The 42,368-nt window shown below is 60.8% G+C and carries 37 protein-coding genes, 1 tRNA gene and 2 pseudogenes; 23 read left to right on the plus strand and 17 right to left on the minus strand.

The window, feature by feature from the left end; all coding sequences use genetic code 11:
- From KBX13_RS10415 to KBX13_RS10425, 3 genes are all read right to left on the minus strand, one after another.
- On the minus strand, window positions 1-968 hold a 968-nt coding region (locus tag KBX13_RS10415), incomplete at its 3' end, for a hypothetical protein (protein ID WP_256022085.1).
- Between the two features lie 476 nt (window positions 969-1,444).
- Entirely contained in the window at window positions 1,445-2,758 is a 1,314-nt protein-coding gene (locus tag KBX13_RS10420; RefSeq protein WP_256022086.1) for an FAD-dependent monooxygenase, read from the minus strand.
- Between the two features lie 11 nt (window positions 2,759-2,769).
- Window positions 2,770-4,056 carry an aromatic acid/H+ symport family MFS transporter gene (locus tag KBX13_RS10425; RefSeq protein ID WP_256022088.1) on the minus strand — a complete coding sequence of 429 codons (1,287 nt, stop codon included), beginning with the start codon at window positions 4,054-4,056 and terminating at the stop codon, window positions 2,770-2,772.
- Window positions 4,057-4,121: 65 nt separating this feature from the next.
- Between KBX13_RS10425 and KBX13_RS10430 the strand changes: the two genes are divergently transcribed.
- The 4 genes from KBX13_RS10430 (at window position 4,122) to KBX13_RS10445 (ending at window position 7,645) form a co-directional block, all read left to right on the plus strand.
- Window positions 4,122-4,904, plus strand: coding sequence for an IclR family transcriptional regulator (locus tag KBX13_RS10430; RefSeq protein WP_256022089.1), 783 nt, complete (start codon window positions 4,122-4,124; stop codon window positions 4,902-4,904).
- 111 nt (window positions 4,905-5,015) lie between these two features.
- Window positions 5,016-6,110, plus strand: a complete 1,095-nt coding sequence (locus tag KBX13_RS10435) for a cupin domain-containing protein (RefSeq protein ID WP_256022091.1) — start codon at window positions 5,016-5,018, stop codon at window positions 6,108-6,110.
- 6 nt (window positions 6,111-6,116) lie between these two features.
- Complete coding sequence (locus KBX13_RS10440; RefSeq protein ID WP_256022092.1) at window positions 6,117-6,938, plus strand: fumarylacetoacetate hydrolase family protein; 822 nt, start codon at window positions 6,117-6,119, stop codon at window positions 6,936-6,938.
- A complete protein-coding gene (locus tag KBX13_RS10445) occupies window positions 6,938-7,645 on the plus strand; it encodes a maleylpyruvate isomerase family mycothiol-dependent enzyme (protein WP_256022094.1) in 708 nt (235 codons plus the stop codon). Before KBX13_RS10440 ends, KBX13_RS10445 begins: the two co-directional genes overlap by 1 nt.
- 551 nt (window positions 7,646-8,196) lie before the next feature.
- On the opposite strand, the gene KBX13_RS10450 is transcribed toward KBX13_RS10445, so the two are convergent.
- Both KBX13_RS10450 and KBX13_RS10455 read right to left on the minus strand, forming a co-directional pair.
- Window positions 8,197-8,619 carry an SRPBCC domain-containing protein gene (locus tag KBX13_RS10450; protein WP_255366105.1) on the minus strand — a complete coding sequence of 141 codons (423 nt, stop codon included), beginning with the start codon at window positions 8,617-8,619 and terminating at the stop codon, window positions 8,197-8,199.
- Window positions 8,611-9,852: pseudogene (locus KBX13_RS10455) on the minus strand (glutaminase); the annotation flags it as partial. The gene KBX13_RS10450 and the pseudogene KBX13_RS10455, both read right to left, overlap by 9 nt.
- A 44-nt stretch (window positions 9,853-9,896) precedes the next feature.
- Here KBX13_RS10455 and KBX13_RS10460 point away from each other — a divergent pair.
- The 4 genes from KBX13_RS10460 (at window position 9,897) to KBX13_RS10475 (ending at window position 13,457) form a co-directional block, all read left to right on the plus strand.
- Window positions 9,897-11,354: an ATP-binding protein gene (locus KBX13_RS10460; RefSeq protein WP_256022095.1), complete on the plus strand. Its 1,458-nt coding sequence runs from the start codon at window positions 9,897-9,899 to the stop codon at window positions 11,352-11,354.
- Between the two features lie 219 nt (window positions 11,355-11,573).
- On the plus strand, window positions 11,574-11,786 hold the full coding sequence (locus KBX13_RS10465; protein WP_070975500.1) for a helix-turn-helix transcriptional regulator: 213 nt from the start codon (window positions 11,574-11,576) through the stop codon (window positions 11,784-11,786).
- Between the two features lie 4 nt (window positions 11,787-11,790).
- Window positions 11,791-12,273 (plus strand): hypothetical protein, encoded by a 483-nt coding sequence (locus KBX13_RS10470; protein ID WP_256022097.1) that lies wholly within the window; start codon window positions 11,791-11,793, stop codon window positions 12,271-12,273.
- Window positions 12,274-12,296: 23 nt separating this feature from the next.
- Window positions 12,297-13,457 (plus strand): globin domain-containing protein, encoded by a 1,161-nt coding sequence (locus tag KBX13_RS10475; RefSeq protein ID WP_256022098.1) that lies wholly within the window; start codon window positions 12,297-12,299, stop codon window positions 13,455-13,457.
- Here the strand turns inward: KBX13_RS10475 and KBX13_RS10480 are convergent.
- The gene (locus KBX13_RS10480; protein ID WP_256022100.1) at window positions 13,429-14,142 is read right to left on the minus strand and encodes a metalloregulator ArsR/SmtB family transcription factor; all 714 of its coding nucleotides are present in this window, start codon (window positions 14,140-14,142) and stop codon (window positions 13,429-13,431) included. The genes KBX13_RS10475 and KBX13_RS10480 overlap by 29 nt on opposite strands.
- Window positions 14,124-14,780, minus strand: coding sequence for a metalloregulator ArsR/SmtB family transcription factor (locus KBX13_RS10485; RefSeq protein WP_083290936.1), 657 nt, complete (start codon window positions 14,778-14,780; stop codon window positions 14,124-14,126). The genes KBX13_RS10480 and KBX13_RS10485 overlap by 19 nt, the downstream gene beginning before the upstream one ends.
- A gap of 456 nt (window positions 14,781-15,236) precedes the next feature.
- Here KBX13_RS10485 and KBX13_RS10490 point away from each other — a divergent pair, with 456 nt between their 5' ends.
- Together KBX13_RS10490 and KBX13_RS10495 are read left to right on the plus strand one after the other, a co-directional pair.
- On the plus strand, window positions 15,237-15,740 hold the full coding sequence (locus KBX13_RS10490) for a hypothetical protein (protein ID WP_256001434.1): 504 nt from the start codon (window positions 15,237-15,239) through the stop codon (window positions 15,738-15,740).
- Between the two features lie 1,156 nt (window positions 15,741-16,896).
- Window positions 16,897-18,210, plus strand: coding sequence for a multicopper oxidase domain-containing protein (locus KBX13_RS10495; RefSeq protein WP_256022101.1), 1,314 nt, complete (start codon window positions 16,897-16,899; stop codon window positions 18,208-18,210).
- A 24-nt stretch (window positions 18,211-18,234) separates the two neighbouring features.
- Here the strand turns inward: KBX13_RS10495 and KBX13_RS10500 are convergent, their stop codons facing one another.
- From KBX13_RS10500 to KBX13_RS10525, 6 genes are all read right to left on the minus strand, one after another.
- Window positions 18,235-19,545, minus strand: a complete 1,311-nt coding sequence (locus KBX13_RS10500; RefSeq protein WP_256022103.1) for a copper oxidase — start codon at window positions 19,543-19,545, stop codon at window positions 18,235-18,237.
- Window positions 19,546-21,012: an MFS transporter gene (locus KBX13_RS10505; RefSeq protein WP_256022105.1), complete on the minus strand. Its 1,467-nt coding sequence runs from the start codon at window positions 21,010-21,012 to the stop codon at window positions 19,546-19,548.
- Between the two features lie 9 nt (window positions 21,013-21,021).
- Window positions 21,022-22,020, minus strand: coding sequence for a S66 peptidase family protein (locus KBX13_RS10510; RefSeq protein ID WP_256001427.1), 999 nt, complete (start codon window positions 22,018-22,020; stop codon window positions 21,022-21,024).
- Window positions 22,020-22,607 carry a hypothetical protein gene (locus KBX13_RS10515; RefSeq protein ID WP_256022106.1) on the minus strand — a complete coding sequence of 196 codons (588 nt, stop codon included), beginning with the start codon at window positions 22,605-22,607 and terminating at the stop codon, window positions 22,020-22,022. Before KBX13_RS10515 ends, KBX13_RS10510 begins: the two co-directional genes overlap by 1 nt.
- A 1,181-nt stretch (window positions 22,608-23,788) precedes the next feature.
- Window positions 23,789-24,232, minus strand: coding sequence for a hypothetical protein (locus KBX13_RS10520; protein ID WP_143109982.1), 444 nt, complete (start codon window positions 24,230-24,232; stop codon window positions 23,789-23,791).
- Between the two features lie 312 nt (window positions 24,233-24,544).
- Entirely contained in the window at window positions 24,545-24,940 is a 396-nt protein-coding gene (locus KBX13_RS10525; RefSeq protein WP_256022108.1) for a hypothetical protein, read from the minus strand.
- A 375-nt stretch (window positions 24,941-25,315) separates the two neighbouring features.
- Between KBX13_RS10525 and KBX13_RS11565 the strand changes: the two are divergent.
- The 4 genes and pseudogenes from KBX13_RS11565 to KBX13_RS10545 all read left to right on the plus strand — a co-directional run.
- A pseudogene (locus KBX13_RS11565) lies at window positions 25,316-25,591 on the plus strand (hypothetical protein); the annotation flags it as partial.
- A gap of 389 nt (window positions 25,592-25,980) precedes the next feature.
- Entirely contained in the window at window positions 25,981-26,460 is a 480-nt protein-coding gene (locus KBX13_RS10535; protein WP_143109984.1) for a hypothetical protein, read from the plus strand.
- Window positions 26,460-26,777: a hypothetical protein gene (locus KBX13_RS10540; RefSeq protein ID WP_071568015.1), complete on the plus strand. Its 318-nt coding sequence runs from the start codon at window positions 26,460-26,462 to the stop codon at window positions 26,775-26,777. Before KBX13_RS10535 ends, KBX13_RS10540 begins: the two co-directional genes overlap by 1 nt.
- Window positions 26,777-27,169, plus strand: a complete 393-nt coding sequence (locus tag KBX13_RS10545; protein ID WP_256022111.1) for a hypothetical protein — start codon at window positions 26,777-26,779, stop codon at window positions 27,167-27,169. The genes KBX13_RS10540 and KBX13_RS10545 overlap by 1 nt, the downstream gene beginning before the upstream one ends.
- Before the next feature lie 475 nt (window positions 27,170-27,644).
- On the opposite strand, the gene KBX13_RS10550 is transcribed toward KBX13_RS10545, so the two are convergent.
- Window positions 27,645-27,728, minus strand: a tRNA-Leu gene (locus tag KBX13_RS10550).
- Between the two features lie 137 nt (window positions 27,729-27,865).
- Between KBX13_RS10550 and KBX13_RS10555 the strand changes: the two genes are divergently transcribed.
- Genes KBX13_RS10555 through crgA form a run of 8 tightly spaced genes read left to right on the plus strand, consistent with a single transcriptional unit; the run spans window position 27,866 to window position 37,348 of the window.
- Entirely contained in the window at window positions 27,866-28,771 is a 906-nt protein-coding gene (locus KBX13_RS10555) for a DUF3662 and FHA domain-containing protein (RefSeq protein WP_256022123.1), read from the plus strand.
- Between the two features lie 45 nt (window positions 28,772-28,816).
- Window positions 28,817-29,272 carry an FHA domain-containing protein gene (locus KBX13_RS10560; protein ID WP_070363634.1) on the plus strand — a complete coding sequence of 152 codons (456 nt, stop codon included), beginning with the start codon at window positions 28,817-28,819 and terminating at the stop codon, window positions 29,270-29,272.
- Window positions 29,269-30,657: a PP2C family serine/threonine-protein phosphatase gene (locus KBX13_RS10565; protein WP_256022112.1), complete on the plus strand. Its 1,389-nt coding sequence runs from the start codon at window positions 29,269-29,271 to the stop codon at window positions 30,655-30,657. Before KBX13_RS10560 ends, KBX13_RS10565 begins: the two co-directional genes overlap by 4 nt.
- A 2-nt stretch (window positions 30,658-30,659) precedes the next feature.
- Window positions 30,660-32,012, plus strand: coding sequence for an FtsW/RodA/SpoVE family cell cycle protein (locus KBX13_RS10570; protein ID WP_256022114.1), 1,353 nt, complete (start codon window positions 30,660-30,662; stop codon window positions 32,010-32,012).
- Entirely contained in the window at window positions 32,009-33,466 is a 1,458-nt protein-coding gene (locus KBX13_RS10575; protein WP_256022115.1) for a penicillin-binding transpeptidase domain-containing protein, read from the plus strand. Before KBX13_RS10570 ends, KBX13_RS10575 begins: the two co-directional genes overlap by 4 nt.
- A complete protein-coding gene (locus KBX13_RS10580; RefSeq protein ID WP_256022117.1) occupies window positions 33,463-34,995 on the plus strand; it encodes a serine/threonine-protein kinase in 1,533 nt (510 codons plus the stop codon). The genes KBX13_RS10575 and KBX13_RS10580 overlap by 4 nt, the downstream gene beginning before the upstream one ends.
- A complete protein-coding gene (pknB, locus tag KBX13_RS10585; protein WP_256022118.1) occupies window positions 34,996-37,026 on the plus strand; it encodes a Stk1 family PASTA domain-containing Ser/Thr kinase in 2,031 nt (676 codons plus the stop codon).
- 52 nt (window positions 37,027-37,078) lie between these two features.
- Entirely contained in the window at window positions 37,079-37,348 is a 270-nt protein-coding gene (crgA, locus tag KBX13_RS10590) for a cell division protein CrgA (RefSeq protein ID WP_070363346.1), read from the plus strand.
- A gap of 124 nt (window positions 37,349-37,472) precedes the next feature.
- Here the strand turns inward: crgA and KBX13_RS10595 are convergent, their stop codons facing one another.
- Window positions 37,473-38,360: an endonuclease domain-containing protein gene (locus KBX13_RS10595; RefSeq protein WP_256022120.1), complete on the minus strand. Its 888-nt coding sequence runs from the start codon at window positions 38,358-38,360 to the stop codon at window positions 37,473-37,475.
- Between the two features lie 171 nt (window positions 38,361-38,531).
- Between KBX13_RS10595 and KBX13_RS10600 the strand changes: the two genes are divergently transcribed.
- Complete coding sequence (locus KBX13_RS10600) at window positions 38,532-39,935, plus strand: hypothetical protein (RefSeq protein ID WP_070363348.1); 1,404 nt, start codon at window positions 38,532-38,534, stop codon at window positions 39,933-39,935.
- A gap of 288 nt (window positions 39,936-40,223) precedes the next feature.
- Here the strand turns inward: KBX13_RS10600 and KBX13_RS10605 are convergent, their stop codons facing one another.
- Window positions 40,224-40,880 (minus strand): rhomboid family intramembrane serine protease, encoded by a 657-nt coding sequence (locus tag KBX13_RS10605; protein ID WP_256022121.1) that lies wholly within the window; start codon window positions 40,878-40,880, stop codon window positions 40,224-40,226.
- A gap of 98 nt (window positions 40,881-40,978) precedes the next feature.
- Entirely contained in the window at window positions 40,979-42,145 is a 1,167-nt protein-coding gene (locus tag KBX13_RS10610) for an ATP-binding protein (protein WP_070975479.1), read from the minus strand.
- Between the last annotated feature and the right edge of the window lie 223 nt (window positions 42,146-42,368).

Consider the following 42,368-nt stretch of genomic DNA (forward strand, 5'->3'; position numbering starts at 1 on the left):
ACAACTACTTCAGCAAAGCTGTCCACGGTAACCGTCGTCCCAGCAACCTCGTCCAAGGTGTCCGCCCCGCGGACAACCGAAACGACTGAAATCCCTTCGAACGAGCAGTCCGCCGCGCGGAAAACCGAGGCGCTGAAGCTGTCGACCAAGCACTCCGCAGCAACCTCAACACCAGCGACAACGACTACTCCAGCCTCGTCGGAGGTGTCCGCCGCGCGGACAACCGAGGTGCCGGAGCCGTCGACCAAGCAGACCACGGCAGCACCAGCACCAGCGATATCAACTACCCCAACCTCGTCCGAGCAGTCCGCTGCGCGGACAACCGAGGTGCCAGGGCCGTCGGCGAAGCCGTCCGCGGCAACCTCGGTACCTGCGACGAAGCCGAGAGGTTCCGCCCCGCGGACAACTACTTCAGCAAAGCTGTCCACGGTAACCGTCGTCCCAGCAACCTCGTCCAAGGTGTCCGCCCCGCGGACAACGGAAACAGCAAAGCCAAGCACCAAGGCGTCCGCGGCGACCTCAACACCAGCGACAACAACCGCCCCAGCCTCGTCCGAGGTGTCCGCCGCGCGGACAACCGAGGTGCCGGAGCCGTCGACGAAGCAGTCCGTGGCAACTTCAGCACCAGCAACAACGGCTACCCCAGCCTCGCCGGAGGTGTCCGCCGCGCGGACAACCGAGGTGCCGGAGCCGTCGGCGAAGCAGTCCGCAGCGACCTCGGTGCCTGCGACGAAGCCAGGAAGTTCCGCGCCGCGGACAACCGAGCAGGCACCGGAAACCACACAGCAGCAAGAGAACCCAACGCAGCAGGCGGAGGGGTCGTCGACAAGTAGTTGGTTGTGGCTGATCGTTCCGCTGCTGCTAGCGCTTGGATTCGGCGGTGCGGCGTACGCGGATTTGATTCCGGGCGTGCGGCTGCCGAAGCTGTAACGAAGCGCGCACCAGATTCCTTGGTTCCTGCGGGACACGCGACGTTCCCCCAGGTCGGCGGGAGCACGGGAGGGAATTTGGTGCGAAGCAAACTGTTAAAAACTTTGTCGCCTACGAAGCCAGTAACAAAAGACGCACCTAAAAACTCGCGACCGGGAAAACGCCTCTCTCAAAAATGAATGTGCGTCTTTTGGTACTCGCGCGCTCTCACCTTGCCGAAATCCGGATTGTGGTGCACGTCTCTTCAATCGGGCAAGCACAACCCCAGGGAATTCTTTTTGACGCCTACTTCTACGCCCGCAAGATCTCCGAAACATTACAGACGCCGAGAAAGGACGGCTGCGGACGATTGTGCAGGATAGCGACTTGTTTTGATCTTTTTCTAACTCTTTAACAGTAGATGGTGAACCACTTTCCATTACGAAATACAGCGACCTGGGGATTTGTTCTCTCAGGCCGCCGAACGGAAAACGGGATTGCCATGTGTGCCTCTACGCGCGCGCTGCCTTATCCCTTACGCACGTTGCGTCAGCGTGTACGTCCACTCGCGTAGTTCCTGCGGCAGCTCGCCGAGGGATGGGTTCTTGATGTAGGCGCGGTCGACTGGGTCGTAGTGCCACAGCCAGTCTGCGTAGCGGTACCAGTTTCCTTCTGCCTGGTTGAACAGGTAATTGCGCAAAAGGCGGGCAGTGCCTGGGAGGTGCCAGAGTTCGCCCCAGAAGCGGCCGGTGGTTTGGATGCGTGCGGCGCGCGGGACGCGTTCGGCTTCGACTTCCTTGAGTACAGCGTCCCAGTCGGGTGTGCCGCCGTTGAGGTTGGCGGAGTCAGAGGCGAAGGTAGCCAGGGCTTCGGCGTCTTCCATGGCCATGACGGCGCCGGATGCAAGGTACTGCAGGGGTGGGTGGGCGGCGTCGCCGAGGAGGATCATGCGCCCGTCGACCCATTCGCGGAGTGGCTCGCGGTCGGACATTTGCCACCACTGGTCCTTCCAGAGTTTTTGTGTGCGCTCCTTAATGTATGGGATGCAATGGTTGTAGGCGGTGGCGAGCTCGTCGTTGTTGCCCCAGTCGTCGGGGATGTTGCCGGCGTCGCGGCCGTCGAGGTAGCGGTCGGATTGAAAGACGCCGACTTGGTTGAGCATGTCGCCGCCGCGGAGTTTGTACTGGATGAAGTGGCAGTGTGGTCCGATGTAGCCGATGACGCCGTTGATGTTGGCGGCTTCGGGGTCTTCGGAGATTGGGGTGGTGCCGCGGTATGCCACATAGGCGGAGGGGACTGGTTCGTCTTGGACGAGGCGGGGGCGCATGACGGAGTGGATGCCGTCGAATGCGAGGAGGACATCGGCGTGGACGGTGTGGTCTTGGTTATTGTCGCGGTGGTGGAGGTGGACGTCGATGCCATTTTCGACGGTGTCGCATCCGGTGACGACGACGCCGTTGACGAGTTCGGCTCCGGCGTCGCGGGCGGCGTCGAGAAGTAGGGCGAGCAGGTCGGAGCGGTGGACGACCATGTAGCGTCCGCCGAAGTGATGCTCGAAGTCTTCGCCGAAGTTCATGGTGAGGATGGGGCCACCGTTGATGGCGTCCTTGAACTGCATGTACTCAGGAAGGTAGCCCTTTTCGACGAGCGCTTCCAACACGCCCCAACGCTTGAGCATTCGCCAGCCGTGTGGGCCAATTTGGAGCCCGGCGCCGACTTCTTTGAACTCGCGTGCGCGTTCGTAGAGGGTAACGTCCGCTCCGCGGAGCGCTAGGGCGAGTGCGCCTGCTGCACCTCCGATACCACCACCAGAGATGATTACCTTCTGACCTGAAAGTTCTTGCGACATGGGTGTTTCCTTTACTTCTGAATGCGAGTGAGTACGAACAGGGATGCTGCGCTGAGCAGTGCCGCACCGCCGAACATGATGTAGTTAGATCCGACGCCGAGTCCCATGGACAGCAGCAAACCTGCGGCCTGTGGTGCGAGTACGGCGCCGAGGCGGCCGACGCCGAGCGCCCAGCCGAGTGCGGTGCCGCGCAGGTTGTGCGGGTAGAAGTTAGCGATGGCTGCGATGATGAGGATCTGCGTGCCGTGCGTGCCTACGCCGGCCGCGATGAGGATGAGGTAGACCATCCAGACCGGTGGGTGGACGAGGAGGAGCAGCAGGGCGACGCCTGCGACGCCTGCAGCGACGATGCCTGTCGGCAAAGTGCCGAAGCGGTCGCCGGCCCACGCGGTCGTGACTGATCCGAGGACTGCGCCGAGGTTGAGCGCGAGGGTGAACATGAGTGCCGCGCCGAGGTTGTAGCCTGCGGTTTCCATGAGGCGTGGCAGCCAGGTGCCCAGACCGTACCAGGCGAGCAGGGTCACGAACGTGGCGATAGCGAACCAGATCGAGATCGCGCGGTACTTGCCCACGAGCAGCTCTTTGAAGCCTGCTGGGTCGTCGTGTCCTTCGCGGGCTTCGTAATCGGCTTCGATGACCTTCGAGGATGGGATGACTTTCAGCGCGATTGGAAGGCCGATGACCAGCGGCACGACCGCGATGAGGAACATGACGCGCCAGCCTTCTTCGTGCGCTGGCACAATCCACTTTGCAAGGATGGCTGCAATCGAGCCGCCGATCGGCACGCCGGACATCATGACTGTCGACCACGCTGCGATTTTGTTGCGCGGCACGAGGTCCGAGGTCATGGCATTCACGGATGGGACGAGGCCGCCAAGTCCGATGCCTGCGATCAGGCGGAATACGCCGAACATCCATGGGTTGGGTGCGAATGCACACAACAGGGTGAAGATGGAAAGGATGAGGACTGACCCGATGACGGCGAGCTTGCGGCCAAGCGAATCGGACAAACGCCCAACGAGAACGGCGCCGATGACCATGCCGAGGAATGCGGTGGAGCCGATGGCGCCGAGTTGAGCGTTATCCAAACCCCACTCGTGGGAGAGTGCGGTTTGGACGGTGCCGTAGACGATGAGGTCGTAGCCGTCGAAAACTACGAAGAACCAGCCGATGAGGACGGCTGCCAGACGACGGCCGGAGATGCCGAGTACCTTGAAGCGTCCGTCGTCGCCTCTCTTGATCGGAGGGTAGGGGGCCTGCTCGATGAGCGGCTCGCTGTGATGTGTAGGGGAAGTCATGTCCACATGCTCCAAGTGACGTGCGCTACAATCAACGAGATTCCAGATAGCGGAAGGAGCTCATTATGGACGCAGAGCGCAGGCCGAAGGAATATCTTGCCTCCGTCGATGTCACGTTGAGGGCATTGCTGTACCTCCGTCGAACCCATTCGGCCACAGTCACCAAGCTTTCGGAGGAGCTCGAAGTTGGGGTGTCGACGGCCCACCGTACGCTCCAGATGCTAAAGTACCGCGGCTTTGTCGTACAGGCTGAAAACCGCCATTACCTACCGGGGCCTGCAATGTTGCAGTCGCAGACGAATGTTGGGGCGGGGCAGTCGTTGGTCAACGCGTGTCGTCCGTATATGCAGCAGATTGTCGCCACGACTGGGGAGACGTGCCATCTGATGGTGCAGCAGGGTACTCACAGCTCGTTTCTGTTCACCGTGGAAGGACCTAAACCGGTGCGCGTGGGGGATCGGCGAGGGCAGATTATTCCGGCGGAACAGAACTCTGGTGGCCTCGCGATGCTGGCGGAGCTATCGGCGAAAGAGCTACGCCAGCTCTATCCCCAGATGGGGGAGCGTGACGTCCTGTTGTTGCGGAGAAAGCTGCACAAGATTCGCACCCAGGGCTTTGCAGTGAATCCCGGTATGTACGAGACCGATGTGTCGGCTGTTGGCATGGCGCTATTGAACGACGTTGGGGATACGCTCGGCGCGCTCAGCGTGGCGGTGCCGACAGGCCGCTTCGCAGAAGTGCGCGATCAGTGCATTCGGAGCCTGCTCATGCAGGGCCGGGAGCTGAACCGCACATTAGAACGGTCAAACATGCCCCAAGTGTCTGACTTGGGGGTGGATTGGAACTGACGGTTACCCCCTCTGACAGTCTGTAGTTCCGCTATCTGGAAATACATTGTGGCGTGGCTCATTGACCCATACGTTGAGTGTCACACATCATCACAGAACGGAGGTGTTCACATGGGTACTCCACATCAACCACCACCAGCAACGCCCGAAGAAGAGGCCGAGCTGCAGTCCATGTACGAACGCATGGAAGACACGCACATGAAGCCACTTTGGACTCAAATTGGTGGCCTCATGCCCGATACTCCGGAGCCGAGCGCTGTTGCCCATCACTGGGATTGGGAAGAGCTGTTCCGTCTGGCGCAGCGCTCCGGCGAGCTCGTCCCGGTCGGACGCGGGGGTGAGCGTCGTGCAATCGGGCTTGCCAACCCGGGCCTCGGCGGCAACACGTACATCTCGCCGACGCTGTGGTGCGCAATCCAGTACCTCGCGCCGGGCGAAAACGCGCCGGAGCACCGGCATTCCCAGAACGCGTTCCGTTTCGTTGTAGAAGGCGAAGGCGTATGGACTGTCGTGAACGGCGACCCGGTCCCGATGCGTCGCGGCGACTTCCTGCTCACCCCGGGTTGGAATTTCCACGGACACCATAACGTCGCTACCAAGCCGATGGCCTGGATCGACGGCCTGGACATCCCATTCCAGCACCAGATGGATACCGGGTTCTTTGAACTCGGTAGTGAACAAATGACCGACGAGTCGACGCCTGACAAGTCGCGCTCTGAACGACTGTGGGCGCACCCGGGCCTGCGCCCTCTCGCGTTCCCCGGCGCCAAGAGCAGCTCACCTATTGGCCGTTACGCCTGGGAGCACACCGACGCAGCGCTCAACGACCAGCTTGCGCTTGAGGACGCCGGCCACGTCGGCGTCGTAAGTCCCGGTCACGCAGCGATCCGCTACACGAACCCAACGACTGGCGGCGATGTCATGACGACGATCCGCGCGGAGTTCCACCGCCTGCGTCCGAATGCCTCCAGTATTCCGGTACAGGAAGTTGGCAACCGCGTCTTCCAGGTATTCGAAGGCTCTGCCACCATCAAGGTTGGCGACGAGGTCTTTGAAGCACGCCATGGCGATATCGTGAACGTCCCGTCGTGGAAGCTGTGGTCTATCGAAGCCGGTAGTGATGGGGTAGACCTGTTCTGCTTCTCGGATCACCCAATCTTCGAAGCCCTGCACCTTGCACGTACGTACTCCCCGAAAGGAAACTAAATTACAATGCGACTGATTACGCTCCGCACCAACGAAGGAACCACCGCCGCACGCCTGACCAGCAACAATACGGCAGTGAAGCTGAACTACAAAGACCTTTCTGAACTGCTGCAGCAGGACAACTGGGAAGAGCTCGCTGCGGCCGAAGGTGAAGAGGTCACGTTCGAGAACAAAGATCTCGACGCCGTCGTCCCACGCCCGCGCAAGATCGTCTGCGTCGGTTTGAACTACGCCAACCACATCAAGGAAATGGGCCGCGACCTACCGAAGGTTCCAACGCTGTTCGTGAAATTCGCGGACGCCCTGATCGGCCCATACGACGATGTCAACGTCCCAGAGTGGGGCAATAAGGCGCTCGACTGGGAAGGCGAATTGGCGGTAGTGCTTGGCAAGCGTGCCCGCCGCGTGAAGAAGGAAGACGCCGCAGAGTACATCGCTGGCTACGCGGTGATGAACGACTACACTCAGCGCGACTATCAGTACGCCACCTTGCAGTGGCACCAGGGTAAGTCCCTGGAGAAGTCCGCCGGCTTTGGCCCGTGGCTGACCACCCGCGACGATTTCACCTTCGGCGGCGAGCTGGCAACGTACCTCAACGACGAAAAAGTCCAGTCCACCCCAACTGATGACTTGGTCTTCAACCCAGAGGCCCTCATCGAGTACATTTCGCACATCTACCCGCTCGACGCCGGCGATGTCATCATCACCGGCACTCCAGGTGGCGTCGGCCATGCCCGCGACCCGAAGCGTTACATCGGCGACGGCGACACGGTCACCGTCGAGATCGAAGGCCTGGGTCGCATCGCGAACCGGACGGTGTTCGAGTAATGAGCTTCCACGACCTGTCCCTGGAAGAGCGCCTGACGCTCACCCGACGCGGCACCGCCCACTACAGCGGGCAGGTCGCGTTGCTCAACAACGAAGACTTTTCGACGCCATCATTACTCGAAGGCTGGACTCGTTCCCACATCGTCGCCCACGTCGCGTACAACGCGGCTGCACTGTGCAACCTCATGCACTGGGCGGAGACTGGCGAAGAGACCCCCATGTACGAGTCCCCACAAGCACGTGGCGAAGAAATTGAGCACGGCGCAACACTGCTTCCCGACGCACTTCGCAACCTCCACGATCACACCGTGGCCCGCCTGGACGCTGCCTGGCGCGACGCCACCGAGGCAGCCTGGTCCGCCGAAGTGAAAACCGCGCAGGGCCGCACCGTGCCCGCGTCCGAAACGCTATGGATGCGCACGCGCGAGGTCTGGATCCACGCCGTTGACCTCGATGTGCGCGCGACATTCAGCGATATCCCTGAGGTCATCCTGTCCACCCTGCTTGAGGAAATACCAGGAAAATGGCGCGCCGGTGGCCTTGGTGAGGACCTGGTCCTCATCGCGACCGACACCGGCCAACGCGTTGCCGTGACCGAGACCGCGACCACTGAAGTCCGTGGCACGCTCGCCGGGCTTGTTCGGTGGGCTGCCGGTCGCGGCACGTCAGGCGTCGACACCGACGTTGAAGCGCCCCGCTGGCTCTAGCAGCCAAAGCACAGAGCACCATCGCTTGCACCGTGGAGATCTGGTGAAGACGATAGTGCTTTCTTTGCTTCTAACGCGTAGCAATATCAGGATTCAACTTTGATGGGGCAGCTCTTGAGCAGATCAGACGCTCTGTTACACGAGGTTAAAAAAAGACCGTGGATGTCTTGGTCCACAAAGTTTTAAAGCTCAAAAATGTCATACAGCGTTCCCCGGGATATGAGCGATTGCGCTCTCAGCCAGACCGATCGAGCATCGTCTCGTGGCGCTCGCCGTCACGTTTAAAGTGTTCTACCGTAACTTCCGAAAAGGCCCCAACATTTTTCACGAAGGGCCAGCGGGCGCACCAAATTCCTTGGTTCTGGAAGACCGGTTCGGAAAATCCCAGGTCGGCGGGAGCGCGGGAGGGAATTTGGTGTCACCCCAGCCGGAGCGAGTGACAAAGGACGCAACCACATTCTGTCTAGCCATTCAAAATGCCTGGCAGCAAATGTGCTAGATGTTTTGGGTTGCGTCCTTTGTCACTGGAGCATTCAGAAAGGCAAGAAAAACTACTCCGATTTGCTCTCGCGCTTGATCAGCGGCTCCAACTTGTCGCGGAGACGCGCCTTCCAGTCGGCGGCGGCCTCCTCGTAGCCTTCCTCGTGCGGGTGCATGCCGCGGTGGGTGAATTTGACGCGGGTGTCGCCGTCGGGGGCGTCTTCAAGCTCGAAGATGATGTCGGTGTCGTCCCACTCGGGGTCCTCGAGCAGGTTGCCGGTGGGCTCGACGCGCCAGACGAGGCGGTCGCCCTGCTCGGCTTCGGAGACGTAGAGCTCGGCGAATTGGTCGTCGTTTTGGAAGTGGAACTCGCCGCCGGCGGTGTCGGCGGAGCCCTCGATGGTTTCGTCCCACCACTCCTGTGGCCTGGTGATGGCGCGGAAGACTTCGGTGCGGCTCGCCGGGACCTCGAAGGAGGTGGAGAAGTCCTTCACGGCGCGGAATTTGGTGCCGTCGGAGAACTCATAGTCGGGCATGGCGCCGTCGGGGTCGTAGATGGAGACGTCGAAACCTTGGTCGCGGATCTGCTTGATGCCTTCTTTAATCAGCAGGCGCCCGGCCTTGTTGAAGGAGGTGACGTGGGAGACGTCGAGCACCAGGCGGTTGCCGGCGAGGCGGTATTCGCCGAGGTCGTGGAGGATTTTCTCGGCGGCGGTGAAGTTGATCATGCCCTGGAGCTCAACGACAGTCTTTGCTTCTCGACGATCCACCGTCCGGATTCCCGGCGCCGCGTAGTAGTCGGCGCTCATCAGGTTGAGGCCGAGGGATTCGGAAAGCTCGCGGAAGATCTTCACGCCGCGGACCGAGTTGCCCTGCTTGTCCAGGCGCGGGCTCAGCGAGGCGATGCCGAGCTGCCCCGGCATCGTGCCGATGAGGCCACCGGCCACGCCCGACTTGGCGGGGATGCCCACGTTGACCATCCAGCGGCCGGAGCCGTCGTACATGCCGGCGGACGTCATCACGGCTTGCGTCACCCGGCTAGCCGCAGCGGACATGATGCGCTCGCCGGTGATCGGCTGGACGCCGCCGTTGGCCAAGGTGGCGGCCATCACGGCGAGGTCGCGGACGGTGACCAGGATGGAGCACTGCTGTGTATACGAGTTCACGGCGTCGTGGGCCTGGTCTTGGACCATGCCGAACTCCCGAAGCAGGTGCGCGATGGACAGGTTGCGGTGCGCGGTGGCCAGTTCGTCGTCGAGGATGTTTTGGTCGATGCGCAGCTCGCGGCCCGCAAGGCGGGAAAAGAACGACCGAATCTTCTCGACGCGGTCTTCGACACTCGAATCCGGCCCGTTGATGAGCTGGTTCACGGCGATGGCGCCCGCATTGATCATGGGGTTTGAAGGCCGGTTGGTGGCGTCGTCAAGTGAGATGGCGTTGAAGGCCTCCCCCGAGGGCTCAACCCCCACAACCTTGTGCACCTCCTGCGCGCCGAGTTCCTCGAGCGCGAGGGCGTACACGAACGGCTTCGAGATCGACTGGATGGAAAACTCGTAGCTGTCGTCACCGACGGAGTACAGGTGGCCGGACGTGGTGCACACGGCGAGGCCGAGCTTGTCCGGGTCGGCGGTGCGCAGCGACTCGATGTAGTCGGCGAGCTCGCCGGCGTCGTCGTCGCGGACGAGGTCGAGGATCTTATCGAGGTACGCAGGCACTGGAGTTGGCATGCCGCCAGCTTACTTCCCACATAACATCCCACATAACATCCCACATGTGGGATGTTGAGTGGTATGTTGAGTTTATGCAGGCAGAAGAGTTATCGAAGATCGTCGCAGATCTGCGGTTGGTCGGTGAGACACCGCGAGTTGAGGTGAAATCGAACGTCGGGAAGAGCATCCTGGAGACGCTCTCCGCGTTTGCGAATACGCGGGGTGGGGTGATTCTCATCGGATTGAGCGAGGACGCATCCTTCGCCCCGCTCGATAGGTTCGATGCGCAGCGCGCCCAGGATGCGGTCGCGTCGCGCTGTGACCAGCTCTCACCAGTGCTTCGACCACTTGTCACGCCGGTGCCGTTCGAAGGGTCCGTGATTGTAGTCGTCGAGGTGCCCACCCTTCCCCCGCGCGAGCAGCCCTGCTACGTCAAGGAACGAGGGATGTACAAGGGCAGCTTTACTCGTACCGGGGAAGGCGAGCGGCGCCTCGAGCCCTACGAAATTGACCGCCTGCTCGAGGAACGCACCCAACCCACGTGGGATGAGGAGCCAGTGACAGACGCCTCCCCGGACGACCTGGATACCGACCTGCTCACCCCCTACCTCTCCCATCAGAAATCACTGCGGCCGCGCACCTTCAAGCAGGGTGATGTAACAGCAATGCAGCGCCTACGCATCCTCGATGGCGAACACCCCACACTCGCTGCACTTCTCACTATGGGTGAGTACCCGCAGCAGTTCTTCCCGCGTCTGACCATTACGTTTACTCTCTTGCCAGGCACTGAGATCGGGGAGGTCGCGGAAGGAATTCGGTTCCTGGACAACGCGACGCTCACCGGCACGATTCCCGAAATGGTCGAAGCGGGCGTCGAACTTGTGAAGAAGAACATGCGCACCGCGAGCGTCATCGGCGATGTGTACAGGAAAGACATGCCGGACTACCCGGTGGAGGCAGTACGCGAGGCGCTGGTCAATGCCGTCATGCACCGCGATTACTCCCCTGCCGCGCGTGGGGGCCAGGTACAAATCATGATGTTTGCCGACCGTCTGGAGATCACGAATCCTGGGGGCCTCTACGGCGGAGTCACCACGGAAAACCTTGGCGACGCCGGGGTCAGCAACTCACGCAACCAGCGGCTTTCTACGTTCCTGGAGGAACTGCGCTTCGACGACGGCGGGCCCGTCGCGGAAAACCGTGGCTCTGGAATCGCCGTGATCGAACAAGCGCTTGCCAAAGCGCTCATGCCCCCACCGACGTATGCAAACTCGCTCACGCACTTCACGATCACCTTTCACAAACGCAGAATCATCGCAGCAGAGCGGCACGGGACGGCCATCGACCAAGTGAAAGATCTCCTTGCCACGAAGGAGTCCTGGTCCACGACCGAGCTCGTAACGGAGACGCAGCTGAGCCGAACCGCAGTCCAAAATGCGCTGAATCGCCTGGTAGATGCCGGTGAGGCGGAGCGAACAGAGCCGCATAAGAGCCCCCGCCAGCGCTACCGCGCAACATAACATCCCACATAACATCCCACATGTGGGATGTTATGTGGGATGGCGGACGAGGTCAAGGATCTTATCGAGGTACGCAGGCACTGGCGTAGGCATGCACGACAGTCTAGAGCTTTGCGCATATCGACGCCTACTCTTACCTTTTTGTCCACTTTCCTTTACATAGTGGCGTGTTTAGTTTATTGTTTGTCGTAGGCGCTTACAAAGCAGAAAGGAGCGCTGATGCCCGACGCACACGAAAACATGGTCCGCAAATGGCGGCGGTGGCAAGAGCTCTCCCAGGCCGAGCTCGCCGCACAGGTGGGAGTGTCCCGCCAGACCATCGCCAACATCGAAAAAGGTAACTACTCCCCCTCCGTCCACCTCGCACTCGACATCGCACACACCCTCGGCAAGACCGTTGAAGCCCTCTTCGGCGACGAACAGGAAGGATAACCCCATGTTGAAGCAGTACGGCGACAAGAAGATCGCCCTGGCAAACCAGGGCACCGACGACGAATACCAGCAGCAGATCCTCCACCAGTCCAGCACCGTGACCTCGGAGACGCTGATGTACACCACCACGTTCATCATGGCGATCCTCGCCTGGGTCCTGCCAAGTGGTGTGGCCATCTACTCACTGCTCGCGCTGTTGCCCGGCACGCTCGCACAAACCGCCGGCGCGCTGTGGATGCAGAACTACGCCCCGCGGCCCCGCCCGCCCAAGATTTTCACGCTGTCCACCCTGCCCATCTGGATCTTCCTCGCGATCGCCTTAGCCGGAATCGCTTTTAACGACTTCGACAGTGACCCGAGCGGCAGTATCGGCATGGTCATCGGCGTGATCGTCGGCGGTGGCGCTGCTGCGATCTTCGCCCCGCGCTGGCAGCGCTCGCGGCGCCGCAGCGACGAAGAGCGATTGGACCAAAATCTCGAGGATTAATAAACACGAGTATATTCGTGTTTATGTTCATTGACGAGAAACCGAACCCGAAACAGGCCTACCTGAGCGACGAGCACGCCGAGATCATCAAGGCGACGCTCCCGCCGGTAGGCGCGAACATCCAGACGATCACGAAGACCTTCTACAACAAGATGTTCACCGCCCACCCCGAGCTCATCGCCGACACGTTCAACCGCGGCAACCAGAAGCAGGGCGCGCAGCAGAAGGCGCTGGCGGCGTCGGTGGCGACGTTCGCCACGCAGCTGGTGGACCCCGAGGCACCGGACCCAGTGATGATGCTGGACCGCATCGCGCACAAGCATGTCTCGCTGGGCATCACGGCGGACCAGTACCAGATCGTGCACGACAACCTGATGGCCGCCATCGTCGAGGTGCTTGGCGATGCCGTCACCCCAGAAGTCGCCGAGGCCTGGGACAAGGTGTACTGGCTGATGGCCGACGTCCTCATCAAGCACGAGGGCAAGCTCTACGAATCAGATGGCGTGGAGGCAGGCGACGTGTTCCGCACCGCCACCGTCACGGAGAAAACCCAGCTCAGCGACACCGTCTACGCCTACACCCTGGAGGGCGACTTCACTGCGCCGCGCCCGGGCCAGTACACGTCGGTCGGCGTGAAGCTGCCGGATGGGGCGCGCCAGCTGCGCCAGTACTCCATCATCGAAGGCGACGCCTCCCACTACCGAATCGCCGTGGAGACCGAGGGCGAAGTATCCACGTTCCTGCGCGACCACGTCAACGTCGGCGACACCGTCGACGCCACACTCGCCGCCGGTGACCTGGTGCTGCAGCCTGGCACGAACCCGGTGGTGCTGATCTCCTCCGGCATCGGGTCCACGCCAATGACCGGCATTTTGGGGCACCTCGCTGCAGAAGGCTCGCCACGCAAGGTCACCGTCGCGCATGTCGACGAATCGCAGCAGTCGTGGGCGCAGGCGGATGAGATGCGGATGCTCGTCGACAAGCTTGACGACGCCTCCCTGCACCCCTACTTCCGTGCCGAGGGCCAGCGCCTCAACGTCGCTGACCTGGACGTTTCCGGCGCGGACGTGTACCTGTGCGGCGGCGAGGGCTTCCTGCAGTCCATCCGCGACGACCTGGCACAGCTCGACCCGGCGAACGTGTACTTCGAGCTGTTTAGTCCGAACGACTGGCTGATCGGTTAACCAGCCGGGCCCCGCACTGCCCCGACGCGTCGAACGGCATGAAGTCGAGGTGGTGGGGGCCGATGGTGGCGTCGATAAACCCCTGGTGCAGTGCGCAAATCGTGGCTGCGGGCGGGGTGCCGTCGGCGGCGACGAACGGGCAGGCCTGCAGGCCGACTTCCACGGAGGCGTCGCCGTCCGCTTCGCGGACGAGCGGGTCGAAGCCCATCTCGCGCAGGGAGCGCAGCACCGCGGCGGCGAGCTCCTCGAAGTCCTCGGGCGGCTCCCCGAAACGGTCCGCGTTGCGCCGCGCCCACGCGCGCCCGAAATCGCGGGCTGCGTCCAGATCGAAGCCGGCGAGCGACTCAATCAGCGACTCGACGAGCGCGACGTACTCGTGCATCACAGCGTGATGCTGCGGGGTGCGCGCATGGTAGACGTGCGAGGGGCGGCCGCGGGTAGTGCGGCTGGCCACGCGCCAGCCCACCAAACCGCGCTCCGCCAGCTCATCGACGTGGCCGCGCACAGTATTGACGTGGATGCCAAGCTCCTTGCTCAGCTCGCTGAGCAAGGCACCCTCCGGGAAGGAATCGAGCGCATCGAGGACCTCACGCTGCTTCGGGCTGAGCTCTGCCGCGCGGCGCATCAGTTCCGCGGTGGGCAGGGGGGCGGCGGCGTCGTCGATAGTCATAGTTCGATCTCGCACTGCGACGGGCGACTATACGGCAGCAGCTTGTGCACGATGCCGCCGCTGAGTTCATCGAGGTAGCCGGCGTGCAGGGCGCAGATGACCGAACTTGGCGCGCTGACGCCCACCGTCGTGAACGGGCAGGCGTTGAGGCCAATGTTGCCGGACTGGTTTGGGTAGGAGGGATCGAAGCCGAGGTCCCGCAAGATCGCGATCAGGGCGTTGAGCTGGGACGCACCGGAGGCATCCGACTGCACCTCGCGCCCGTTGTGAGTCTGGCGCGCCCACTGACGGCCGATCTCGCGCGCCTTCTCTGTATCGCCCTCGGTGAGGCACTCCGCCATCGTCCTGACCAGGCCGATGTACTCGCGAGTCACGGTCGAGTGGTGCGGGGTGCGCGTGTGGAAAATGTTGCTCGGGCGGCCGCGTCCCTCGCTCGGAGCCGTGGTGACCTGCACCAAATCCCGCGCCAACAACTCATCCAAATGCCCGCGGATCGTGTTGGGGTGCATCCCCATCTCCTTGGCAAGGTCGCCGACCTGCGCCCCATGCGGGTGCAAAGCTAAGCGATCAAGCACCTCGCGCTGCTTCACGCTCAACTCGGCGGCGCGGTCCATCAGGTCCGTCGTCGGTTGAGGCGGGGTCGCCGAATTCACGTGTCCTCCTTCGGTCAGAGCTCTTTACCAGCTTAAACCGAAATCGCCGATTTTCCCTATTCCAGGCCGTATTTATTGAAAGAACGTAATGAAGAGGTTATTTCGCACTTTCTCGCCATAACACCTGGCCCAAGTCGTGGTTCCATACATACAGTTTAAGGGCCTCATCGGCGCAATGATCAGGCCTGCTATTCTAACCAACGTAGTCCCTCGGATCTGGGTCACAGACATCGACTTTGTGTTCCCCCGAGGGTTTTTCTATGGCGTTGAGCTTGAGTTAAGCCGCGTGTCGCGATACGGCGCACCAAATTCGACTCCGTACAATCAGCGACCAGGTGTTTTGTCTTTTCTCCTCGCCGAAAACCCGGGTTCTGGTGCACAGCAAACTGCCAGACCCCTCTATCGTCAGCGGGGTCGATGATAAAAGAGTCCGTCTGCACACTTGGGAGGATAGTTATGGAGAAGCTGCTCCTTTATTTCTTTTTGGGTGGCGTATGCCTACCCCTTACCGCATGTGGAAACGCTGTTTATACTGACATTTCTGGAAAAGTTGGGTTTTCACTCAATGAATCTGGTGGCGTAGTCATAGAGGTGGAATCGTGTGGTACTGAACTAGACGGCGTAGATTTGTCTGGCCCAAATATAGATGGCAAGAATCACCGGTACGCGAGCTTCAAAGCCCAGGAACCGGTCGCCGGTCACTTCAAGGTCGATATTTCTGACCCAGGGTCGAATTGGAAAGCTGAGTCACCCGTTGAAGCTCCAGAGGATGCTGATGAGCTTTTGATTGCCAATGCTTCCTCTTCCCATGAAGATGTCCAGCCATACCCAGTTGACGCGAAACTATCAGAAATCCGTGCGCTTCAACCAGGGGAAGTGATTACCGGTTCTTCGGAGAGCACTGTAGACGAATCCTCAAGAAAGGTCATGACGCAAGAGGAATTTTCTCGCTGTGATTGATGCTTCCTCAAAGCTGTCGACCCGAAAGTCAGCTTGGGCTACGCTATGAATCCCGATTGGTTGCCCACGCACCGTATTCACGTGGATTCCTATCTCGTCAGCGAGGTCGCCGAATCCACGTGTCCTCCTTCGGTCAGAGCTCCTCACCAGCTTAAACCGAACTCGCCGATTTTCCCTATTCCAGGCCGTAGTTATTGAAAGAACGTAATGAAGAGGTTATTTCGCACTTTCTCGCCATAACACCTGGTACTTCGCTATTGGCCACCAACCACGTAGCCAGGTCAGTGTCAATCATGCGGGCGAGGGACAAGATTTGCGCGAATGCCTCCTCAACTGTTCTCCTTCTTTTTTCATTTCGATGCGTTTGCCCACGAAGTGGGACACCATTCAGTAACGGTTCATGATGTGCAACACGGTTCCATACATACAGTTCAAGGGCCTTACCGGCGCAATGATGAGGCGTATGCGATATTCTAACCAACGTAGTCCCTCGGATCTGGGTCACAGACATCGACTCTGTGTTCCCCCGAGGGTTTTTCTATGAGCGGTGAGCTGGGGGCCGAAATCGCGGCTTAAGGGATATTTTGTGTGTAACTAACTGCGTCCGGCCCACCCTTTTCTCACTCCTAAGCTGGGGTTCCACTGATGATCAATGCCGGTTTCGAATTCTTTCGGTCCGTCGACCTCTTCCCGTTGACCTCTTCCCGTCGACCTACTCCGGTTTACCAACGCAGGTCAGCACAAAATCGGCAAAATAGCATGAAATGGGCCCAAAATGCCGTGACCTGCATTGGTCGACGCTAGGAGGTCGACCGGAACACCCGCTACCTCGATACGACCAGAATCGTGCACGTCAAGGGCTTTGCTCGTCCCCCTGGCTATATACGACCGCCCAACAGACAGGCGGCTGGTTCTAGTCCCCGAGAGCCCTCGATCTCGCTGGGTCCCTGCGCTACCCGCAGACTCCATACCACACACCAGACGTCATTCGGTGTTGATTTCTCAAAACGGGCAAATGGAACTGTTTTGAAAACCATATCTGGTTGTTGGCCGAGGCCATCCCGGGAAACCAGATGGATTTATACACACAAAATGTCCCTTAAGCCGAAATCGCCGATTTTCCCTATTCCAGGCCGTATTTATTACGATCGGGACCGTGAATAAAAAAGGGCAGACCTCCGACGGGCTGGCGTGGGCCATCATCGCCGTATTCGTGGCGCTCGTGGTCGCGTTCAGCGCGCTGAGCTCGACCGCAGGCAACGATGGCAGCTCGGCTCCACTCGACACCAGCGGCGCCACCACCCTCGACGTCGACATCCACGGCATGGCATTCACGCCGAATCGTATCGACGTTCCCTCCGGTACCCGCCTCATCCTCACCATCACCAACTCCGACGACCAACAGCACGACCTCAAGCTGGGCAGCGAGTACACAGGCCGCATCGATCCCGGCGACACCGTCGTCCACGACTTCGGCGTCTTTACCGAGTCCACGCAGGGCTGGTGCACGATCGCCGGGCACAAGGCGATGGGGATGGTGTTCGACGTCGTGGTCGGGTCGGCGAGCCCGAGCACTTCGCCGAGCGCCGCGCCCAGACCGGTAGTCGCCGCGGATGGGCCTGACGACGGCCTGGTCTACCGCGACCCGGCGCTGCCTCCCGCGCCCGATGCTCCCGAAAGAACAGTGCACGAACACACCTGGCACGTTGCCGAAAGCGAGCGTCAGGTCGCGCCCGGCGTCACCCAACCCGTCTGGACCTTCGACGGAAAAATGCCAGGGCCCGTGCTGCGCGGGCGCGTCGGTGACCTGTTCCGCATCACCATCGTCAACGACGGCACAATGGAGCACTCCATCGACTTCCACGCCGGCGAAGTCAACCCCGATACGAATATGGCCCAGATCGCCCCGGGGGAATCGCTCACGTACGAGTTCGAGGCCCGTCGCTACGGAATCTGGATGTACCACTGCGCGACGATGCCGATGAGCCTCCACATCGCCAACGGCATGTTCGGCGCCGTCGTCATCGACCCACCGGACCTCACACCTGTCGACGCCGAATACGTCCTACTCTCGCACGAGATCTTCCTCGGCGAGGACGGCGCCGACCCCGAGCGAGTCGCCGCCGGGCTCTACGACCTCACCGCGTTCAACGGCTACCCCAACCAATACCAGCAGCGTCCGATCCCGGCCCGGGTCGGCGATACCGTCCGGGTGTGGCTCTTCAACGTTGGCCCCAACAACCCCCTGAGCTTCCACGTGGTCGGCGAAATCTTCGACACCGTGTTCAAGGAAGGCCAGTACCAGATCCGAAACGCCACTGACACCGGTTCACAGGCGCTCGGGCTCCTCGCCGCCCAGGGTGGGTTCGTCGAGATGACCTTCGATGAACCCGGCACCTACACCTTCGTGAACCACCAGATGACCGACGCCGAAAAGGGACAGCGCGGCCAGTTCGTGGTCACGCCCTAGGCGAACGGGCTCAGGCGATCCGGCTCAGGCAATCCCGCCGAAGGCCGCCACAACGGCCGCCACTAGCGCCAGCGCCAGGGCAGACTGGCCGGCGGGGCGCTCCACGTGGGCGCCCGCCACCGGAGCCTCACGCTGCCCCCGCAGCACCTCCACCTGCGCTTTCACCGCCCTGCGCAGCAGCGGCAAGTATGCCACCAGCACGGCGAACACGAGCAGGCTCATCACCACCCGCAACCAAGACTGCTCCGTCACCAGCCACACCGTTAGCGCGAGGTTGTACAGCACGACCCGGAAGTAGGTGCCCCGGGACAGTTCCAGCAGCCCGGCGCGCACCGCCTTCGGGCCGCCGCCCATCGTGGTGGGCAGCAGGTAGCTCATGGTGCCAATCAGCAGTGGCGCCACGAAGCCGAGCAGGAGCGCCAGCGTGGGGATCTCCGGGACCGTCCGCACGAGCCCCACGGCGTACCAGAGCATCGTGCCGATCAGCCAGAACATCGCCACGAAGACGGAAAGTCCCGGGTAGGTGATGCGGTCGCGTGGGTCGCGCAACACGTCGATCACGTTGACCAGGAACCCCTGGAAGAGCCACAGCCACGCGCCGACGTAGACGAACGCACCAACCGCGACCACCTGCGAGATCCCCAGCAGCGCGCCGACGACGGCGCAGACAATCCCGGCCACCGCGCCCCAAATGGCCACGCGGGTGCGGTCCCGCATGCCGTTGATCCGCCACATCGTCGGGAACAGCACGCTCAGGCTCGACATCGCGGCCAGGCCCACAAAGCCCGCGACGTTGGTGAACAGGTGCGCCTGGCGGATCTGCTCCTGCCAGGTGCCGGGCAGGCCCATCGACAGCGACGCACCGAAGCACACCCCGAACAGCAGGCAGGCAGCCGACGCCACGTACCCGACCGCGGCGGGCCGGTGCCGCTTCTCCGGGCCGGCATCACGCACCAGCCGGGCGAGCACCACCGCGTGCCACAGCACCGCACCTGCGACCAGCAACCCGCCGGCCCAGGTGACCAGCCAGTGCTGTTCCCACCAGCTGGCCAGGACCTGGCCCACCAGCACCAACACGACGCCGACGTTCAGGACCCAGGTGCGCCGCAGCTGGGCCGGGCGTGCCTCCTCGGGAAGGCGCTGCTGCAGGAAACGCTCGGTCAGGTTCACGCTCCACAGCACGATCGAGTTCGCCACGATACCGAGCGTGAAAATGTGAATCAGCAACCACGCCGGTTCAGGGAACAGCGTGTGGGTGAGCCCGATCAGGATGAACACCCACATCCAGATGCTCACCGGCTTGGACGCCTTCCGGTGCCAGCTGCGTGCGCTCATTTATGCCGCCACCTTCGCGTCGCCCGACTTCGGGTTATCGCGGAAGCACCACCAGGTCACCGCACCAAAGACCAGGGCCGAACAGGCGATCATCACAAGCACATTGTGGTACGCCCCGGCGTAGGCGGGGGCGGCAAGCGCGTTGGTGGAGGCGTCGTAAATTGCGTCCATGCCGATGGGCTGCAGCTCAGCCGGGAGGTTGCGCACCATCCACATAGGCAGCAACGAGCCAGTCACCGCGACGGTGACCAGGGTGCCGAACTCGTAGGAGACCTCCTCCACCCCGGCGGCCATGCCGGAGCGGTGCAGCGGCGCCGCGCCAATAATCGCGATGGAGGACACGCTCATCACCGAGCCCGCCGAAAAGCCCATCACGGCCAGCGCCGTAATCTCGATGCCGAGGCTGCCCGCGTCCGAACCCCAAATCAGAGCCGCGGCACCCGCGGCGGCGCCCAGGAAACCGCCGCCGATGAGAGGCAGGAAGCCAATCTTGTGCAGGTAGGCGCCACCAAGTGTCGACGCCGGGATCGCGGCCGCCGCCATCGCGATGATGGTGGCGCCGGCGTGGAGGGGGGAGAAGCCGTCGACAAGCTGGAGCTTCTGCGTGGTCATCAGCTCGGCGCCGGCCATGAAGAACATGCCGCCGGCTGCTGCGACGACGCCGCCGGTGAACATGCGGGACTTGAAAATGTCGAAGGTGAGCAGCGGGTCCGCCAGCTTCCCCTGGCGGCGCACGAACAACACCGCGCCGACGACGCACAGCACCACCGCCACCACGAACAGGGACCAGCCGGAGTTTGGGTTCACCAATTCTTTGATAGCCATGGTCAGGCCCGACAGCGCGAACAGTGCGTACACCGAGGAGATAAGGTCCCAGTGCTTCGCCGGGTTCGGCATGTTCTCCGGGGCCAGCCAGAACGTCAGGGCCAGCGCGATGAGCACGATCGGCACGTTAATCAGGAAGACGGAGCCCCACCAGAACGCCTCCAGCAGCGCGCCACCGACCAGCGGGCCCAGCGCCGCACCCACCACGGCCACCGACCCCCAAATGCCGATCGCGGTGTTGCGCTCCCGCTCGTCCGGGAACGTAAGGCGAATCAGCGCGAGCGTCGCCGGCATCATCACCGCGGCACCCATGCCGAGCAGCCCGCGCGCACCCACAAGCAGCCACGCCGACGGCGCAAACGCCGCCGCCAGCGACGCCACCCCGAACACCACCAGCCCAACGATGAACATCAGGCGGTGTCCCAGCTTGTCACCCAGCGTGCCCGTGCCCAGCAGCAGCCCCGCCAGCACCAGCGGGTAGGCGTTAATAATCCACAAGCCCTGGGTCGGGGTGGTGTGCAACTGCTCGTTGAGCTCCGGCAACGCCGTATACAGAATTGAATTGTCCAGCCCGATCATCAGCAGACCGAGCGAAATCACTGCAAAGAAGGTCCAACGTTGACCCGGCGTCGAATCAGTCATAGGGACAAACTACACTCTAGGAAAACTAATCGACGCCTCTCCCCCCTCCACCGAAACATCCACACGCCCGCCGACCGGGAACGTCAACAACGGGTTCGTGTGTCCAAACGATGCGTTCGCCACCACCGGCTTCCCCCTCAACTCAGGTATCGACGCCACCATCTCCTCCACCATCACCCTCGTGACACGGCTCGCGGTCTGGAAACGCCCAATCACCAAGCCCTCAATCCCGTGACCATCCGGGGCCTGCAACAACGACACCAGCTCACGCCGGAAATCCATCACCGTGTACTTCCCCGTCACCTCCGCAAACAGCACCGCATCATTCAACGACGGCATAAACTCCGTGCCCGACAGCAACCCCAACGTGCCCAAATTCGACCCAAGCGCAATCCCCTCCGCGCGGCCCTCCTGGATCACCCACCAGCCATCATCCGGCTCCTGCACACGACCGTCCTGGTTAATAAACCAGTCATCGTCCGTGAACCAGTCCCCCGGCTGCCACACGATCGGCCCATCAGTAAACGCCGCCTGCACAAACGCGTCACGGGTCACCTCACCGAAATCGCGCATCCCCAACGTCGACCAGTGCGGCCCCACGTACACCACCTGGCCCGTCTTCGCATACACCGCATTCGCCAACGCCGACACATCCGAATTCCCACACAGGAACTTCGGGTGCTCCGCAATCACATCAAAGTCCAGGTGAGGCAGGATCTCGTTACTGGTAAAGCCGCCGATCACGCTCATGATGCCGTCGACGGATGGGTCGGAGTAGGCGTCGATAAGATCCTCAGCCCGCAACTTGCCCGGCGCAGACCAAAACATGTCCGACACCCGCACATTCGCCCCAAAACTCACCGACAAGCCAAGCTGCTCCAAACGCCGCGTAGCCAACTCAGCCACAAACCGCCCTGCCGAGCCCTGCTCCACATACGCCAACGAACGCGCCGGAGCCACCACACGCACATGGTCGCCTACCGACAACGGGCGAGGATACAACGCCATCAGTACAAATACACCGACGCGTTATTACCGCCCTGGCACCGGGCTCCCCCACCCGCCGGCCAGCACGACATCGTGTACGTCTGCCCCGTCACCGGGCTATACACACTCAACGACCCCGGGAACTCACCCGTGGCTGCAGCCCGCTCATTAAACACAGCCAACACATTGCCCGCGAACTCCGACGACGTATTCCCGGTCTCCGCCGTCGCGTTCGAGAACCCCGCACTCGACCCCATCGGCTCACGCCGGTTCACATTAGGCTTGTTGCCCTGGTTGTTCTGGTTGCCCTGGCTATTCTGGCCGTTCTGGCTTTCTGGCGCGACCGTCTCAACCTCCGTCACAATCACCGGATCCTGCTGCTCCCCATTCGACCCATCGGAACGCACAAACAAAAACGCCACCGCGCCAGCCAGCGCCAACAACACCAACGTCCCCAACACCGACAACGCCACCACCAGGCCAGTATTACTCTTCTGCTGCTGGGGTTGGTAAGGCTGTTGGTAGTACGGCTGCTGGTACTGCTGTTGCTGAGACGTCCACTCGTCAGTGCCGGGGTGGCTCTCGTTTGACTGGTACGGGTTCGTCATGAGGGGCTTCCTTCAGGGATATGCAACAATACTGCAGCTCACCTTACTAGGTGTGCGCTGCCGATATGCGGCGTGGACGCTCCGTAAGGGACTTTGCACCAAATTCCGGGTTTGCATTTTCGCGACCTGGGGAAACGCCACGCAGGTTTGTTGGAAACCGGGATTGTGGTGCACAGGAAACTGACGAGAGTGACAAATCTGACATCGCTAATTATCTAGCACTTTTATAACCTGGCGCTTTAGATAGCTGATCGAATTGGGTTGCGTCTTTTGTCACTGGCTCCCTGACCAAGTGCCAAATTCCTTCACCAAGAATCAGCGATCTGGGGAGGATGCCGCAAAAGCTAGCCACGAAAGGGGATCCTGATACACAGGAAACCCTATGGTGAAGCAATCCAGGACTTGCGAGGATCTTCTCTGGCTATTTTTCGCACCTGGCTTCCCACCAATGCCCAGCCCAGCTCGGGTAGCCCTCGTCCACTGCACGACGTATAGAAAACATATCGTTAAGCCGCCCTCGCACGTTGGTCTCCAACAGCTTCTCCTGATGGGGCACTCGATTACGTAGGCGAGTCAGCTTTTCAAAACGTCTCCCGATATTTTCCCTCGAACGATCATCGCTAGTCACATTCGGAAATGCCATATGCAGGCAGCTCTTCCACAAGATCTTGGCGTTCGCCCTGTGATCAGGAAGCGCTTTAATGCTGCGGTTTGCCGGTCAAGATTCTGATCTTTGGAGCTGACGCGCGCGTAACCAATTTTTTGACCCGCAACAGCCTCTGATTGTTCGGGAATGTCTAGAGGTAGTGACGGTTCTGTTTCATTACTCATGTACCCGCCCTAGCGAACAGTGGGTTAAACGCGATGGATGTAATCCCCGAACTGTTCATTTAGGGTGTGGCCCATGATTATCGCGACGATCAACGCGAGAGGTGGTGTGGGACTACAACGACGATGGGGATGATATGGCGTGGGAGTCTCTAAATCGCGCGATACGTGCGTCTGCTCGCCTGTCAAAAACTTTGGCCATTGGTGCTTCGCGAAGCGACTTAGTACCAGAAATGAAGCACCGGATATGTGCACCAGTGATTAGCCTAATCGTCCAGACTACACGCTGACACCTTAATCAAGAGGTGACGGCATTTATTATATGGATATTCCGTTGAATTTCTGGATCACAATCAAGCACAAATAGATCCCAGAGGGAACGCTCTGCCATCGCTCGACACATTAACGGCTTTTACATGACTGGTAAATTCCCTAGGTATTGTCTCTTCACCTAATGCCAAATCACGCCATAGTCGAGAGACACCAGCTCCTTCCATGGCGGGTTCGTCAACGTCTTTAGCCACACATGAAAGGCTATACAAACCCCATTCAGATTCATCAAAAGGGTAAGTGCCAAAGTCTCGCATATCCCTACGGAAATCTTGCATCATGACTTCGCGAATTACTTCGTCTCCCCCATGTGTAATTTCGTCAGTTACATAGAGTATCTGTGTGATCTCTCGAGCCTTATCCACTCTTTTTAAATACTGTTTATGGAATTGTTCAAGGTCAGACTCTCGAGCGAGGAAGTAAGTTGTAAAAAGAAGAGTTTCGCCCAACATATTAAATCGGATCACCGTCTACAGTGAAAGCTCCAGAATTTGTATACTTAGGCTGAGGGTAGCAGTGCCTTTTATGCACATTTTTTCCGAATTTGTTCGTGTACAAATCCGCATCTTTCTGCGCCTTTGTAGGATCTTTCGGATGATTGCCGTAAACAAACCCTACTATTGGGTTTCCCGATTCATTCTTTACCACTTGGCACTTCACTGTGTACATGCCCAGTTCATTTTTTTTCGCAGCCGAAAAAGCTGGAGCTGGGCTAACGAACAGTAGTGAAAAAGCAACCGGAATGGAAATAATCCACTTGGAGGTTTTAGAAATATTTCTTAGCAAAGGTCTACCCTGTCTATCTTATCTAGTCCACGAACAACCCACTTCACATTTTTCCTACTATGAGGGGAAACCTGTTCGCGAGAAGTATCTTTAGAACCCAAAATAGGAGACGTAACAGAAGTCATAACAACTTTGATTCTCATAGGCGCGTCGCAATTGTTATACACCTGGACAGCAGCCTTTTCCATTTTCGCTTCAACACACGATGGGGCAGTGTTAGCTGAACGGAACATCTGGCTAGAAGAATCTTCTTCCACCACTCCAGCCGCATAACCCTCGGGGATCGAAATGGACTCACCTTCGGATAGCTCCACAACCGAGTAAGCATCCTTTTCCAAACCAGAACTCCCCTCAACCGCCATGGCAGCCGGGGAAGAACAGGCAGCCATAGCGGTCGCTACTACAACTAAAGACCTAAAAACACGCATTTATTGCCACCAATCTCGTAACCCTTACTGGAAAGGTCAACCAATAGTACATTCGTCACGATAACTGAACTTAGTTACCTCCGCCACCATAATTATTTCTCGCCCAGTGCCCACCCTATTTCTATTAAAGGGTGAGCGCACTTCCCGGCATTTTTGTTGAGGTCATTCTTTCTTCCCAAAACATTGCTAAGCGAGAATGCGCGCCGGTACGCAGCATGAAGGATCTGCAAGGCTTGTATCCGAGGCACAAAGCACCTAAGAGCCGACTGTCGTGAACTGTAACCAAGTCGAATAAGCCAGCAGTTAACACACCTTATTTTCCGTAAACTGCCGACTATGGAAGAGAAAAACCTATCGTCATTAGTGTTTGGAAACGTCGTCCTTGAATCTCAGTTTTTGGGGACAACTCCTCGAATATATGCCGCTGACATGCGGTCTTATTCTTTACTACCCAGCCCTTATGCCACTCTCTCTGCCCCCTTAAATGATTTAAGAAGGCAGCTTCAACCTGACCATGCTGAGGCTATCGCTAAGAAAATCTTTGACTCCGTGGCTGAAGAGCTGAACGAAAAAATGCCGGCTTGGATTGATTGCCACGTCAAGGCGCTGGAGTTTTTCGGTAAACTGCCTGCGATAATCGTTTTTGATAATGCTGCAACGGCAACGTATCGACCGAAAAAGCACGCCACATACAGGATGGTCACCGACCGCTACGCGGCGTTTGCGGACTATTACGGGAACACCGGTACCAACAAACCGCATCCGACAAACCCAACTCGAAGAATGGCCTGAATAAAGGCTAGGTTCTTTTTCGGAACTGTTTTCTTGCTTCCACTGGTGGAGTTTTGTGCGCGACGAGAAGTGATCGCTTGGGCTTTCACGCCTACGCGTTTGCGCAATCTTCTTAGTTGTAAATACTGAACGAAAGTTCCATAGACTTGAAAGCACTTTCCATTTACTGTCATAAGCAAAGTACAGATCCAACAGTAAGGGAGCTAAAGATGTCGATTAAAAAGCTTGCAAGAAAAACTCGTTCAGTATTGATTTTTGGTGCTGTTTTGGCTCTCGCTACCCCTGGCAGTGCGTTTGCCCAGGATGCAGAAACGCCCTTAGGCAGCGATGTAGTTTCTACTGCAGACATCGAATCGGGCTTTGAGTTGCTTTCCGGAGAAACCAAGACCGTAGACTTGTCGGATTCCACCCTGAAGCAGTCAGCGGAAATTCATGCTGATAGCGCATCGGCTATGAGCTTCTACAGTGCATCAAACACTGCTCCTGGGTGTGTGTCTGTTGAGCGTCATCTGTCTACGATCAAGATCCGGAATAATTGCCCTACTTCTGTTCGCGTGAAAGTTATCATGACTGGTCCGGTAGGGTCCCAGGACATTGAGTGTACAGGGGTTGCTCCGGGTACTGAAGTCACCGTTGCCCGGTTGAAGGTTCCAGGCGTTACTCGTATTGACCGAGTGGAGAATTGCTAATGAAGAAACTTCGTACCTTGGCGCTTGCACTCGCTTTTCCTTCTGTAATGCTTGCCCAGGCGCAAATCGCTCAGGCAGCAGGCATTGTCAAAAATGAACTGGGCATGGTCACTGTGAAATGCCAAGTAGTGGAAAACACTCCCGGCAACCCTATTGTGGGCTTTGTTGTAGGTAACCATCCAACAAACCTTAATGCTGCCAAATCCGATGCAAATTTGTACGAAAGCAAGTTTAACAACGCCCATAAGAGGCATTGTTATCCTCAGCGGAAGTACCGCCCTTCGGGTGCCTATGACACGAATTGGAACCCCAAGTAATGTCCAGCGAAATTACCCTGACCAAGACCTATTTCCTTGCAAAGGAAAGGGATTTGCCTCGGTGTTATAAGCGCTATCTTGAACGAGTGGAGCGCGTAAAGCAGTTCACGACCGTCTATCTGGTCGCTGATGTGGAGGTTGATGAGTCGGATCCCGTTGTGAAACAGAACTTGCTCCATGATCTCCAGGCACAAAGTGATGAACCGGTTAACGAGGATGAATGGAATATGTATAGCTATTCCACCGCGTTAGGGACGATCGATGAGCCTATTGAGCCCGGGGCAGCCGTGTCACGTTTGTGGGAGGACATGCTTTTGACCGACGACGAGGAGTGGCCTCGGTCTTTTATCAGCACTGTTAATTTCTCGTCTCTTATGTCACGGCCGAAGTAACGAAGGGTTCGCGTAACTCTCTTAAGCTACTGTTCGCCCATTGTGTGAAGCTAACTAACCAGTTAATCGCCTGCGAGCACTCCCAAAACAGCCTCAACCGTCTATCGCAATCCGCCTTATCGACGTCCTCTCCGGCCATAGTGAAATACCTCTCGAAACGAGCGGCCCCGAGCATCGTCGCTAATGTTATCCTTTTCCGCCCACTCCCAACACACCAAGTTCCGGGTTGGTGTTTTCGCGACCTGGCGAAACGTCACGCTGGTTTGTTGGAAAACCGGGAGTGTGCTGCACAGGGAACTGACGCGAGTGACAAATCTGACGTCGCTAATTATCTAGCACTTTTATAACCTGGCACTTTAAATGCACGGACCAAATTGGGTTGCGTCTTTTGTCACTGTCTCCCACCGACGCAGCCCATGAAAGCAGCCCAAACGCAAAAAGAACCGGCCCTCCCGAAGGAGGGCCGATCCGGTTGTGCCCGGGGGGGGACTTGAACCCCCACGTTCTTGCGAACACTGGCACCTGAAGCCAGCGCGTCTGCCAATTCCGCCACCCGGGCGGGCACTGGAATAATATAACACCCAAACATGGTGGAGTGCCAAATCGGCACGTCATGGGGCATAAAGGTGTTTCACGCTAGGTTGTGTCGGAATGCGCACCTATACTAACGAGGTTAAAGAAAGGAGGTGCATGCGGATGGGAGTCATGGATCGATTGGCAAAGCTGGACAGTTCGTTGCAGCGTGGCCTGGATAATTCGATGGCGGCGCTGTTTGGCGGCAAGGTGGTTCCGGCTGAGATCGAGGAGCTGCTGAAGCAGGAGGCGCAAGACTCTGTTGTGGTGACTGACCATGATGAGTTTGTGGTGCCGAATGTGTTCGCGGTGGGTGTTTCTTCGAAGGATTTGGAGAACTTGTCGCGGGAGCGTGACCTGCCGGTGCACCTCGCGGAACAACTGACGCGGTATGTGCGCAATCAGGGTTGGTTCTTTGATGGGCCGGCGGTTGTGCGGATCGCGGAGGAGTCAGGGCTGCGTACGGGCCAGTTGCGGGTCAGTTCGTATATTGATCCGCAGCCGGAGGTCGCGAGTGGGTTTGATGCCATTGTGGCGGAGCCGACGAAGCGGTCGAAGGGTGGTAGGCACCGTCATGCGGCGAACCAGGATCAGGAGGATCACATGCATGAGCCAAATACGATGACGCCGGTGGAGGGTGGCGAAGCGACTGTGAGCTTGCTGTTGCAGGACGGGTCGTCGCGCACGTACCTGGTGCATGAGGGCTCGAATATTTTGGGCCGGTCGAATGATGCGGATTTCCGTCTGCCGGACACGGGTGTGTCCAGGCAGCATGCGGAGATTACGTGGGATGGCCAGGTTGCGGTGTTGGTCGATTTGCAGTCGACGAACGGCACGACAGTCAACGATGAACCCGTGGAGAACTGGATGCTTGCCGACGGCGACGTGATCACCCTGGGCCATTCCCACATCGAGGTGCGCATCGTGGAGCCGAGGGCGTCCAGCCCGGCGGCGCCGGACCCGGAGGAGGGCGCGCCACGCTATACGGATGCGGCGTCACACCCCCAGACAGAATTTTTTCAGGCCTAACGGCACAACAGGCTGAACAAGCCCCGATTTGAAGGAGTTCCTTTGTTGGATTCCGCGGTGATCCTGAGCGCACGCTTCGGGCTGCTCGCGCTGCTCTGGCTGTTCATTCTGCTGGTGCTGTGGGTGCAGCGGAAGAATGTGCGTGAGGTGGGTGGAGCTGGGCGTCGACAAGTGAAGCAGGCGGGGAAACCGCTGCAGTCGCGTGAGAAGGTCCGGCAGATTGCGGTCGTTGAGGGGCCGCTGCAGGGCTCCCACATGGAGATTGCGAGTGTGGAGCATGTGACGCTGGGCCGCTCGCCGGACAATGATTTCCAGCTTGGGGACGACTTTGCGTCCTCGCGGCACGCGCGGCTGTTCCGCCGCGGCAGCGACTGGTTCGTTGAGGACCTGGACTCCCGCAACGGCACCTTTGTGCAGGGCATGCGCATTGACCAGCCGGAGCGGGTGTCGGTGGGGACGAATATCAAGATGGGGCGCACGATTGTGAGGTTGATGCCATGACGCTGCGGTTGAATTATGTGGCGGCATCGGACAAGGGTCTGGTGCGTGGAAACAATGAGGACTCCGCCTACGCGGGCCCGCACCTGCTGCTGCTTGCGGACGGGATGGGTGGCCACGCGGCGGGCGAGGTTGCCTCGCAGTTGATGGTCAGCCATATGGAGCACCTCGACCGGGACCCGGGGGACGCCGACATGTTGGCGCTGCTCGGGGCGGCTGCGGATGATGCGAATGCTTCCATTGAGCGTTCGGTGGCGCAGCACCCGGAGCAGGAAGGGATGGGCACGACGCTGACGGCGTTGATGTTCAACGGCGCCGAGTTCGGCCTCATTCACGTGGGCGATTCGCGAGGCTACTTGCTTCGCGACGGCCAGCTTCGCCAGCTCACCGAGGACGATACGTTCGTGCAGTCCCTGGTCAACGAGGGGAAGCTGGACCCGGAGGACGTGTCGAGCCACCCGCAGAAGTCCCTGATTTTGAAGGCGTACACGGGCAACCCTGTGGAGCCGCACCTGGAGATGGTTCAGGTCCGTGCGGGGGATCGCGTGCTGTTGTGCTCGGATGGCTTGTCGGATCCGGTGACGGCGTCGACGATTGGTGAGGCGCTTGCGCAGGGCACCCCGTCGGTGGCGGCGCAGCGGCTGATTGAGTTGGCGCTGCGTTCGGGTGGGCCGGACAACATCACGGTGGTCATCGCTGATGTTGTGGAGGTCAAAGACGGCGAGGAGCACCCTGACTTGCCGACGTCCCCCGCGCTGGCGGGCGCGTTGGCGCCGGAGTTCGAGTCGACGCACCCGGACTCTTCGGCGTCTCGTGCGGCGGCGTTGATGCGCAAGTCGGAGACGATTCCGCCGAACCACAATCGTGAGGGCGGCCGTGGTGGGTCGCAGCCCGGCGCGGGTGACGCGTCGGCGGACGAGGAGGATGACCAGCGGTTTGGCCGCAAGGTGAATATTTGGCCGTGGGTGCTGTCCGCGTTGGCGATTGTGCTGATGTTGTCGCTGGCGGCGGTGTTGTGGACGAACGATAGGCTCAACGACCGCTATTTTTTAGGCACCGACGGCGACGACGGCCACTTTGCGATTGAGCGGGCCGTCGGCACGTCGTTGTTTTCGGAGCCGCGCCGCGAGGTGATTCAGCGGGCGTGCATTAATGAGCAGAACAAGTTGCAGATTGTGTCGTCGAACTCGGTGCCGCAGGACTGCGTGATCTTCGGTATCAATGACCTGCCGGAGAGCCAGCTGAACACGGTGGAGAACTTCAAGGGCGGCACGTATGACGATGTGCTGGGTATCTTGAACCGGTTGGCTGGTGAGGCGTTGCCGGTGTGCGTCGATAATGATGCGACGAAGGACGCCCCGCAGGGCGCGTGCCGGGAGGTGAAGTAGCGATGTCTCGTGTGTTTCGGCGTGCGAAGGAGCTGTTCCTGCTGCTGTGCTCGGCGGGGTTGCTGCTGCTGATGCTGTTTGGCCTGGAGCTGAGCCAGGGCCGCACAATGTCGACGGAGATGTTCTACCTGGTCGGCGGGTTCGTGGGCGTCTACGCGATTGCCCACGTTGCGATTTCACTGGCGGCGCCGCACGCGGACCAGTTGCTGCTGCCGCTGGTCTCGCTGCTCAACGCGATCGGCCTGGTGGTGATCTACCGCCTGGACCTGGCGGAACGCGCTGGCTACCCGCCGCTCGCGGAGCGGCAGGTGATGTGGTCCCTGGTGGGTGTGGTGCTGATGGTGTGCACGCTTGTGATTGTGCGCGACCATAAGGCGCTGGCCCGCTACTCCTACCTGCTGGGCCTGCTTGGCCTGGTGCTATTGGCGTTGCCGCTGGTGTGGCCGCAGCCGCCTGGGTTCGCGGATGCGCGGATCTGGATCTGGCTGGGCCCGTTCTCGATCCAGCCGGGTGAGTTCTCGAAGATCCTGCTGCTGGTGTTCTTCGCCCAGCTGCTGGCGCAAAAGCGCGCCCTGTTCACGGTGGCGGGCAAGACGCTGCTGGGGATGAGCTTCCCGCGCCTGCGCGACCTGGCACCGATTTTGGCGGTCTGGGCGATCGCGATTGCGATCATGGCGGTGTCGAACGACTTCGGCCCGGCCCTCCTGCTCTTCGCCACGGTGTTGGGCATGGTGTACTTCGCCACGGGGCGTACGTCGTGGTTGGTCATCGGTGCTGGGCTGGTGGCTGTTGGCGGGTACACGGTGTACCAGGTCAGTGAGAAGATCCAGGACCGCGTCGCCAACTTCATGGACCCGCTGGCCAACTTTGACACCACGGGCTACCAGCCGTCGCAGGCGCTGTTCGGCCTGTCCTGGGGTGGGCTGACGGGCACCGGGTTGGGCTACGGCCACCCAGAGATGGTGCCGGTGGCGCACTCGGACTACATCCTGGCGGCGATTGGTGAGGAGCTCGGGCTCGTGGGCGTGGCCAGCGTGCTGTGCCTGTTCGCCATCTTCATTACCCGCGGCTACTCGGCGGCGCTGCAGGTCAGTGACACGTTCGGCAAGTTGTTGGCCGCAGGCTTAGCGACGACCATCGCTATCCAAATCTTCGTGGTCGCCGGAGGGATCTCCGCGATGCTCCCGATGACCGGCCTGACCACGCCGTTTATGTCCGCTGGTGGCTCGTCGATCATGGCGAACTACGTGCTGCTGGCGCTGCTGCTGCGGATCTCGAACGCGGCGAACAAGCCAGCGGAGTTTGATGCTTCGGCGATGGGTGCCCAGGCACCGGAGGCGGTGAGCGCACGATGAACAAGTCTATTCGCTTAGGCGCGGGCATTGCCCTGCTGCTGATTGTGGCGCTGCTGGTGAACTTCACCGTGGTGCAGGGCTTCCGCGAGGAGAAGTACGCGCAGAGCCCACTGAACTCGCGCACTGTGGTGGAGCTGCGCCAGATCAACCGCGGCCAGATCAGTGCCGGCGGGCAGGTGCTGGCGGAGTCCCACCCGCTCGAGGACGGCTCCTACCAGCGCACCTACCCGAACATGCCGTGGTCCTTTGCTCCGGTGCTGGGCTACGTATCTGACCAGTACGGAACTTCCCAGATTGAGGCCGGCTACAACGGGCAGCTGACCGGGGCGGGCTCCGGGAAGTCCTCGCGCTTCCTGCGCACCGGGCTGGAGCAGGACGTGGTGGGCAACTCGGTTGAGTTGAGCATCGACCCGCACCTGCAGGCCCTGGCCTACGAGCAGCTTTCGAACCGCAACTACGAGGGCGCGATCGTGGCGCTACGCCCGTCGACCGGCCAGGTGCTGGCGATGGCGTCGACGCCCTCGTACGACCCGAACGCGATCTCCAACCCTGACACCGCCGAGGGCGCCTGGGCCGAGGTGAACAACAACCCCGGCAAGCCGCTGCTCAACCACGCGACGCAGGACCAGCTGCCGCCGGGGTCGATCTTCAAGATCGTCACCACCGCCGCCGGGCTGCGCAACGGCTACACGCCGGATTCCCCGCTGACGGGCGCGCCGTCCATCACGCTGCCGGGCACGACCGTGCCCCTGACCAACTACGCGGGCCAGGCCTGCGCCGGCGGCGGCCAGGTGCCGCTGCGCACCGCGTTCGCGCTGTCCTGCAACACGGCGTTCGTGCAGATGGGCATGGCCGTCGGCGCTGACGCGCTGCGTGAGGCCGCCCACGGATTCGGCATCGGCGAGCAGTACGACCTCGGCATGCCCAACGCCACCGGTTCGCTCGGCGACCTGCCCGGCGACGCCGAACTTGGGCAGTCCGCGATCGGGCAGCGCGACGTCACCATGACCGCGCTGCAGGCCGCCGTCATGGCGGGCACCGTCGCCAACGAGGGCCGCCGCATGGCGCCGTACGTGGTCAACCGCGTACTCAGCCCCGACCTACGCGAAATCGAAACCGCCAAACCCCACATGCTTTCCGACTCCATCAAACCCGAGGAAGCAAACACCATCAAGGACCTCATGTTCGGCTCCGAGCGCGACACCTGGGGCTACGACGGCAACGGCTTCGCCTCCAAGACCGGCACCGCCGAGCACGCCGAAGGCGCAGCGCCGCACACCTGGTACGTCGCCTTTGACCCGGTGAAGGATGTGGCGGTGGGGGTCGTCGTCAAGAATGGTGGCGGCCTGGGCACCGGGGCGACCGGCGGGCAAGTCTCCGCACCACTCGGGCGCGCGGTGCTCTACGCGGCACCCGCAGCGCCAGCTGATGAGGAAGGAACCAACGCGCGATGAACTACGAAAACAAAGACGAACTCCAGAAGCTCATCGGGCCCGACTACCAGCTGCAATGGATCATCGGGCACGGCGGCATGTCCACCGTCTGGCTTGCCGACGACGTCCGCCACGAACGCGAAGTAGCCCTCAAAGTGCTGCGGCCGGAGTTCACCGCGAACCAGGAGTTCCTCACCCGCTTCCGCAACGAGGCCAACTCGGCGGAGGGGATCAACTCCCCCAATGTGGTCGCCACGTATGACTACCGCGAGGTCAAGACCGACGGCGGGTTCCCCATGTGCTTCATCGCCATGGAATACATCCGCGGCGAATCCCTCGCCGACCTCATCGCGCGCGAAGGCCAGCTCAAGGAAGACATGGCCCTTGACGTGCTGGAACAGGCCGCGCACGGCCTCGCCGTGATCCACCGCATGGGTCTGGTGCACCGCGACATCAAGCCCGGCAACCTCATGATCACCCAGAACGGGCAGATCAAGATTACGGACTTCGGCATCGCGAAGGCGGCGGCGGCCGTGCCGCTGACGCGAACAGGGATGGTCGTGGGCACCGCCCAGTACGTCTCCCCCGAGCAGGCCCAAGGCAAGAAGGTCACGGCGGCGTCCGACGTGTACTCGCTCGGCGTCGTCGGCTACGAGATGCTCGCCGGGAAACGCCCGTTCACCGGGGACTCCTCGGTCTCGGTGGCGCTGGCGCACGTCTCCGCCGAGCCGCCCGCGCTCCCCATCAGTGTGAGCGCCCCGGCGCGCGAACTCATCGAGATCGCCCTGCGCAAAACGCCAACCCAGCGCTTCCGGGACGGCAACGAGATGCAGCTGGCCGTCGAACAGGTCCGCCAGGGGATGCGCCCGACGCAGCCCGGCGGCGACACGGCCGTCATCGCCATCGAGCCCTCCCCGACCGCGTCCACCCAGATGCTCGCCGACATGTCCCGGCCGACCACGGCCCGGCCCGCCGCCCCGCGGCGCCGCCCGCCTGCCCCACCGCAGGCCCCGGCGCGCGCAGCGATGCCTGTGCGCCCGGCGCCCGCTGACGTTGCTGCTCCTGGGAAGCGGCGCAGCACCGCCGGCTACTGGGTCGGCATCGTGCTCGGCGTGATCACCCTCGCCGTCATCGGCGGCGTGGCCTGGACATTCAACAACGGCACCCTCGGCGGCAGCACCCCGAGCAGCACCGCCCCACGCCAAAGCGTGGTCACCCAAACCACCACCGTGGAAACCGAACCGACCTACGAGGAACCCGTCGAAGAGCCGACCACGCACGCCCCCGACACGCCCACTGAACACAGCAGGCACACCAAGCCCAGTAGGCACAGCAGCGCCCCGGCCACGCTCACCATCGAGGACGAAACGCCAACGCAGCCAACCCACACCCGCTCTTCGGTGCCGGAGCAGCGGCCGACGGAGGGGACGTCGATAAATAATGAGGCGCCCACGACGCAGGCACCCAGCGAAAGCCCGGTTGGTGGGGAAATCGGCAATGGTGAACTAGACTTGCACAATCTGCCAAACATCCTCGGAGGAAATGCGTAAATGACAACGATCGCTAACCGATACGAACTCGGCGCCGTCATCGGCACCGGGGGCATGAGCGACGTCTACGCAGCCACCGACACCGTGCTTGGCCGCGACGTCGCCGTCAAAATGCTCAAAATCGACATGGCGCGCGACGAAAACTTCCGCGAACGCTTCCGCAAAGAAGCCCAAAACTCGGCGCGGCTCAACCACACCAACATCGTCGCCGTCTACGACACCGGCACCGAAGAAGTCTCAGGTGTCGACGTCCCCTTCATCGTCATGGAACGCGTCACCGGGCAAAACCTCCGCGACCTCGTGCGCGCCGACGGCCCCTTAAGCCCCCAGAAGGCCGCCGCGTTCCTGCTGCCCGTCACGCACGCGCTCCAAGCCAGCCACGACGCCGGCATCATCCACCGCGACATCAAACCCGCCAACATCATGATCACCAACACCGGCGAGGTGAAGGTGATGGACTTCGGCATCGCCCGCGCACTGGATGACTCCACCTCCGCCATGACGCAAACCTCCGCAGTCATCGGCACCGCGCAATACCTCTCCCCCGAGCAGGCACGCGGCAAAGCAGCCGACGCCCGCTCCGACATCTACGCCCTCGGCTGCGTCATGTACGAAGCCGTCACCGGCAAACCACCATTCGAAGGCGAATCCCCCTTCGCCGTCGCCTACCAACACGTCCAGGAAGACCCCATCCCGCCGAGCGAGCGCGTCCCCGCCGACCACGAACTGACCCCCAACGAGGCCGTCAACCTGGACAGCGTCATCCTCACCGCGATGGCCAAGCACCCGGCGGACCGCTACCAAACCGCCACCGAAATGGGCGAAGACCTGGCACTCCTCAAGCGCGGCGCCGTGACCAACGCCGCCCGCAGCCACCTCGCCGCCCCCGAACCCGAACCCGTCGACCCCTCCGATGATGCCACCATGGTCTCCGAAACCGTCCAGGGCAACGCGCCGCGCCGCGCCCCGCGCCCGGACAGCCGACCCGTCGGGCAGCTGCCGGAGAAGGCTGGCGCCGGAGCAGTCGGCGCTGGTGCTGCTGGACGCTACGCCGCCCACCGCCGCGAACACGAAACCACAACCCCAACCTGGATGAAGTGGCTGGCAATCGGCCTCGGCGCCGCCATCATCGGCGCCTCCGGCTGGCTCGCCTACTCCTACTTCTCCCCCAACAGCGGAGAGACCCACAAGTCCTCCCAGATGGTCATCATCCCGGACCTCGCCGACAAACCACGCGCAGAAGCCGTCGCCGAACTCGAAAACCTCGGCTTCCAGGTTGCCGTCTCCGACGAGCCCAGCCCCGACATCAAGCGCGGCAACGTCATCGACACCAACCCGATCGCCGGGTCCGAACTCCAGCGCGGCACACTCGTCACCGTCACCGTCTCCTCGGGGCGCGAGCTTACCGACGTCCCCGACGTCACCAACATGGACGCCCAAGAAGCCGCAAAGGTCCTCGAAGACGCCGACCTGGAACTGAACGCGGAGCTGCGTCGAGAAGCCAGCGAAGACGTGCCGAAGGGCGAGATCATCAGCCAGCACCCCGCAGCCGGCACCCAGATCTCCAAGGGATCCAAGGTGACCGTCACGGTGTCCGACGGCCCCGAAATGGTCCAGGTACCGTCGCTGTCCGGCGTCAACGTCAACCAAGCGTCCGCCACCCTCGGCTCCATGGGGCTCCAAGTCACCGTGAACAAGGTCGACTCCGAACGCCCAGACGGCGAAGTCATCGCAGTCGCCGGCGAAAACACCGAAGTAGCCAAGGGCACCACTGTCGAAGTGCGCGTCTCCAACGGCATGCTCATGACCATGCCGAACATCACCCGCATGAAACCCGCCGACGCCGACAAAGCGCTACGCGACGCCGGCTGGAGCGGACGCCTCGTCGAAGGTCCAACCGTCCCGACCGGCGCCCTCGTCGACAACGGCCTCATCGGACACCAAGAAGTCAACGCGGGCGACACCGTCCGACGCGACGCCGCCATCGGCTACAACCTCTGGCAGTTCACCGCCGAACGCCTGATAAGGTAAAAACCCTGATAGCTGGAAAAGCCACCGCACTTGCTTGTAAAGGACTGACATAATGCCAAAGGCAAAAATCACCAAGGACCACCGCCCCGTATCAACCCCAACTGGCGTGTCCCGCACCCCGGTCAAGATCAACACCGGCGGCACCCCGATCTGGTACAAGACCATCATGTTTGGCCTGATGCTGCTCGGCCTCGGCTGGATTATCTTCTACTACATCGCCGGCGACCAGCTGACGTTCCTCGCCGAGCTCGGCCCGTGGAACTACGGCATCGGCTTCGCAGGCATGATCCTCGGCCTGCTCATGACCATGGGGTGGCGCTAGCCTCTGGCGTTTTTCCGGGATTTTTCGTAGATGGTAGTAACAGGATTGTAGTAATCCCGATTTTGGGCCCGATTTCGGGGATTACTACCATCCTGTTACTACCATTTGCGTTTTGACGTGCGTTTTAGCGGGCCGCGCGGCCCTTTGCGCGGGCCCGTTCCAGCTCGATTCGGGCGAGGATCTCGTCCATGCGGTGGAGCACGTCCGTAAAGCCGTACCGTAGAACGGTGTAGCCCTGGTTGGTTAGCTCGCGTTCGCGTTTGCGCTCCTGCAGGAGGCTGCGGCGGGGGTCGGAGGCGTGTTTGGTGTCGCCGTCGAGTTCGAGGATGACGGAGTCGTCGAAAAGGAAGTCGACGCGGTAGCGCTGCACCTGTGCCTGGAACTTCCAGCCGGTGACACCCCGGAGGAGGAACTCGGCGCGGGCGAGGGACTCCATGGGGGAATCGGCGTTGTAGACCGCGGCGCGGGCGGCGTCGCGCGCCACGCCGCAGTTGCGGACGCGGCCCATGCGCTCGATGTGCAGCAGGATGTCGCTGCGCTCCACGTGCGCGATGGACAGCAGCCAATCCATGGCGATGAGGCCTTCCTGAAACCCGTGGTAACGGGCGATATCGATCGCTGTGCGAATACGTGTGGAAAGGCGGATGCCGTACGCGGTAGTGACCTCGGCGGCGCTTAAGGCGGAGGTGCGGTAGCGGACGTCGGGCTCGACGAGGTGTTTCGCGGGGCCGCGGCGGCTGGGCGTCGTTACTTCTTGGATTTCTTCGGTGAGGCTGATGACCCACATGCCGTGGATGCGGGCAGCGGTCCTGCCTACGAGGCAGCCTTTGGTCATGGCGCGGGCGGTGGCATAAGCGCGCACGAGGTGCCGCTGCCAGGCATTGAGTTGCCCCCAGGTGCGCGACGGGATGCATTGCGTCCGGTTGAGGCGTCGGTACTCGGGGCTGTGCAGACGGTGACGGAGCGTGCGCGTGTCCACGATGGATGCGAAAAGTTCAGTGTTTTCCAACATGAGGTTTAGACGCACAGGAAAGCCGCCAGGTTCCCCACAGGTGTTCGGTAGCGGGGTGGCACGGGGGTGGATTGTTGAACAATCCGCGCACAGAAGGTGTACACATAGGAACAGGGCCAGAAAGGCCCTGACCTGCTATTTTACTATTGTCACCTTATGAAAGGTATAGTCATGCGGTTTATTCGTTCCATGACGGGCGTTGTAGCGGCCTTGGCATTAGCTGCCGGCACGCTGACCCCAGCCACGGCTCAGACGCTTGAGGAGTCGTACCCCGAAACCCCAGCGACCAATGATGCGCTGCCGATCATCCACACCTACAGGGGATCGGACCACTTGAAGGCGAACGTGCTCAACCCGCGCCCAGTGTGCAACTCCACTGAGGACTACCGCACCATCGTGTACAAGGTGAAGGACAACTTCCTGCCGGTCGGCACGATTTCGACGACCAACCTGACCAAGAACACCATCCCGCTGACGCAGGACCTGGCGCGCACGCAGACGATTTCGGCGTCGGTCAACGGGTCGAAGACTGAGACGATCAACATTGGTGGGTCGGGCTCGAAGGATGGGCTGCAGGGCAACATCGGCTACTCGCTGGCGAAGATGCTGGGCTGGTCGGTGTCGGGAAGCTTGAGCTGGAACGTCGGCCAGAAGATCGGGCCGTACGAGGTTCCGGCGGGCAACACGGGCGAAGCGACGTACGGTTTCCGCACCGTCACCATGACGGGCACGCAGCAGCGTTGCCGCCCGAACGGCACGTGGGCGACGCCGACGGCGTGGGTCGCGAACATGCCGATCAAGAACGAGGTTCGTGTGAAGAACTACTCCACACCTGCAGGTTCGTGGGCACCGAACCGCGGCGCGCAGGTCACTGACACGGTGGAGAACCCGAACCCGGCGTACAACGAGGACGTGCAGAAGATCACCGAGGGTGAGAACCTTGACGACGTCACCACCATCGACGACAACGATGAAGCCAATGTGACCAACGTGGAAATCGACGGCGAGACCGCCGCGGTGATCACGGATGAGGAGTCGGATGAGGCGACGTCGGAGGAGAACACTGAGGTCGAAGAGGTCGTCGATAATGCGGAGGCGCCTGCGCTCGACCTGGTGCCATACTTCACGACGAGCTCCTGGAAAGCTTCCGGCTTTGCTGGGTCCGTGGCGCTGCGTGTGAAGAACGTGGGCACCGAGCGCTACTGGGCGGAGTTCCCGGCGCTGACGTTCCGCGTTGAGGTGCGTACCGAGTCCGGCCCGAAGGGTGTGGACCGCCTGATCACCACCACCGGCGCGAACGGCTCGCACATCCGTGACCTCGGCTACAACGCCAAGAAGGGCGCGCGCATCTTCGAGGTGACGCTGTCCAACCCGGTCAATGCCGGTGACGACATGCTGCTCGGCGCGTTCAGCTTCGGCGACGGCAAGACCAAGGAAGGCCGCCTGCACAACTACATGACAGTCACCCAGACCAGCCGCCTGGCCGGCGACGTTTCCCAGTGGAACGACCAGAACGTCGACTCCCGCGACGTGACCGTGTCCGACTTCGGCCGCTGGCTGAAGGGCACCTTCTAGGGAGCATTTTGTGTAATTCGTAGTGCCAAGTTATCCACAGGTTGTGGATGGTTCTGTGGAGAGGACCGTTATCCACACCTGTGGATAACTCTGTGCACAACCTATTCGCACATCAAGCGCCTGGCGTAATGAGCTGCAATGATGCCCATTCGCCAGGCGTTTTTTCTTGTGAATCGCTGACATGTTCTAGCGATGTTCTAGAAATTACACGGTTGTGTTTATCCACAATGTGGACAACTCTGTGGAGTTCTCCACCGGTGTACAAACTTGGGGATAACGTGTGAAAAACTAGGCAACACCAATCACAAACGCCACAGCAGCCACAGCCGCTACGGCCGCGAGGGCGGACGCGAGCCACCTGACGCGCTTCTTCACCGACGTCACCGGCCAGCCCGCCAACAGGCCCACCACCAAACCGCCAAGGTGCCCCCACAGACTGATGCCCGGGGACAGCACCGAGTACGCAAGATTCGCGCCGACCAGCGCCAACGGCGCCCGCACGTTGACCTTCTGGCGCATCGACAACGCGAGCAGCACGCCCATCAGCATGTAGAGGGCGCCGGACGCGCCGGCCGTGGGCACGTCGTAGTTCCACTCCAGCACCGATGCCGACGACCCCAACACGCCCGCCACGTACAGCAGCGAATACGGCCCAGTACCCAGGCGACGCTCCAGCTGCGGGCCCAACAACGCCAACGTGATCATGTTCACGGCCACGTGGGAGATATCCACATGCAGAAAGCCGGCCAGGAGGGTGCGGAGGGTGGCGGAGGGGGCGTCGATAAATGGGCCGAAGAGCACCATGTTCTCGGCGAGGCTGGAGCCCCACACCACGTTGCTAATCGAGTGCGACTGGAGCGCCGTAATCACGAAAACGCCCAGGCAGACGACAGTGATGAACGCGGTTGCGGGCGCGCCGCGGAAGAGAGAGCGAACGAATTGCATACGGCTACGGTACGGGGCGGCCTGGGGGTATCGCGAAATTGTGTGAAAGATGTGCCCGTATCTGATTTTTCGCATCTGGGCACATCTTTGTGGATATTTCAGGAGAGACGCTTGATATAGTCCGCCATTCCAGGGACCGTGAACTGCACAACACCGTGGTCAGGGGCAAAAATGAGACCCTTCTCAATCAGGTGCTTCCGGTTACTACTCAACGAATTCACCGAAACGTCAAGCGAATCCGCAATGTCCTTCGTGGGAACCTGCTTCGCAGAATGCGCAGCCATCGCCTGCAAATAGCGCTTCTCACCAGGCGTCGCACGCTCCCAACGGCTCGGGAAGAACCCGGCGTCAAGGGCCGCATTGCCTTCCGCCACGGCAAGTTGCGCATCACTTTCGGTAAACGGCGAAGCAGGAGCGACGTTCCAGATCGCCTTCCCATACTCCTGCAGGAAATAGGGGTAATTCAGAGCGGCGTCCACAAGATTCCGCAACGCTGCTGATGTAAACAGCACCCCTTGCCTGGTAGCCGGATCCTCAAGTGCGGCCGCCGCCGCGCTATCTGACAATGGACCAATCTTGCGGTACTCGAACAGACGCTCCGCGTACGACTGAGATTCCGCCAGCTTCTGAGGCAACGTAGGTAGGCCCGCCCCGAACACATAAAACGGCAAACCACGCTGGCCCGCCTGGTGCTGCACGGTAATCACCGCCGACATCAATTCCGCATCAAGGTCCTGCATCTCGTCAATAAAAAACGCAATCGCCTTCCCGTCCTTCTGCGCGGACTCTGCGACACTCAGCACAAGTTCCTCGAGATCCATCCCGATATCACCAGAGTCAGAAATACCCGCCTGAGCAGGTACCTCCAGCGCGACGTCAATACCACCGACATGCCAAGCAAACGAAGAAATCGCTGGAAGTGCGTCCTTGAAATGCTGCCACCGCTTACGCAACGACACCTTCCGCGCACTCAACGCCAGTTCACGGGCCAACCGCTTCCGGACCCGCTGCGCACCAGCACGATCAGCGCTTGCCTCAAGCTGCACCGTCAACCAATCTGCATTCTCGGCACGCGACGCGAGTTCATTCAGCAACACCGTTTTGCCCACCCCACGCAAACCACTCAGGATAACGCCGCGATTGTGCAATCCGCTGCGGGTTCTGGTGATGATGGCCTCGACAAGCTCGAGCTCCGCTTCGCGCCCTGTCAGCGCAGGTGGTCGCAGTCCCGCACCTGGCGAATACGGGTTCAGTGTTTGGTCCATGGGTTCACAATAATCGAAAATGTGTGAAATATCCGGCTAGATGTGCCCAGATGTCCCCGTATCTGATTTTTCGCATCTGGGCACATCTTTATGGATATTTCAGGATAGACGGGTGTGCTGGGGGTTGGGGCTGGGGGTTGGGGCCGCGCTGCTTGCTGAAATCCGTTCCGGTCGAGGTGTTAAAGGAGTGCGACGCTGGTCGCCGGAAATCGCCCGGGGTGGG

Source organism: Corynebacterium sp. CCUG 51687 (genome assembly GCF_024453995.1).
In the GTDB taxonomy this organism is placed as follows: Bacteria; Actinomycetota; Actinomycetes; order Mycobacteriales; family Mycobacteriaceae; genus Corynebacterium; species Corynebacterium pseudogenitalium.

What these genes read in the sequence shown, in the direction of transcription:
- KBX13_RS10420 (WP_256022086.1), bottom strand. Translation starts at nt 2,758, where the DNA reads ATGTCGCAAGAACTTTCAGGTCAGAAGGTAATCATCTCTGGTGGTGGT.
- KBX13_RS10425 (WP_256022088.1), bottom strand. Translation starts at nt 4,056, where the DNA reads ATGACTTCCCCTACACATCACAGCGAGCCGCTCATCGAGCAGGCCCCC.
- KBX13_RS10430 (WP_256022089.1), top strand. Translation starts at nt 4,122, where the DNA reads ATGGACGCAGAGCGCAGGCCGAAGGAATATCTTGCCTCCGTCGATGTC.
- KBX13_RS10435 (WP_256022091.1), top strand. Translation starts at nt 5,016, where the DNA reads ATGGGTACTCCACATCAACCACCACCAGCAACGCCCGAAGAAGAGGCC.
- KBX13_RS10440 (WP_256022092.1), top strand. Translation starts at nt 6,117, where the DNA reads ATGCGACTGATTACGCTCCGCACCAACGAAGGAACCACCGCCGCACGC.
- KBX13_RS10445 (WP_256022094.1), top strand. Translation starts at nt 6,938, where the DNA reads ATGAGCTTCCACGACCTGTCCCTGGAAGAGCGCCTGACGCTCACCCGA.
- KBX13_RS10460 (WP_256022095.1), top strand. Translation starts at nt 9,897, where the DNA reads ATGTGGGATGTTGAGTGGTATGTTGAGTTTATGCAGGCAGAAGAGTTA.
- KBX13_RS10465 (WP_070975500.1), top strand. Translation starts at nt 11,574, where the DNA reads ATGCCCGACGCACACGAAAACATGGTCCGCAAATGGCGGCGGTGGCAA.
- KBX13_RS10470 (WP_256022097.1), top strand. Translation starts at nt 11,791, where the DNA reads ATGTTGAAGCAGTACGGCGACAAGAAGATCGCCCTGGCAAACCAGGGC.
- KBX13_RS10475 (WP_256022098.1), top strand. Translation starts at nt 12,297, where the DNA reads ATGTTCATTGACGAGAAACCGAACCCGAAACAGGCCTACCTGAGCGAC.
- KBX13_RS10490 (WP_256001434.1), top strand. Translation starts at nt 15,237, where the DNA reads ATGGAGAAGCTGCTCCTTTATTTCTTTTTGGGTGGCGTATGCCTACCC.
- KBX13_RS10500 (WP_256022103.1), bottom strand. Translation starts at nt 19,545, where the DNA reads ATGAGCGCACGCAGCTGGCACCGGAAGGCGTCCAAGCCGGTGAGCATC.
- KBX13_RS10505 (WP_256022105.1), bottom strand. Translation starts at nt 21,012, where the DNA reads ATGACTGATTCGACGCCGGGTCAACGTTGGACCTTCTTTGCAGTGATT.
- KBX13_RS10510 (WP_256001427.1), bottom strand. Translation starts at nt 22,020, where the DNA reads ATGGCGTTGTATCCTCGCCCGTTGTCGGTAGGCGACCATGTGCGTGTG.
- KBX13_RS10515 (WP_256022106.1), bottom strand. Translation starts at nt 22,607, where the DNA reads ATGACGAACCCGTACCAGTCAAACGAGAGCCACCCCGGCACTGACGAG.
- KBX13_RS10525 (WP_256022108.1), bottom strand. Translation starts at nt 24,940, where the DNA reads ATGGCTGCCTGTTCTTCCCCGGCTGCCATGGCGGTTGAGGGGAGTTCT.
- KBX13_RS10535 (WP_143109984.1), top strand. Translation starts at nt 25,981, where the DNA reads ATGTCGATTAAAAAGCTTGCAAGAAAAACTCGTTCAGTATTGATTTTT.
- KBX13_RS10540 (WP_071568015.1), top strand. Translation starts at nt 26,460, where the DNA reads ATGAAGAAACTTCGTACCTTGGCGCTTGCACTCGCTTTTCCTTCTGTA.
- KBX13_RS10545 (WP_256022111.1), top strand. Translation starts at nt 26,777, where the DNA reads ATGTCCAGCGAAATTACCCTGACCAAGACCTATTTCCTTGCAAAGGAA.
- KBX13_RS10555 (WP_256022123.1), top strand. Translation starts at nt 27,866, where the DNA reads ATGGGAGTCATGGATCGATTGGCAAAGCTGGACAGTTCGTTGCAGCGT.
- KBX13_RS10565 (WP_256022112.1), top strand. Translation starts at nt 29,269, where the DNA reads ATGACGCTGCGGTTGAATTATGTGGCGGCATCGGACAAGGGTCTGGTG.
- KBX13_RS10570 (WP_256022114.1), top strand. Translation starts at nt 30,660, where the DNA reads ATGTCTCGTGTGTTTCGGCGTGCGAAGGAGCTGTTCCTGCTGCTGTGC.
- KBX13_RS10575 (WP_256022115.1), top strand. Translation starts at nt 32,009, where the DNA reads ATGAACAAGTCTATTCGCTTAGGCGCGGGCATTGCCCTGCTGCTGATT.
- KBX13_RS10580 (WP_256022117.1), top strand. Translation starts at nt 33,463, where the DNA reads ATGAACTACGAAAACAAAGACGAACTCCAGAAGCTCATCGGGCCCGAC.
- pknB (WP_256022118.1), top strand. Translation starts at nt 34,996, where the DNA reads ATGACAACGATCGCTAACCGATACGAACTCGGCGCCGTCATCGGCACC.
- crgA (WP_070363346.1), top strand. Translation starts at nt 37,079, where the DNA reads ATGCCAAAGGCAAAAATCACCAAGGACCACCGCCCCGTATCAACCCCA.
- KBX13_RS10595 (WP_256022120.1), bottom strand. Translation starts at nt 38,360, where the DNA reads ATGTTGGAAAACACTGAACTTTTCGCATCCATCGTGGACACGCGCACG.
- KBX13_RS10600 (WP_070363348.1), top strand. Translation starts at nt 38,532, where the DNA reads ATGCGGTTTATTCGTTCCATGACGGGCGTTGTAGCGGCCTTGGCATTA.
- KBX13_RS10605 (WP_256022121.1), bottom strand. Translation starts at nt 40,880, where the DNA reads ATGCAATTCGTTCGCTCTCTCTTCCGCGGCGCGCCCGCAACCGCGTTC.
- KBX13_RS10610 (WP_070975479.1), bottom strand. Translation starts at nt 42,145, where the DNA reads ATGGACCAAACACTGAACCCGTATTCGCCAGGTGCGGGACTGCGACCA.